Source organism: Kitasatospora sp. NPDC004669 (genome assembly GCF_040609455.1).
GTDB lineage: Bacteria > Actinomycetota > Actinomycetes > Streptomycetales > Streptomycetaceae > Kitasatospora.
In genome coordinates this window covers 1-57,671 of sequence record NZ_JBEXKB010000030.1, presented here as the reverse complement: position 1 = coordinate 57,671, position 57,671 = coordinate 1, and the positions used below count along the sequence as shown (strand labels likewise).

Here is a 57,671-nt window from a genome sequence, read left to right as displayed (position 1 = left end):
GAACAGGTTCTCGCCGCAGATCCGCCAGCCGTCCGGGATCCTGGCGCCGATCCGGCCCTGCAGGCCCTTGACCCAGGCCCGGGAGGGGTGGTGGGCGGAGTCCAGCGAGCGGGCGTGCAGGCCGTCGGGATAGAGGGTGGTGTTCTCGCCGTCGAGCTTCTCGGTGACGACGACCTCCGCCCCGGCCAGGCCGGAGAGCTCCCCGGTCCGTACGTCGTCCGCCGCCACCCCTGGTGACCAGGGGAGATGCGGCGTCCGGGGGTAGTGCACTCGCATTTCGGGCTCCCTGAACGTCCTTGATCCGGCGGACACTGTAGGAGCGCGTGGGAGGGTCGGGCCACCGATTATCGGCGCCGGCGCAGACCCGGGGCCCGCCGCTCGGGTCCGTGCCGGGCCCGCGACGATGCGCGGGAGGCAGGCTCTAGTCGATGCGGTGCTCGCGCCAGAAGGGGCCCAGGTCGACGCGGGTGGCGGCCTGGGCGGCGTCCTTGAACTCGGCGGTGGTGGAGACGCCGTTCCAGTGCGCGTGGGCGTAGTCGCGCAGTAGGGCGGACATGGTGTCCGGGCCGATCAGGCGGCGCAGTTCGTGCAGGGCGCAGGAGCCGTGGTCGTAGATGACGGCCTCGTAGCGGTCGGGGTGGGTGTCCCAGTAGCTCATCGGGTTGGTGAGGTGTTCGGCTGCGGCCTTCCAGGGCGTGGCGGCGGTGCAGCCCTCGCCGGTGTCGTTGAGGGCGAGGTCCATGGCGTACTCGGCGAAGGACTCGTCCAGCCAGGGCGCGTGGTACTGGTCGTCGCCGACGATGCCGTACCACCACTGGTGCGCCAACTCGTGGATCACGGCGGAGGGTCTGATCCGGGCGAGGACGAAGGCCGGGTACTCCATGCCGCCGAACGGGAAGGCGTTGTCGAGCACCACGGCCAGGTCGCCGTACGGGTAGGTGCCGTAGTTCGCGGAGTGCGCGTCGATGGTCCGCAGCGACAGGTCGAGCATCTTGCGGGCGTCCTCGGCGTTGACGGCGGCGACTGAGTAGACGGCGATCCGGACCCCGTTGCCGGACTGGCCCGCGATCCGGCTGAACGGCCCGGCCGCCCAGGCGAATTCGCGTACGCGCTTGGCGGTCGCCCGGGTGACCGTACGGCCCGGCTCGCCGGGGGTGTCGACGGCGGTGCCGGTAGCGGGGACCGACAGGTCGGCGGGGTGGTCGAGGGTGACGGCGAAGTCGGAGGTGAGAGCGTAGAAGGACTCCCCGAGCTCGGAGTACGGGTCGAGGTGCCAGCCCGCCCCGTCGCGGACGGCGAGGACCGGCAGGGCGTTGCCGACGAAGCTGAAGGCGCCGTCGCGGCCGAAGCGGTCGATGCCGTCCGGGACGTCGATGGCGAGGTCGAACTCGACGGTGCCGGAGGCGCCTTGGGCCAGCGGGCGGGGCAGCGGGACGCGCAGTGCGGTGCAGGCGACCTCGAAGGTGCCGTCCAGGCCGCTCATCCGGACGGACGGGGAGGCGCAGCCGCCGCGGAAGTTGTCCCAGAGCCGCAGGTACACCTCGCGCAGCGGTTCGGGCGAGGCATTGGCGAAGGTGATCCGCTCGTGGCCGTGCCAGTGCGCGCCGGTGGCGTCGCTGCGCAGCTCCACGGTGTAGGCGGGCGTGCCGGGGGTGCGCGTCTGGTCGGCGGGGGTGCGGCCGGTCGGGGCGGCGGCCACCGACAGGAGCACGGCGAGGACGGCGAACAGGGTGAGGGGGCGTCGCACGCCGTGAACTCCTGTCGTTGGTGTGGGAATCAGGTGAGGTGTCGGGCCAGAACCCGCTGGACCGCGCGGTCGACGGCGGGCAGTGCGGTGGCGAGGTCGGTGTAGACCACGCCCTCGACGGTCGCGACCGTGTGCAGGCCCTGGACCAGGAAGGTGTACTCCCGGCCGCGTTCCAGCAGCAGCACGATCGGCTTGCCGAAGGCACTGGCCCAGCCGATCTCGATGTGGGTGCCGGGTGAGGCCGGCGAGCCGGGCAGGGCGACGAACAGCTCGGCCTTGCGGATCTCGTCCTGGTCGAGCTTGGTGCACTGCTCGGGCCGCATCAGTTCGGCGCCCCAGGCTTCCCGGCGGTGGGCGTTGTGTACGGCGGTGCCCTGGGCCTCGAAGTGTTTGATCAGCAGGTCGAAGGGCGCCCGGGCGCCGGCCGGCATCTCGCCGGTCGCCGGGTCGATCAGTTGGATGAACGGGCCTGCCAGGAACAGGGATCGGGGCGGGGCGTGGGTGTGCTCGGTCATGGCGGTCAGTCCTTCAGGAAGCACTGGATGTAGGCGTCGCCGCTGGTGCCGTAGGTGTACTCGGTGGTGTCGTAGGCCGTGTACGGGTGGCGCTCGACCCGGATGCGGCGGAAGTGCGGGGTGTACTGCCAGCGCAGCTCGGGCTTGGTGCTGAAGAAGGGGATGAACACGCCGCCCGGGCGCAGAACCCGGACCACCTCGGGCATGGTCCGGGCCCAGAGCTCGGTGTCGGTCCACACCTCCATGTCCAGGGCCGGGTCGAAGAACATGCCGTCGATGCTCTCCGAGGGCAGCTCGAAGATCCGCTGGAAGAAGTCGCCGCGCTCGACGGCGAGGTTGGCGGGCAGCCGTGGGTGCTGGTCCCGGAACAACTCCTCGACCTCCTCGAAGAGTTCGAGCACGGTGTGGCTGCGGGTGGCCGGGTTCCCGGCGATCCGCAGGGCGGACAGGCCGAGGCCCAGGCCCACCTCGTAGAAGTCGTGGCCGTACTCGCACAGGAGGTCGGCGCTGGCCCACATCAGGTCCCGCTCCCAGGCCTGCATGGCCTGCTCGCCGCCGATGCTGAGGGTCACCTCACCGTCCTGCTCGATGAGTTGGATCTCGGGCTTGGTGCTGGGTGTGGTGGTCACGGGGGTGTCCTCCGGTCGGGGGTGCGGGGGCGCTGGGGTTCAGCCGGGCAGGACGCCGAAGTGGCGCCGGGCCGTGGAGACGGCGAGGTCCTGGACGGCGAAGACGGTGAAGTAGTACGCCTGCGGGGCGGTGGCCGGGGCGAAGTGGACCCGGAAGTGCACGTCCTGCGGCTGCCCGGCGACGGCGCGGACCTTCGCCCACTCCGGCTCTACGGTGGTGTCCTCGCGCAGGTAGCCGGGCACGAACAGGCCGAGCCGCACCGGACCGCTGCGGGCGGGCGAGAGCGAGGCGCGCACCTCCAGGACACCGCCCTGGCGGACCTCGTCGGCGCTGTACGCCAGCAGGGCGGGCGCCTCCGGTAGCCGGAAGGTGACGTCCCCGCAGCGCATGCAGACCGCGCAGACGGTATCGAGCACGTTGGGCAGCAGGCCGCGCCGGGTGAACTCCTGGGCGGGTCGCCCGCAGTGGCAGGTCACCTCGCGGACCTCGGGGTCGAGCGAGCTGCGGTCGCCGAAGTGCGCCGGGTAGTTCATCAGCTCGTCCTCGGGGTTCGCCGTGACCTGCCCGGCGATCACGTGGTCGAGTGACTGGAGGTCGGCGGTGAGCGAGGCGCGGACCTCGTCGGCGGACTGGTCGGCCAGATGGGTGGGGCGGGCCACCCAGAGGTCGACCTTGCGGGCCAGCTTGGTCAGCCGGGGCCGCAAGGCGTGGTTGTGCGGCAGGAGTTCGGAGCCGAGCAGGGCGGTCAGCCGGCGGCCGACGGTGAGCAGCAGGGGGTCCGGCCGGTGGTCGGCGAACACGGGCTGCGCGGTCGGCGTCGAGTCCGGCAGGCCGAAGCGCAGGAAGGCCGGGTACGGGTGGGAGCCGGCCAGGCTGGCGTTCAGGGTGTCCACGGTGTCCCCGCCGGCCAGCGCGGAGCGCATCCAGGCGACGTTCTCCGGCCGGTCCGAGTCGTGCACCGAGACGGCCGCGACGACCGTACGGGCGGGCCCGTCCAGGGCGTTCAGCAGCAGCTGGTACTTGGGGTCGTACAGCGCGAGGTCGGCCAGCGGCCCGCTGTTGCAGGCGCTGAGGACCACCTCGACGGCGGGCACCCGGTGCAGCGGGACGAGCTTGTCCTCGGGCTTGTAGCAGGGCAGCCCGTAGGCGCAGCGCGGGCCGAGCAGTCCGGGGCGCGCGGGGGCGGCCGGGTTGAGGCCGCAGATGGTGAATTCGCCCAGATTGACGCTGTCGTCCTTGCCGTGGCCCTGGAAGGCGACCTTGCGCCAGCGGCCGGCGAGGATCGCGGACTGGATGTCGACCCGCTCGAAGTCCCGGTCGTCGAAGACCTGGATGCCGGGCAGGTGCGGCGGTCGGTCGGTGTCGGTGAACAGGCCGACGCCGTCCACCCCGGCGTCCGGGCGGACGTACTGCTTGGCGATGCTCCAGGCGAGCGAGGCGGCGTCGCGCCCGCTGAGCAGGGTGAGGGCGTGGGTGCGGCTGCGGTAGGTGGCGAGCAGCAGCGAGCGCACCGGGTCGAGGGTGAGCCGGTCGTAGCAGCCGACCAGCAGCAGGGCGCCGTGGTGGTCGCGCAGGAAGGCCGGGGCGTCGGCGAGTTGCTCCTCGGTCAGCCACTCGCGGGCCAGGGGGCGGGACAAGTCGGCGACACCGTCGGGGAGTTGTTCCGCGCCGAGGAGGACACCGTGGTCCAGCGGGCGCGGCCGGTCGAGCGCGGTGTACAGCCGGGCGGCGAGCTCGACGCTCTGCGCCAGGTCGTCCCGGCCCTCGACCGGGACGGGCACCGCCACCGGCCCGGGAGCCCCGTCGGCCTCCGCTGACTCCAGGAACTCCTTCACAGCTGACGGGAGTTGGGTGAAATTGACCGGCCGGAAGAGCTGGTCTGCGGACTTCATCGTCGGTGACCTCGGGGTCGGGAGGGATCTCGCGGGCAGGCAGGGCAGGAAAGGCAGGTAGGACAGGAAGGAGGTGGTGTCATGCGGCGCACTCCGGCTCGGTGGCGGCGGTCGAGTCGGTCGAGTCGGTCGAGGCGGTGGCGGCCTTGGCGGCAGTAGTGGCGCGGGAGAGCAGCGGGCGGCAGGCGAAGGCCAGGGCGGCCGCGGCCAGTGCGGCGCCGAAGGCGACCGCGAAGACCCCGCGCGGCCCGAGCGGCTCCACCAGCAGCCCGCCGGCCTGCTGGCCCGCCGCGTCGCCGAGCACGGTGGCCAGCGAGGCCCAGGTGAAGGCCTCCGCCAGTGAGCGTCCGTCCGCCACCGCGCCGACCAGGGTCATCTCCACCGCCGACACCAGGGCGATCGGCGCGCCGCCCACCGCGAGAGCAGCCGCCAGCAGCGGCTGGGAGGTGGCGGCCAGGGTCAGGCCCGTGCCCAGCGCGTACGCCAGGACCAGGCGCGGCAAGCGCACCGGAGCGGGGACGTCGGACTGCGAGCGGCCGAGCCAGACGGCGCCCAGCGCGCTGCCCACGCCCCAGCAGGCGTAGACCGCGCCGGTGCCGCCGGGGGAGCCGTGCGCGGCGACGAACGCCGGGATGGCCAGGGTGAGCAGCCCGATCGGCACCGCGCAGGCGGCCATCACCGCGGTCAGCACCAGCATGGCGGGGCTGCGCAGCGGACCGATCGGGTCGCGCCGCTCGGTGGACGGCTCGGGGTCCGTCCCGGCGGGCAGCCGGACCAGGGCGAGTCCGAGCGCGCCCAGGCCGCCGAGCGCCGCCACGGCGGTGAGGGCCAGGGCGGCGGAACCTGCCAGCATCAGCCCGGCCAGCATCAGCGGCGCGCCGATCACCAGCACCTCGGCGAGGATCGCCTCCCAGAGGTAGGCGGTGTCCCGCTCGGTTTCCGCGAGCGGCAGTCGGGCCCAGAGCGAGCGCATGCAGGCGTTGGCGGGCGGCAGGGCGATACCGGCCAGGGCGGCGACGGACGGCTGGGCCCAGCCGCCCGGTCGGGTGCCCCAGGCGAGCCCGGCCAGCGCCGCCGGGTAGAGCAGGCCGGTGACGATCAGGACGGGCCGGCGCCCGGCGCGGTCCAGCCGCCGGGCGACCAATGGGCCGCCGGCCGCCATCCCGGCGGTGTAGAGCGCGCTGGTCAGCCCGGCCTGGGCGAAGCTGCCGTCCTGCTCGCGCACGACCAGGACGGTGGCCAGCGACATCAGGTAGACCGGCAGCCGGGACACCACGCTCCACCCGGCGACGGCCGGCACGTGCGGGCGGCGCAGCAGGGCGCCGAGGCGGCGGGCCAGGGTGTCCCTGGGCGGCGGGGTGGTCTCGCGGGGCAGGGTTTCGCTCACCGGGTGCCTTCCAGGGCCGGGCTGTCCGTCGGCGTGGAGCCCCCGATGGGTACGGACGTGAGCTCGATGGTGAACTTGCCGAGCACCTCGCGCATCCTCCGCTCCACCTCCTCGATCGAGGCACCCACCACATGGACGTACCCCGAGGCGTTGTGCGAGGCCCGTCGGGCGGACACCGTGTCGCCGACACCGACCTTGAGAACGGCCTGGACCACTCCGGGGACACGCAGCAGTTCCTCCGTCGGGGTGATCCGGTGGACCGTCCCGGAGCCCGGCAGCGGCAGCAGGAGGTCGCCCGCGCAGCGCCGTTGCCGGTAGCGCAGGTCGGGACGGGTGCCCCGGTAGACGTCGAGGGTGGCGCCGAAGACATCGAAGCCGTACGCGTGTCCGTGGTTGGCCGGGATCTCGCAGCCGGCCAGCCGCAGCCCGATCTCCCCGGCGTACAGCCGGCCGTCGGTCAGGAAGAACTCCATGTGCGCGTAGCCGTGGTCGATGCCCATGCCCGTGACGATCCGCTGCAGCAGGGCACGCAGGTCGACCGGCGGGGCCTCGTCGGTGCCGACGCTGATGTTGGCGTTCATCGCGCCGTCCACGATGTCCAGCGGACGGCAGGGCATCGCGCTCGGCCAGGCGTCCAGCACGTCGCCCCGGTGGATGACCGCGCAGACCTCCCACTCGGTGCCGCCCAGGAACTGTTCGACCATCCAGTCCCGGGCGGTGAGGTCGATGCCGTCGAGGGACTGCGGGCCGTCGAGGCGGTGGGTGTCCACGCAGGCGAAGGAGTCCACCGGTTTGAGCACCAGCGGCCAGCCGTGCGTGGCGGCGAACCACTCGATCTCGGCGGCCGTCCGGACGCGCGTGAACTCGGCGGTGCGCAGACCGAGTTCACGGAAGCGCCGTTTCATCTCGGCCTTGTCGCGCACCCAGGCGACCTGCTGCCCGCTCAGGTGCGGCAGTCCGGCCAGTGCCGCGAAGCGGTGGGCCGGGGCCTGGCGCGGCTCGGAGGGGTTGCAGAACCTGGTGGGCGCGACGGGGAGCTGCCCCGCCACCCAGTCGCGGTAGCGCGCCGCCTCCTGCTCCAGCGGGACCCCGGCGCGCACCCAGAAAGCGGGCAGGTGGGCGGTGCGGCGCAGGTGGTCCTCGGAGAGGTCGTCGCGCAGCTCCTCGAAGCGCAGCAGCACCAGGTGCTCGGGGAGCGTAGCGGCGGCGTGGCGGGTGAAGGAGGACGGCCGGTCGTCCACCAGCAGCAGTACCGGGTCGGGCGTGCTCACACCGCCTCCAGCGCGCGCCGGATCGCCTTGACCGCCACGGCCTGCTGCTCCTGCGGCAGTTCGGGCGAGAGCGGCACGCACAGGGTGCGGTCCAGCAGGTCGCGGGTGCGGGCGAAGCCGTCCCGGCTGAGCGCGAGCGGACGGCCCTCGGGGGCGAGGTTCCAGGGGAAGCCGTCGGCGTACAGCGAGCGGCGGCCGGTCAGCACCGGGTGCTCGGGCAGCAGGTACTTGCCGAGCGTCCAGTTGGCGATGCCCTCGGCGGTGAGGGCGGCCACGGCGGCGTCGCGCAGCTCGCGGGACTCGCAGCGGAACCGCAGGCTCACCTTGACGTCGCCCCTGGTGCGCGGGAGCACGTGGAGGTCGGTGCGGTCGGGCAGGGCCTCCATCGCCAGGCCGTACATCCGCTCCAGCCCGGCGAGTACGTCGTCCAGGTGCCGGAACTGCTGGCACTGGATCGCCGCGACCTCCTCGCTGGTGACGAAGTTCTCGCCGTAGTAGGCGTCCTGGTTCCAGGTCGGGTAGTGGCCGGGGACGCGCGCGGACCCGTGGTCGTGGTAACAGCGCATCGCCGCCCAGGCCTGCTCGTCGTCGGTCACCACCAGCCCGCCCTCGCCGGAGGTGAGCACCTTGTTGTGGTGGAAGCTGAACACGCCCGCGTAGCCGGCCGTGCCGACCTCCCGGCCGTCGGGGAACCGCCCGCCGAGGGTCTGCGCGCAGTCCTCGATGACGTACGGCACGCCCTGCGGCAAGGTGGCGACCGAGCCCTCCATGTGGGCGACGATCACCCGTTGGGCGTCCGGCGGGAGCAGCGACGCGTCCAGGGCGAGCGACTCGTCGGCGTCCACCAGGACCGGGATCAGCCCGCTGGAGAGCACCGCACCGGCCACCGCGACGAAGGTGACCGCCGGGATGTACACCGTGTCGCCGACCGAGGGGCGGGTGGAGACCAGGGCCAGCCGCAGTGCCTCCGTGCAGTTGTGCACGGCCAGGGTCCGTGCGGCGCCCAGGCGTTCGCTCACCAGGCGCTCCAGCCGGGAGGCCGCGCTCTCGTGTTCGGTCTGGTAGCGGAACAGCACCTTGTGGTCGATCACCTCCCGCAGCTCCGTCATGTCCTGCCAGTCGAGGTAGTTGGCGCCGTACGGGAGGAAGCGCTGGCCTTGCCGGTGGTGGAGGGTCATCGGGCGTCGGCCTCCGTGATCGGGTGCGTGGAGCCGTCGACGCGCAGCTGCTGGCCGCGGAAGTTGTGCAGCAGCAGGCCGCCGTCGGGCGTCTCGGTGAAGGAGGGGCGGGAGACCGGGATCTTGCCGATCTTCGTGGTCAGGACGTACTGCGGCACGGCGAAACCGGTGATGTGGCCCTGGAGGCCGTCCATGATCTCCCAGCCCTTCTCGACGGAGGTCATGAAGTGCGCGACGCCGGTCACGTTGTCGCAGTGGTACAGGTAGTAGGGGCGCACCCGGATCCGCAGCAGCTCGGTCATCAGACGGCGCATGGTGGGCACGTCGTCGTTGACGCCGCGCAGCAGCACGGTCTGGTTGCCGACCGGGATGCCGTGCCGCAGCAGGCGGTCGACTGCGGCGGCGGACTCGGGGGTGATCTCCTTGGGGTGGTTGAAGTGGGTGTTCAACCACACCGGGTGGTAGCGGGAGAGCATCGTGCACAGCTCGTCGGTGATCCGCTGGGGGAGGAGCACGGGGAAGCGCGAGCCGATCCGGATGATCTCGACGCTGGGGATCCCCCGCAGACCGGCGACGATCTCCTCCAGTCGGCCGTCCTGGTAGCTGAGCGGGTCGCCGCCGGTCAGCAGCACGTCGCGGATCTCGGGGTGGTCGGCGATGTAGCGGAGGTCCTCGTCGTAGGAGCCGCCCTCGTCGTCGCGGAAGTAGCTGCCCTGGAGGTCGGTGGTGTGGAACTTGCGGGTGCAGTGCCGGCAGTAGACCGGGCAGGTCTCGGTGACCAGCAGGATCACCCGGTCCGGGTACTTGTGGACCACCCGGTTGGTCCGCCGGTAGAGGGTGTCGCCGACCGGGTCCACCTCGGCGCCCGGGAAGTCCAGCAGTTCCTCCGCGGCCGGGACGGCCTGCTGCCGGACGGGGCAGCTCGGGTCGTCCGGGTCCATCAGGGAGGCGTAGTACGGGGTGACGCTCCAGCGGTAGCGCCCGGCCACCCCGGCGATGGCGCGCTCCTCGTCGGCGGTGAGGTTGATCCACTGCCGGGCCTTCTCGGCGGTGTTGATGCGCTTGCGCATGTGCCAGCGCCAGTCGTCCCACTCGGCGGGGGTGGGCTCGGCGGCGGGGCGGTCTCGTTCGGTGTGGTCTCGTTCGGTTCGGGCGGAGTGGGACACGGTGGCTCCGTACGGGGCGGCGGGTGTCGGGCGCGGTCGGTGGGGCGGTCGTCGGGCGACTACGGCGGCGCGAGCAGCAGTTGGCGGACGGTACGGGCGAGGGCCTGGGCGCCGCGCAGATCGTCCAGATCCGGGCCGAGACCGGCCCACTGGACCTCGGCCGGCGGCGGCTCCCAGCGGGTCGGGTCGGCGGGGTCGGCGGTGGGGACCGGGACGAGGTGGGCGACCCGTTCGGCCAGGGCGCGTTGCGCGGGGCCGAGCGGGGGCAGGAAGGCGAGCGGGGCGCGGCGGGCGCGGGCCAGCGCGAGGGCGGCCATGGTGGGGGAGGCGAGCAGGAGTTCGGCCTCGGCGTGCCGGGCGTCGACGTCGGTGTCGGCGGCGCGGACGGTGGTGGTGTCGGGCAGGTGAGCTGTGGCTGCGCGGACCTGGTCGAGGGAGGTGTCGCAGATGACGGTGCAGGAGCCGGTGCGGCGGACGGCTTCCCCGACCAGGGCGGGGAGCCTGCGGTCGGTGAAGGCCTCGGCCTCCGCCGTGGGGAGACCCCAGAGGGAGATCAGTAGCAGGGTGCCCCGGCGGTCGCGGTTGCGGGTCAGCCGGGCGGGGGCGAGCAGGCCGGTGGGGCGGATGCCGGGCGGGCGGTCCAGCCAGCCGGGCCAGTGGGCGCGGGTGAGCAGGCCTTCGGCTGAACCGGTGGCCGGGCCGGTCGCCGGGGCCTCGGGCAGGGCCGAGGACAGGTGCAGCACCGGAACACCGAGGCGGGTGAGCCGCGCGGTGACCGCCTCGTCGTCGCAGACCAGGGCAGCCGCCGGCTGCTCGGCGTCGGCGGTGCCGAGCCCGGATGGGTCGTCGAGGTGGGGCAGGTCGTCGAGCCCGGGTGGGTCGTCGAACCGGGGCAGGTCGCGGAGGTGGGCGGCGATCCGGCGCAGGGCGAGCAGGGAGTCCAACTGCTCCTCGCGGCAGGCGAGCAGGACGGACGCCCGGTTGGTCAGTACTGCCACGGCGTCACCGTCCCGAGCCGGGCGACGTCGTCGCTGTACCCTGCCGCCGTGGTCGAGCAGCCACTGCACACCTGCGGGCCGCGCTCCCGGAAGTAGTCGACGTGCGCCCGGAACGCGGGGGTGTCCAGCAGGATGACCCCGCCCTCACGGATCGGCGCGCCGCCCGGCCCGTCGGCGTCGTCCCGGTGCGGGATGCAGCTGCAGGCGTGCATCCGGCCGCGCTTGCCGTCGATGTAGATCACGTCGTCGGTGACGCGGCAGAGCGGCAGCGAGGCCCGGGGCGGGGTCGAATCCTCGAAGTACTGCCACTGCTCCTCGGGCGTGTCCCCGTAGAAGCGCTTGCCCATCGGGACCAGGACGCTTGCCGGGTCGGCCTCGTACAGCGGGTCGCAGACGGCGCGTACGTGCTCCGGGTCGGGGTAGCGGATGGTGCGGTCCAGCTTGAGCGCCGACAGCTCCCACTGGCGCACCCCGGCCTCGGTCAACACCCGCTGGAGTCCGGGCATCTCGGTGTAGTTGTGCGGCCCGACCACGGTGTTGACCCGCGGCAGCACGCCGAGTTCGGCGGCGAGCCGCAGCCCGCGCAGACCGGCCTCGAACATGCCGGGGGAGCGGCGGTAGGTGTCGTGGGTCCCGGCCGAGGCGCCGTCCAGGCTGACGATCACCTGGGCCAGCCCGGCCGCCGCCAGGTCCTTGGCGTGCTTGGGCAGGAGGGAGCCGTTGGTGATGATCGACATCTTCATGCCGGCCTCGGTGCCGGCCCTGACCAGCTCCACGACCTCCGGGTGCATCAGCGGCTCGCCGCCGGTGAAGCGGACGTACGCCACCCCGACGGCGCGGGCCTTCGGCAGCAACTCGGCGAAGTCGGCGGGGGAGAAGCGGAAGGTGTCGCGCGACAGTGCGAACTCGCACATGAAGCAGTCGGCGTTGCAGGCTTCGAGGATGCGGATGAACAGGTAGCGGGGGCGCGGGTGCGTGGTGGAGGACACGAGGACACCTGGGACCGTTTCGTCTGGGACCGGTTCGTCGGTCGCACTGTTGCTCGCTCGGTTGCGCGGCACAGCGCGGCGGGTACATCAGCGGGCATTCGTCAGCGGGCGGGGGCGGTGGCCCCCAGGAGTTCGACCAGGGCGTCGGCGACCTGCGCCGCGCCGTCGGTGCCGACCTCCGTGGTCAGCGCCGTCCAGTCGACGCCCGGCCCGGCGGCCAGGTGTCTGAGCTTCTCGACGAGGCCTGCCCGTACGGCCGTTGCCGTCCGCTGCCGGTCCAGGTCGGCGGCCCGGGTGATCCCGCCGTAGATCAGGTCGAGGGCCTTCCCCTCGCCGTGGGCGCGTAGCGCGAGGGCCTCGTCCTCGGCGAACACCCCCGTGGGCCAGGGGACGCGGACCTCGACACCGAGCGCCCGGCTGTGGGAGCGGCCGTTGAAGATCTGGCTCAGGTTCTGCGGCGGCAGACAGAGCGTCGGGGTCCCGAGTCGCCCCGCCTCCAGCAGGGTGGTCAGCCCGGGGGAGGTGAGCAGCACATCGCACTCGGCGAGGCGGCGCAGGAAGTCCTCGTGCGGGAGTGCGCCCACGGTGGTGACGGCCGGGTGCAGGCAGGAGTCCACCAACTGCGCGGCCAGCCAGGCGGGTAGGTTCCCCGCGATGTGCACCGCGGTGACCCCGCTCGCGGTCAGGGCCTCCAGCGCTGCCGGCAGCACGATGCGCGGATAGCTGGCCCAGTCGGCGAGTTGGGGCGCGCGCAGCCCGCCGAGACTGATCAGGGCGCTGCGGTGGCGCTGCGTCGGCGCGGCACGGCGGGTGACTCCGCCGTCGGCGACCACCGCGTCCACCCAGCGCAGGCGGGGTGCGTCCGCCAAGACCCCGGCGCCTTCCGGTGGCAGCTCCACGCAGCGCTGGGCGCAGTACACGTCGGCGTCCAGCGGGAGGTCGGGCCGGTCGCCGTCCGTCCAGAGGAACGGCAGGCTGTCCACGAACACCACCGGCACCCCGCACGCGCGCAGCGCCTTCGCCAGCCGCCCGTCCAGCACCACCAGCGCCGCCTGCACACGCTGCGCCCGGACGATCCGCCCGAGTTCCTCGCCCGACTCACCCTCCGGCAGGTCGAACCAGCGTTCCACCGGTTGCCCGGCCAGCACCGGCCGCCCCAGCCCCGAGGCCAGCCCGACGAATCTGAGCTTCCCTCCGCCGCGGTCACGCAGGGCGGAGAGCACCGCGCTCAACTTCCCCGAACTGCCCCACCCGAACTCCACCCCGGCCACGGCCACGGTCCGGACTCCCGCACGTGCCTTCATCCGTTCCGCCTCCCTCCCACGCCACTGCGGTGGGGCCGCCGCAACTGCGCCCCCACGTACCGGATTTCCTTCGCTCCGTATTCGTACCAGGCCGATCGGACAGGGCGGTTCGACTACCTACGGAACAGTGGAGGCTAACCACCCCGCCAGGTGAAGTTGCCGCTCAGGGAGTTGACGAAGTGCGGTCGGACCGCGCGGCGCGACACGCGGGCAGGAACGTGCCTGCACCTCGCCGGGGCCTCGACCCGGTGCAATGAAGCCCGCCGCCGAGTCCGCACACCGCATGGAGACCGATGAATCCCTGGGCCACCGACACCGTTCCGGTCCGAGTGCTCGACGTCTCGGGCACCGACTACCGCAGGGCCTTCGAACTCTTCCTCGCCGGTACCGACGAGAAGCCCCGTACCCACGCCCGGCTGAGCGAGATCGTGGCCGCCCTCCCGCACCGCCGCGTCCTGCTCGACATGGGCGCCGGCGACGGCCGCACCACCGCCCACCTGGCCCGGCACTTCGACCGGGTGATCGCCATCGAGCCCAGCGCCGCCATGCGCGAGAAGCTCCGCACCACCTGCCCCGAGGCCCTCGTCCTCCCGGAGCCGATCGACCGGGCCCAGCCGCCCGAGCCGGCCGACCTGGTCCACTTCTCCCACGTGCTCTACTACGTCCCGGAACCCGACTGGCTCCCCACCGTCACCCGGGCCCTCGACTGGACGGCCCCCGGCGGCACCCTCCTGATCGTCCTGCAGAACCCCGACAGCCCCTGCATGCGGATGGCCGCCCACTTCACCGGCGTCCGCTACGACCTGCGCCCCCTCCAGGACCTCCTCCGCGCCCAACAGCCCTCGCACGGCTACGCCCTGGAAACCCTCGCTCTGCACTACCGCACGCCCCACCTCGGCGAGGCCGTCGACGTGGCCGAGTTCATGGTCAACGTCGCCGACCTCGCCACCCTCGACCCCCGCCCCACCCGCGCCGCCCTCACCGCCTACGTCCGCGAGCACTTCACCCAGCCCGACGGTGGCTACGCGATCGGTCACACCCAGGACATGCTCACCATCCGCCGCGCCGCGGCCTGACCCGTCGGGGCTTCACCCACCGCTCGAACCGGGCACGTAGTGCGCGAGGTGGGCAAGCAGCTCCGGATCGACTCCTCGATCCACGACTTCCGGTGATCGTCGCCGGCCACCGCCGGGTCGACCGCTCGCGCACTGCGTGCCCTCCCATCGCCGGCCGGCAGGAGATCGTCACCGTTCAGGCCGACGCCGACTGCAAGCACCGGGCCAACCCGATCGGCCGACGGCAACGGCGCCCGGTGGTGGGCGAAGCCAGGATGCCGGCCGTGACGCCGACCGTGACGCCGGTCGTGGCGACGGACAGCGCGATCTCGTCGCGCACGGCGGACATGGTGGTGCCTCCTGAGGAATGCGGTGCGGGGGAAGTCCTGGAGGAAGCGAGGTGGCGACGCGTCCGCTACCGGGATGTCACGGGCGGACGCGTCGACCTCGAAGCGCTGCGAGGGTCCCTCGACAGCGTCGGCACCAGGCCGAGAGCGCGCGGCCCCTGGGACGCGCACCGCACCGAACCCGAGCGATCGGTTTCCGGCACTCCCCCGATGGCCTCGGCCTGCTGCACTCCGCCAACTCTGGATTCGATCACCGGGAAGCACAAGTGAATGTCTGTGGACCGCATCTCGTAGCATCACTGAGATGTTGAACCTCGAACGCCTGCGCGTGCTGCACGCGGTGGCGACGACCGGGTCCGTCGTGGGTGCCGCACGGCTCCTGCACGTCACCACCTCGGCGGTCTCTCAGCAGATGGCACGCCTTGAGCAGGAGACCGGTGCGCACCTGGTGGAACGTCAGGGCCGGGGCATCCGCCTGACCGAGGCCGGCACCTTGCTCGCCGATCAGGCCGCAGAGCTGCTCGCGCAGGTCGAGCGCGTGATGGCGACGATGGCGCAGCACCACGGAGAGGTGACCGGCGACCTCACGCTCGCGGCCTTCCCCACCGCCGCCCGCGGACTGCTTCCGCCGGCGCTGCGGGCCCTGCGGTCGCGTTACCCGGACCTGACGGTGTCGATGCGGGAACAAGAGCCGTCCGAAGCCATCCCGGCGGTGCGGCGCGGGCTGCTGGACCTGGCAGTCGTCGAGGACTGGATCGACGATCCGCTCGCCCTCCCGCAGGGGCTGGAGCACCGCACTCTCCTCGACGACACCTACGACATCGCCCTGCCCCAGGACCATCGGCTCGCCGGCCGTTCGACGCTGAGCCTGGCCGACCTGGGTGATGAGGACTGGATCACCTCCAGCAACGGGCAGCTGTGCCACGAATGGCTGGTGCGCAGCCTCAAGCAGGCCCGTATCACCCACACCGCCGCGGAACACCCGACCCAGATCGCACTGGTCGCGGCAGGACTGGGCATCGCCATCATCCCGCATCTGGGACGTGAGCCGACCGCCGCTCCGGTGCGGTTCGTGCCCCTGGCGGACGCCCCGCGGCGCCGGGTCTTCGCCATCTGGCGATCCACCTCGGCCGCGCGCCCCTCGGTCGGTGTCGTGATCGATGCCCTGATCGAGGCCTGTCCGGCGTGAGCGGGTCGTGGTGTCCGCCGTCCGCTTCACCGGGGCCCGGGTGTTCGGGAGGAAGCCCGAACGCCCGGCGGTGTCCTACTCGCGGAGGCCCGAGGCCTCGACAGCCCGTGAGCGGGTCGCCCGTCCGGCGGCCCCCGACGCGGTGACCACGGTGACGACGGCGCAGAGTGCGACGGTCCCCAGGAGCGGCGCCCAGGGGATCACCGTCGGAGCCCCGGCCGCGAGCCTGCTCAGCGAGACGTGCTGGGTCACCGCGGCGAGGCCGGTCGCCACCGCGGCGAGCACGGTGCCGACGACCACCGCCACGGCGGACTCGGCGGCGGCCACCTTCACGATCTGGCCGCGCACCGCGCCGGCCAGTCCGAGCAGGGCGAACTCCCGTCGCCGTCCGGCCATCGCCATGACCAGGGTGTTGGCGACCGCGATCAGCGCATAGGCCAGCGCGACCCCCAGGAGGACCACCGCGGCGTTGTCCGTCTGCTCCGCGGCGTGCGCGCGCTGGGCCGACAGGTAGGCGTCGTAGGTCGTGACGTGCGCGCCGGAGCCGGCCAGCGCCCGGTTCACCGCGGCCGTCTGCTGTGCGTCGAGCGGCAGGCCCGGGCCCGTCGAGGAGTCGAGGTAGACCAGGCTCGGCATCACCGCGCCGGTCAGCGCGGCGGACAGGTAGGCGTCGTCGCCGTGCAGGCCGCGGGCGACGATCGCCGCGATGACGGTCCGGACCTGGGCGCCGGTCGGCAGCAGCGTGACCACCTCGTCCCCGGCCGACAGGCCGTCGGACCGGGCCGCGTGGTCGTCGATGACCAGGAAGTCCTCGGGCGGCGAGGCGAGCGAGCCGGAGAGCACCGGCGGCGTGACGGTCGTGCCGAGTGCCGCCGCGGGCACCGCGTTCGTGCTCAGCGAGTCGATCTGGTCTCCCTTCGCGGTCCCGATCCGGATGTTCATCGAGGTGACCGGGGTGACCCGGACCCCGGGTACGGCCGCCAGCCGCTCCAGCGTCCGGGCGTCGATGCCGGAGGTCCCGGAGGTCCCGGAGCTGCCGGGTACCACCACGTCCGCCGCGTGGAACTCCTGCTTCTGCCGGGCGAGCACCGCCGCGTCACCGGACTTCTGCACCGTCAGCAGGGTGCCGACCAGCCCGACGGCCACCACGAGCGGCGCCACCGTGGCGGCCGTACGCCGCCGGGCGGTGAGGATGTTCTCGCGCACCAGCAGCGGCCCGGCCTTGGCCGAGCGGCACAGCGGGCCGATGAGCAGCCGGGTGACCGGCCGCAGCAGGATCGGTGCCAGCAGGGCGACGGCGCCGACGTAGAGGACCGGGACTACCTGGTACTTACGGGCGTTGGCCGCGAGGTACGGCTCGGTCCGGGCGATGGCGGTCCCCGCCGCGACCGCGCCGATCAGCATCCCGGCCCCCAGCAGCCAGCGGACCGGCGTCATCCCCCGGCGCTCCACCGCGCTCTCGCGCAGGACTTCGATCGGCCGGATCAGCGAGACCCGGACCAGGGTGGCGGCCGAGCCGGCCAGCGCCGCGGCCACACCGATGACGAAGGAGACCAGCAGCGGCAGGAGGTCGAAGGGGATGGTGAACCAGGCCGGGGCCACGTGGTGGTCCAGCATCCAGGAGCGCAGCGGCGCGGTGCCCAGCGGGGCGAGGAGGCAGCCGACGACCGCCGCCGCCAGGCCGACCAGCAGCGCCTCGCCGAGCACCATGCGCCGCACCTGCCGGGGCGCGGCACCCACCAGCCGCAGCAGCGCCAGTTCGCGGCGGCGCTGTTCGGTGGCGAAGGCGAAGGTCGCGATGACGACGAACACCGCGACGCAGACCGCGAGTCCGGTGGTACTGCCCGCCATCGCCTGGGCGTTGGCCAGTGCCTGGGCGCCGCCGGTGGAGTCGGGGTCGATCCGGGTCAGCTCGCCGCCGCCGAGGACCACGGCCCGGCCGTCCACGAGCGCGGACAGCTGCTTCGCGTTCCGGTCGGTGACCAGGGCGTTGACGCCGGGTGACAGGTGCTGCGCCTCGGCGTCGCTGAAGAAGACCGCGTCCTCGAACCAGCGGGCGTCGGTGACCCCCACCACCCGGTAGCGGCCGGTGCCGGCGGCGGTGACGGCCTCGGCCTGACGCCCGATCAGCGACTCGGCGCCGCCGCCGACCGCGATCTCGTCCGGGGCCTGCGGCGCGCGCCCGGCCGTCAGCCGGTAGCCCGCGAAGGCGGCGGAGGACCAGGGGTGCCCGGTCGTCCCCGCAGTGCCGGGGTCCAGCCGCACCGGGAAGCTGCGGTCGGGGGTGGCCGTCCCGGCCGCGGTCACCTTCGTCACGACCTCGTCCGGCAGCACCGCCGGGGCCTTCATCGGGTGCCCCTCGAAGCCCTGCGGCGCGACCACGACCCGGGCTTCCCCGAACCGCTGCGGCCCCGGGTGCGGTGTGCCGAAGGTGGCCGCCAGGGTCAGCGTCATCATGCCGATCACGGTGGTGCCGAGCGCGAGCGCGAGGAAGGCGCCCAGGAAGCCGGTCAGCCGGTGGCGCAGGGTGGCTGCGGCGATCCTCAGCACGGGTTCGGCCCACTGCCGCCGGGCTGGGATCCGGGCTCCAGCGCGGCCATCCGCAGGGCCACGCCCTCGGCCGTCGGCTCGACCAGTTCGCCGGTCACCCTGCCGTCGGCGAGGAAGAGCACCCGCTGCGAGTACGAAGCGGCCACCGGGTCGTGGGTGACCATGACCACCGTCTGCCGGTGCTGCTCGACGACGCCGCGCAGCAGCGCCAGGACCTCGCGCGCGGTACGCGAGTCCAGCGCGCCGGTCGGCTCGTCCGCGAAGACCACCTTGGGCCTGGTCACCAGCGCCCGCGCGATGGCGACCCGTTGCTGCTGCCCGCCGGAGAGCTCGGCGGGCCGGTGCCCGCCGCGCTCGGCGAGGCCGACCCCGGACAGCCCCCGGTCGATCGCCGCCGGGTCGATCGCGCGCCCGGCCAACCGCAGCGGCAGCTCGATGTTCTGCCGGGCGGTCAGCGCCGGGATCAGATTGAAGGACTGGAAGATGAAGCCCATGTGCTCGCGGCGCAGCTCGGTCAGGGCGCGTTCGGGGAGCTCGTGCAGCGGCGCGCCGTCCAGCAGGACGGTGCCCGCGTCGACCCGGTCGAGGCCCGCCGCGCACTGCAACAGCGTCGACTTGCCCGAGCCCGAGGGGCCCATGATGGCGGTGAACGTGCCCGTCGCGAAGTCGGCGTCCACCCCGTCGAGCGCCCGCACCCGGTCGTTGCCGCGGCGGTACGTCCGGTGTACGTCGGTCAGGCGCACGATGGCGCCCGAGTCCGTCGCACCGACGGAGGCCGGACTCGACGCCCGTGCCGCTGTTGCCCTGTTCCGGAACACTCGCCCGCCTTCTCCCTGGGGGTCGGTCGGGGACATGGGTCACCCGCCGCGCCGACGCTAGGGCCGGACACGGCGTCCACACCTCCGGACAGCCCCTGATCTTGACCCTGAGGAACCCCTGATCCGGGCGAGGGGTCCGGGCACGGGCTCTTGATCGTCCAGCAGGCCGCCACCCGCTGGGGCGCCCTGCTCCTGGAGGATGGCAAGACGGTCTGGGCCAGCAATCGACACGCGGCCCCACGACCCCGGCAGCTGACCGGGCGTCCCGCGCACCGTCGCGGCGTCCGTGCACCTGGCGCGTGGTCGCCCGGCGGGGTGAGGCGTAGCGTCGACAGTGGTCGCGGGCGGGTCACCTCCCTTGTCCTGGAGTGCCGACATCCAGGTACCGCGACACCGCCGACCGCCCCCCGCCCGGGCCGCCCCCGGGCCCACCGCCCTGCGCCGTTTCGGCGAGGGCCTGTTCGCGGTCACCGCCGTCGGGTTCGCCGTCCGGGGCGGCCTCGCCGTCGCCACCACCATGGACAACCTGCTGCACGTGTGGGATCCGGCCACGGGCGCCGACCCGGGCGGCCTCGCGCGGCGGCAGCGGCCCATCGGAGGCGATCACCTCGGCGAGGGTCCGCCCATCGACCGTCGCTGCGCTCCAACCGTGCCTCGACCCCTGCGGCCAGTCTCCCGCCGAACACCACCGCGGGCCATCCGGTGCAGCCCGGGCCGTGTGGGACGTCGAACGCGGCTTCGCAGCCGAACTGACCTGGCCCGCCTTGGCGGCGGCGCTTGTGGCAGCGCTTTCCCCGACGGCCACGCTGCCGTGCGTCGGCGCGTCGAAAGCCGTTCACAGCCCATGTCGAAAATGTTGAGGATGCGACGTTTCACTGAATGGGAAAACAGTGTTCTGACCGCTATTCAGTGAATGGCTACACGCGTCAACTTCACTGCCCATCAGGGACTTCACCTGCCCTGACATCCATTCTTAATGATTCCTTACCCGTCGCCGTTGACCCGCGTTCATCAGCTCTGCTTTCCTTCATGCCCAGCAGGCGGCTCGAAGTCGACGGGCAGTCAATTCCGGTGTCGGAACATAGGACCGGATTTGGCGTTCGGCGGAATTCGCCGTCTGCTCCTTCCCCACAAAGGGATCGTTCGCGGCCCCCAGCCGTACGGGCGATCGGTACGAGAGAGGCACCCTCACCCCATGGGTCACTCCCGCAGAACGCGGCGCGCCAAGTACGCGGCGCTCACCGGAATAGCGTCGCTCGCGCTCGCCGCCGCCGGCCTGGCAGGTGCGGCCGGTCCGGCCGCCGCGCAGGACATCTCCGGCTCCCAGGGCAGCACGGCCAACGAGTTCAACCCCTGGAGCCCGCAGAACGGGCACCAGTACCGCCACGGCGCGGTGCCGGGCAAGCAGCAGCACGAGAACTACAAGCAGTGGCTCGCCGCCCACAACCAGGCCGCGGCCACCGGCCAGCAGACGCTGTCCTACGGCGGCGGCGTCGACGGCATCGGCGTGCAGAGCGGCCACTCCAAGGTCTACCTGGTCTTCTACGGCAACCAGTGGGGCACCCAGACCACCGACGCCAACGGGAACGCGAAGTTCTCGGGCGACTCGGCGGGCGCCGCCGGTGCCACCCAGCAGATGTTCAAGGGCATCGGCACCAACGGCGAGACCTGGTCGGCCGACCTGACCCAGTGGTGTGACGGCCCGAACGTCGCCAGTGGCGCCGTCAGCTGCCCGTCGAACGCCAACTTCATCCCGTACCAGAGCGGTGGCGTGCTGTCCGGCGTCTGGTACGACAACGCGGCCGCCTCGCCCGCCCAGGCCACCGGCAACCAGCTGGCCCAGGAGGCTGTCACGGCCGCCGGTCACTTCGGCAACACCACGGCCGCCTCCAACCGCGACGCGTACTACATCATCCTGTCGCCGCACGGTACCAACCCGGACGACTACAAGAACCCCACCACCGGGTACTGCGCCTGGCACGACTGGAACGGTGACACCACCCTCACCGGCGGTGCGGCGTCCTCGCCCTACGGCGACATCGCCTTCTCGAACCAGCCGTACAACATCGACCAGGGCGCCAACTGCGGTGTCGGTTTCGTCAACTCGCCCGGCACCCTGGACGGTTGGACGATGACCCTCGGCCACGAGTGGCACGAGATGATGTCCGACCAGAACCCGGCCGGCGGCTGGACCAACCACGTGACCGGCAGCTCGTACAACGGCCAGGAGAACTCCGACGAGTGCGCCTGGATCAAGCCCGGCAGCACCGGCGGCGCCGCGAACGTCTCGTTCGGCTCCTACGGCTCCTTCGCCGAGCAGGCCAGCTGGTCCAACGACACCAACTCCTGCGCGATCTCGCACACCATCCTGACCCACGGCAACACGGTCACCGTCACCAACCCGGGCAACCAGACCGGCACGGTCGGCACCGCGGCCAGCCTGCAGGTCAGCGCGAGCGACTCGGCCTCCGGTCAGACCCTGACCTACTCGGCCACCGGCCTGCCCGCCGGCCTGTCGATCAACTCCTCGACCGGCCTGATCTCCGGCACGCCGACCGCCGCCGGCACCTCCAGCGTGACGGTCACCGCGACCGACACCACCGGCGCCGCCGGCAACACCACCTTCACCTGGACCGAGTCCTCCACCTCGGGCGGCGGCAGCGCCGTCACCAACGGTGACTTCGAGACCGGCAACCTGACCGGCTGGACCGCCGCCGGCTCCACCTCCGCCACCACCGCCGCCGCCCACAGCGGCAGCTACGGCGCCATGGTCGGCTCCACCAACCCGACCGGCGACTCCTCGATCGCCCAGACCTTCACCGCGCCGACCGGCTCCAGCAAGGTGTCCTTCTGGTACAGCAACACCTGCCCGGACACCGTGACGTACGACTGGGCCACCGCGACGCTGAAGGACAACACCACCGGCACGACCACCACGGTCCTCGCCAAGACCTGCGCCGCCACCGCGACCTGGACCAACCAGACCGCGGCCGTCACCCCGGGTCACTCGTACACGCTCACCCTGAGCAACCACGACGACAACTACCCGGGTGACCCGACCTACACCTACTACGACGACGTGACCGTCTCCTGACGATCGACGCGCCGAACGCGCCGGGGTGGGCCTTGGGCCCGCCCCGGTGCGGTTTTTTGGTTTTCAAGGGATCCGATCCGGCCTCCGACGCGTCGAATCGACACCCCTCGAACATCGGCACAAGGGAACCACTGTGAACCTGAGAAGACCGACCGCCCTCGCCCTGACCTGCGTCGCCGCCCTGCTGGCCCTGGCCGGCTGCGGTTCGACCGGCACCACGACGGCCTCCTCCGCCCCGGCCTCCACCGCCTTGGTGCCCACGACCACGCCGGCCGCGGTCACCGCGGACGAACAGGCCAACCACACCACCCTGAAGGTCGCCGTCGGCGCGACCGTCTCCGTGGACCTGCACAGCACCTACTGGTCCGCCGCCACCAGCTCCGCCCCCGACATCGTCGCCCCGGCCGGTTCCCCCGCCACCTCCCCGTCCCCCTCCTGCCGCCCGGGCGGGGGCTGCGGCACCGTCACCACCGCCTTCGCTGCCCGCAAGCCCGGCACCGCCCACCTCACCGCCTCCCGCACCAGCTGCGGCGAGGCCCTCAACTGCGGGCCCGAGCAGCGCACGTACGACGTCACGGTGGAGGTCACCGGCTGAGCTCAGCGCCCGCCACGGGGCACGTCGCAGCCGGTGCGGTCCGGACGGCCGACGAAGGCGTCCGCCTCGGTGGCGGCCTGGTGCATCGTGCCCTCCGGGTACAGCCGGGCGGCGGTGGCGTCGATGAGGAAGTCGATGCCGCTGCCGTCCTGGTCCACCGTCACCTTCCCTGCCCCGTACCCGAGGCCGGTGACGGCTGACCGGTCGTCGGCGTGGGGGTCCGCGCTCGGATCCTCACCCGCCCGGCCCGGAGCGTCGGCGCCCTTCTTGATGGGGTCCTGACACGAGATCAGGTTACCTTAGGGTAATTTAACAGTGTCATCCGAGTGAATATCACTGGCCTCTCATGAAGGACTTGTACGTGCTCGATCACCAGCCCCGCCGTTCCGGCCGCCGTCTCGCCGGTTCCGCGCTGGCCCTCGCCGCCGCCGTCTGCGTGCTGCCCGTCGCCCCGGCGTTCGCCGATCCGGCTCCCGCCCCGGCCCCGGCCGCCGCCGGGCAAACCGATGCCACCCCGCACCTGGACGCGGTGGAGCAGACGCTGCGTCAGGTGTCGCCCGGCCTGGAGGGGACGGTGTGGCAGCGTACGGCGGGCAACCGGCTCGACGCGCCGGCCGACGATCCGGGAGGCTGGTTGCTGCAGACCCCCGGCTGCTGGGGCGACCCCTCCTGCACCGAGCGCACCGGCACCCGCCGGCTGCTCGACAAGATGCGCGAGAACATCTCGCACGCCACCCGCACCGTCGACATCTCGACCCTCGCGCCGTTCCCGGACGGCGCGTTCCAGAACGCCATCGTGGACGGCCTCAAGGCGTCGGTGGCCGCCGGGAACAAGCCGCACGTGCGGATCCTCGCCGGGGCCGCGCCGCTGTACAACATCACCGCGCTGCCGTCCAAGTACCGGGACGAGCTGGTGGCGAAGCTCGGTCGCGCCGCCGGCAGCGTGACCCTCGAGGTCGCCTCGATGACCACCGCCAAGACCGCGTTCTCCTGGAACCACTCCAAGCTGCTGGTCGTCGACGGGCAGAGCGTCATCGCCGGTGGGATCAACAACTGGAAGAACGACTACCTCGACACCACCCACCCGGTCACCGACGTCGACCTCGCGCTGACCGGTCCGGCCGCCGGCTCCGCCGGTTCCTACCTGGACACCCTGTGGGACTGGACCTGCCGCAACACCGGGACGTTCTCGGCAGCATGGTTCGCCGCCTCCAACGGCGCGGCCTGCACCCCCGACCTGGAGCGGCGTCTCAACCCGTCGGTCGACCGGGTGCCCGCCACCGGCGGCCAGTCGGTGATAGCCGTCGGGGGTCTGGGCGTCGGGATCCGCGACAACGACCCCGCCTCCGACTACCACCCGGGCCCGGCGCCCGTCGCCGACGACGTCAAGTGCGGCCCGATCGGCCTGCACGACAACACCAACGGCGACCGCGACTACGAGACCGTCAACCCGGAGGAGAACGCCCTGCGCGCGCTGATCGCGAGCGCGGACAGTCGCATCGACATCTCCCAGCAGGACGTCACCGGCACCTGCCCGCCGATGCCCCGCTACGACGTACGGCTCTTCGACCTGCTCGCGGGCAAGCTCGCCGACGGCGTGAAGGTCCGCATCGTGGTCAGCGACCCCGGCAACCGGGGCGCGGTCGGCAGCGGCGGCTACTCGCAGATCAAGTCCCTGAACGAGATCAGCGACACCCTCGCCGCCCGCCTCACCGCCCGCCTCGGCGACCCGGCCCAGGCGAAGACGGCGATGTGCCAGAACCTCCAGCTCGCCCCGTTCCGCGCCGCCCCCACCTCCACCTGGGCCGACGGCCACCCCTACGCGCTGCACCACAAGCTGGTCTCGGTCGACGGATCCGCCTTCTTCATCGGCTCCAAGAACCTCTACCCGGCCTGGCTGCAGGACTTCGGCTACCTCGTCGAGAACCGCACCGCCGCGACGCAGCTCAACGACCAACTGCTCGCTCCGCAGTGGCAGTACTCCCAGGCCGCCGCGACGTACGACTACACCCGCGGCCTCTGCCAGGGCTGACGCCGCACCACCCTTGCCGGTGCCGCCGGACGGAACCAGTCCGGCGGCACCGGTCCGCTCGACGGGACGGCCCTGCCGCCCGGGGCCGTCACCGGCCGCGGCACTACCGGCTCACCCGGGAGCCGCCCGTCTGAGACCTGCGGGCGCCGGTCGGCCGCCGGGCCCGCCCACCGCCTGAGCCGGTCTTCGGATGATCCCATCAACGCCCAGCGCCCAATGCCCAGCGCCCAATGCCCAGCGCCCAATGCCCAGCGCCCAGCCCCCGGCGTCCGGTGCCCGGCCGTACCCGGACGCCGGGCGCGAACGGTCCGCCGCACTCCGGGCGCGACGTTCACGAATCGATGGCTCCGGGTAGTCAAATGGGCGCGAAGAGTAGCGGTGTGGGGGTGGTGCGGGGAGCGATGATGCCGGAACACGAGCGGTTCGGTGTGTGGGCCGAGGCGGAGGCTTCGGCCGGCCGGCGCGTGCCGCCGCAGGGACAGCCCGATGAGGCCCAGGAGGCCGACCCTGCCCCTGGGCGGTCGCCCGGAAGGCCGACGGCGCCCCGGCAGGACACCGGCGTATCCGGGGCGCCGAGTGAGAGCGCCTACATGGACGCGGCAGCCCACTGGCCCGACCTGATGCTGCCGTTGCTGCGCACCCCGACCACCGCCCGTCCGCTGGTCGGTGACCGCGCGGTGACCGGCGCGGACGAGCCGGGGCCCGCCGAGGTGGCCGCCGTCCTGGACCTGGTACTGCTGGTGGGTGAGCTGATGCTGGCCTGCGGCGAGGCCGCGGAGGACGTCGAGGCGGCCATGCTCGCCGTCGCGCGGACCTACCGGGCCCGGCCCTGCGATCCCCAGGTCACCTTCACCCGGGTGGCGATCTCCTACCAGCACGGCCCCGGCGGGCCGCCGGTGACGGCCGAGAGGTCCGTGCACCACCCCGCCGGGGACTATGCGCGGCTGGCGGCGCTCTTCCGACTGGTCACCGAGATCACCGTCGGCGGACTCCGCGTGAACGACGCCCACCACAGGCTGAGGGCGGTTCGCCGACACTGCCGCCGCTACCCCGGCTGGGCGCTGGTCCTCTCCTGCGGCCTGCTGGCCGGCGCAGCGGCGATGCTGGTCGGCGGCCGGGCCGACGCCCGAGCCTGGCTGGTGTTCGTCAGTGCCGTCGTCACGGCCATGGCGGGCGACCGGCTGTCGGAGCTGGTCGGTCGCCATGACCTGCCGAATTTCTACCGGATCGCGACGGCCGCGACCCCGGCCGCGGTGGTCGGCATCCTGATGTCCTTCAACCAGCTGCACCTGCGCGGGTCGGTGGTGATCATCGGGGGGCTGTACGCGCTGCTGCCCGGATGGCCCATGGTGGCGGCGGTGCAGGACGGCCTCGCGGGCTTCTACCTCACCGCCGCCGCGCGGCTGCTGGAAGTGCTGTACCTGATGGCGGGCGTGGTCGTCGGGGTGATGACCGTGCTCTACGTCGGCGTCAACAACGGCGCCGACCTGGCGGCCCAGGGCGTTCCGGCGTCGTCGTCGAACCCGCCGCTCCAGCTCGCGGCGGCGATCCTGCTCACCCTGACCTTCGCGGTGCTGCTCAACACCGAGCCGGGCACGCTGCCGGGAGTCCTGGTCAACAGCGGGGCGGGCTGGACGACCTACGCCGTGCTGGTCGACGCCGGTGGGGAGCCCATCATGGCCACCGGCCTCGCCGCGGTGCTGGTGGGCCTGTCCGGCCAGCTCATGGCCCGGTACCGGGGAAGCTCCGCACTGCCGTTCGTCACCGCCGCGCTGGGGCCGCTGCTGCCCGGGTCACTGCTGTACTTCGGGCTGGTCGCCTTCGTCCGGGGCGAACCCGAGACGGGGCTCAGCGGCCTCGGGCGCGCCACGGCCACGGCGATGGCCCTCGCCATCGGCGTGAACCTCGGCCGCGAGGTGGCCCGGCTGTTCCTCCCGGCGCCGGGCGTGGCTCCGGCCGCCCGTCGGCGCAGGGGCCGCCACCGTCGCTGAGGAGCGGTCGACAGGCATGAACACGTGAGAGGACCGCCGCACCCTGTTCACCGGCGATCCCGTCCCCTCGGCCGGATGACATTGGGGGCCGGTCAGGGGTTTACCGGGCCCGTGGGGCGGTAGACGCGGCTCATGGGACGGGCCGGAGAAGTGACGGCTCCGCCGTCCAGGGGCGGCTCCGGCGCCGAGCGCGCCGCAGCCGGTCCCTCCCGTCAACCGTCACCGTCACCCCCAGGGAGGACATCGTGATCGCGCTCGGCGTCATCCTGCTCATCGTGGGCTTCATCATCGGGATTCCGATCCTGTGGACCATCGGCGTCATCCTGCTCCTCATCGGCCTCGTCCTCTGGTTCGCCGGAGCCGTCGGGCACGCCGTCGGTGGACGTCGCCACTACTACTGACCCGACATCCGGTCCATTCACCGCGGACCCCTGAGCCGGCGCCGTCGCGCTCTGCGTCCGGCCGGTCGTCGGGCCCGGGCCTGCCGTCGGGGAGGAGGCCGTCTGCTGTTTCATCGGCGTTCAACCGCGCGCTCCTGACTGCGCTTCGTCAACGCCCTACGTTCCCTGAGGGACTGTGAGATGGGGCTATGGACGATACGCAACCTGCCGTACGGGCACGTGGATTGACCAAATACTTCGGTGACGTCGTGGCGCTCGACTGGGTCGGGCTGGACCTGGCGCCCGGGCGGATCCACGGGCTGGCCGGGCCGAACGGTGCCGGGAAGACGACCCTGCTCGGGCTGCTGCTCGGGCTGGCCGTCGCCGACGGCGGCGAGTTGGAGGTGCTGGGCAGACCGGTCGGGAGGGCCCTGGCGGCACCGCACGGGGTGGCCGGATTCGTGGACGGGCCCGGGCTGTACCCCTCGCTGACCGCCCGCAGGAACCTGGCCGCGCTGGCCGCGCTGAGCGGGCCCGACCCGCGGCCGGGGCGGATCGACGAGGTACTGGCCGAGGTCGGGCTGACCGAGGTCGCCGACGACCGGGTGCGGGGGTTCTCGCTGGGCATGCGGCAGCGGCTCGGGCTGGCCGCGGCGCTGCTCACGAACCCCCGGCTGCTGGTGCTCGACGAGCCTTCCAACGGTCTGGACCCAGCCGGCAAGCAGCATGTGCACCGGGCGTTGCGACGGCTCGCGGACGGCGGGGTGACCGTCGTGCTGTCGAGCCACCGCATGGACGACCTCCAGGCGCTGTGCGACGAGGTCACGATCCTCGCGACCGGGCGGGTCCGCTTCTCCGGCCCGCTGGAGAAGTTGGCGGCCGAGACCCGCGAGCTCGACCACCGGCTGCTCACCTCCGATCCGGCGGCCGCCCGGCGGGTGGCCGCCGAGGCCGCGGGGGTGCGGGTCGTTGACGAAGCCAGGGCTCGGGGTGAGGCGCTGGTCGTGCGCGCCTCGGCGCCGGCCGTCGAGGACCTGGTGGCCGCGCTGGTGCACGCGGGCGTGCGGGTGCGCGAAGTCGTCCCCGTGGTACCGCCGTTGGAGGCCGCGTTCCTCGCTCTGACCGATCAGCGGCAGGAGGGGCGGCCATGAGCAGGGCCATGGCCGAGGACACGACGGTCGGTACCGACGCCGCACCCGGGGCGCGCCCGGTACCGGTGAGCCGGGTCTACCGCTTCGAGGTGGTCAAGCTCGTCTCCCAGTGGCGGATCCGGCTGCTGATGCTGGCCTGCTGGACCCTGCCGGGGCTCTTCACGGCGGCGGTGGCCCAGCAGGGGACCCTGCCGTCCGACACCCTGTTCGGCCGCTGGATGCACGCCACCGGCTGGGCAGGCCCGCTGGTGGTGCTGGGCTTCTCCGGCTCGTGGGCGCTGCCACTGCTGACCTCCGTGGTCGCGGGTGACGTGTTCGCCGCCGAGGACCGGCTCGGAACCTGGCGGCACCTGCTGGTGGCGGTCCGCTCGCCGCGGCGGATCTTCGCGGCGAAGGCACTGGCGAGCGCCACCGTGATCGTGCTGATGGTGGCCGGGTTGGTGGCCGCGAGCACGGTGGGCGGGCTGGCGGGGGTCGGGAACCAGCCGCTGGTCGGCGTCGACGGACACCAGCTGTCCCCGTCGTACGCGGCCGGGAGCGTGCTGCTGGCCTGGGTGTGCGCGCTGGCGCCGACCCTGGCGCTGGCGGCGATCGGCCTGCTCGGCTCCGTCATCCTGGGGCGCTCGCCGATCGGGCTGCTGGTGCCCGCGTTGGCGGCGGTCGCGATGCAGCTCGCGCAGACGCTGTCGCTGCCGGTGGCGCTGCGCCTCGCGCTGCCCGGCTACGCCTTCGTCTCCTGGAACGGGCTCTTTGCCGACCCCGCGCAGCTCGACGAGCTGCTGATCGCCGTCGCGGTGAGCCTGGTGTGGGCCGTGGTGGCGACCGCGGCGGCCTACCGGCTCTTCGTACGGCGGGACTTCACCAACGGCAGCGAGGACGGCACGGGTCGCCGCGCGCTCGCCTTCGGGGTGCTGCCGCTGGCCGGGCTGCTCGCGCTGACCGTCGGGGCGGTCGCGGTGGCCGCGCCCTCGACGGGCTCGGGGATCTCGCAGGGGAAGGTGCAGCAGTCCGTCGCGACCGTGTTCGCGCACCTGTACCGGCTGCAGACCGACCAGCTGCACCGCCCCGCCGTCACGGAGGCGCAGCTGCGGGTCACGGCGGCGTGCGAGCGGGGTGACGGCCAGGTCGACCCGGAGGGGCCGGGCAACGACTGGCGCTGCGTCGTCACCTGGCACCTGCCCGGTACGGCCGCGCCGGGGACGGCGGTCTACCAACTCGACGTGGCCCCGGACGGTCGGCTGACGGCGGACGGTGACGGGCCCAAGGAAGTGAACGGCTACTTCCTGGTGCACACCCCGACCGGGGACGCGCCGAACCCGCTGTGGCAGTTCGACGGTCAGGTCGAGCTGCTCTCCTCCGCAACGGACTCAACGGCCGCGACGGCCGAACTGAACCCAACGAACCCAACGAGCTCAACGACCTCAACGAAGGGCTGACGCCATGCAGGTAACGCGTCGTCGACGCGTCCAGAAGGACCACTTCGTCCTTCCCGGGCGGCGTGCCGGCCGCCGTGCCACCCTCGCCACGGCGTGCATCACGGCGGTGGCCGTGGCCACGGGCACGGCTTTCGCGACCACCCACCAGTTCGGCACGGACCGGGTCGGCGAGGTCACCGCCGACGGCCAGGTCATCTCCAGCGACCAGTACATCGCCCCGTACGGCGACCGGCTCGTCATCGACAACGGCAAGATCATGGCGTCCCGGGTCAGCCCGGACGGCGGTCACCTGGCCGCGTCGATCGCCGACGGCGACGCCTCGCTGGTCGTGGTGGACCTGAAGACCGGCCGGGTGCAGCAGCGCGTCGGCAAGGCCAAGACGGACGACCTGCACCTGACCGACGGCACGGTCGGCCAGGAGGCCCCGGTGTACTCGCCGGACGGCTCGCAGCTGTGGCTGGGCCAGCTGGACGGCTACACCAGGTTCACCGTGAACGCCGACGGCTCCCTGGCCAACCCGGTGAAGGTGGCGATTGCGGCCGACGGTGCCAAGCACGCGCTGGCGTCGGGTGCCGTGTTCTCCGCCGACGGCTCGACGGTGTACGCGGCGCTCAACGGGCAGAACCGGGTGGTCGCGATCAACGCGGCGACCGGTGCGGTCGAGCACGGCTGGACGGTGGGCAACGCACCGCGCGGCATCGCGCAGGTCGGCCGGAAACTGTACGTCGGCAACGAGGGCGGGCGCCCGGCCGGCTCCGACGACGACACGATCAACTCCTACGGCACGCAGGTGGTGGCCGACCCGGACACCGGTGCCACGACCACGGGCACCGTCAGCGTGATCGACCTCGGGGACCCGGCCGCCGCCGTCGGCTCCATCGACGTCGGCCTGCACCCGACGACGCTGTACGCCAAGAACGGCGCGCTGTTCGTCACCGACACCGGGAGCGACGAGGTGTCGGTCATCGACACCGCGCAGGACAAGGTCGTGCAGAGCATCTCCACCAAGCCGTGGCCGGAGGCCTCGGTGGGCTACGAGCCCGACGCGGTGACGGTCACCGACGACGGGCGCCTGCTGGTCACCCTCGGCCGCGCCAACGCGGTGGCCGTGTACCGCTACAGCGGTGCGCAGGAGCCGGTCGGCTACGTCGGCCTGCTGCCCACGGACTACTTCCCGACGGAGATCACCACCGTCGGCTCGACGGTGGTCGTCTCCAACACCCGTGGCATCGACGCGCGGCGGCCCAACAGCACCGGCGCGCACAACACCCACGACACCACCTCCAGCCTGACCCGGTTCACGCTGCCCGGCGACCGGGAGATCCGCTCCCAGACCGCCAAGGTCTTCCGGCAGAACGGCTGGACCAACGGCGCGGTGCAGACCGCCGGCCGGCACAAGGCGAAGCCGGTGCCGGTGCCGGCACGGATCGGCGACCCCTCGACGATCAAGCACGTCTTCCTGATCGTCAAGGAGAACCGGACCTACGACCAGCTCTTCGGCGACCTCGCGAAGGGCAACGGCGACCCGAAGCTGGCCCAGTTCGGCGTGAACGTGACGCCGAACCAACACGCGCTGGCCGAGCAGTTCGGGCTCTACGACAACACCTACGACATCGGCACCAACTCCGCCGAGGGCCACAACTGGCTGATGCAGGCCGACAACCCGGAGTACACGGAGTCCTCGGCTGGCGAGTACGAGCGAAGCTACGACACCGAGGACGACGGCCTGGGCCACCAGCGGTCGGGTTTCCTGTGGACGGGCGCGCAGGCGGCCGGCCAGGACGTGCGGGACTTCGGTGAGTTCCACCAGTTCCTGACCAAGCCCGACGGCGCGAACTGGCAGAACCTGTACTGCGACGCGAAGACCATGGACGCGACCGGGCAGGACACCGCCTACCCCCTCAACTCCTCCTCGCCGATCCCCTCGCTCAACAGCGTGTCGGTGCCCGGTTTCCCGAAGTTCGACCTGGACGTGCCGGACCAGTACCGGTACCAGATCTGGAAGCAGGACTTCGAGCAGAACGGCCCGGCGAACCTCAACATGCTGTGGCTGTCCAGCGACCACACCGGCGGTCCGGCCGGCCCGGCCGCGCAGGTCGCCGACAACGACCTGGCGGTCGGCAGGATCGTGGACGAGATCTCGCACAGCGAGTACTGGAAGGACTCGGCGATCTTCGTCGTCGAGGACGACTCCCAGGCCGGTCTCGACCACGTGGACGGCCACCGCGCCCCGATCCAGATCATCAGCCCCTGGGCGCAGCACGGGGCCGTCGACAGCCGCTACTACTCGCAGATCACGATGATCCGCACCATCGAGCAGATCCTCGGGGTCCACCCGATGAACCAGAAGGACAGCGCGGCCACCCCGATGGCCACGGCCTTCACCGACAAGCCGGACTTCGCGCCGTTCACCGCGGTGCCCAACCGGACCCCGCTGACCGACGGTCTGAAGACGCCGCCCTCGTGCGGCCTCGACGTGCCCGGGCAGCAGGACCGCCGCGCGGAGGCCGTCCCGGTGACCACCGCGCCGCCGGCCGCGGAGCGCGCCGTCGCGGACCAGTGGGACGCCTGGAAGTCCAAGCAACACCTGACCGGCCCGAACGCCGCGCCGGACCGTGCGAACCCGGCGCAGATGAACCACCTGACCTGGTACCAGACGCACAACTGGACCACCCCGTACCCGGGTGAGAGCGGGATCCTCGCGCCGAACGACGTGCCCGGCGCGTATCTGCCGTCCGCGGAGAACGACGGCTGATCCGGCTCTGATCGCGCCGGGGAACCCTGATCGGGCCCTGGGCCGGCACCACCGCCGGCCCGGGGCCCGTTCGTTTCGCATCGCGTTCGCCCTCCTCGCGCTGGGCCCGACGCCGGCCGTCAGCACCCGACGGGCCCTGACGGCCACGCCCTCGACCGTCGCCGACCGGGGAGTCGGCAACCCGGTCCCGCCCGGCCGGCAGCCGGAGCGCTCTGCCCTCCGGGCGGGTCAGCAGGCGGTTCCCGTCGGCACCGGCGTGAGGTCGACGAGGTAGCCGTCCACGGCGTCGGTGACGCAGGCGTTGCTGCGTCCGTAGGCGGTGTGGCCGAGCCCCCGGTAGGTGAGCAGCATGCCTCCGGGTAGCTGGGCGGCGAGGCTGCGGGCGTCCTGGTACGGGGTCGCGGCGTCGCCGGTGGTGCCCACGACCAGGACGGGGGGCAGGCCGTCGGCCTTCACCCGGTGCGGCTGGGCCGGACCGGCGGGCCAGGTGCGGCAGGCGAGGTCGGCGAGCACGCCGGAGCTGCCGAAGACGCCTGATTCCCGGTGGGCGCGGTCGAGCACCGGCCAGTAGGCCTCGGGGTCCTTGGGGTGCGGTACGTCGAGGCAGTTGACGGCGGTCAGGATGTCGGTGCCGTTGTCGCGGGGTGTGTCACTGCGACCGGCTTCGGAGCCAGGGGCGTCGCCCTCGGTGCCGGTCGAGCCGGGGCCCTCGTCCTGGGGTGACGGCTTCTCCTTCGCGATCGCGGCCAGCTTGCCGCCGTCGCCCTTGCGGGCGGCCGTCAACCCGTCGGAGAGGTCCTGCCACTGGGTTTCCGGTGCGTACATCGACATCATGACGGCGGTGTGCAGGGTCGTCTCGTCGAGGCGCTCGGGGCTGCCCTTGATCGGCAGGGGGCGCTTGGCCGCCTTCGCGTACAGGTCGGCGACGAGTTTGCGGATGCCGTCCGGGGTGGCTGCGGGGCAGCCCTGCTTGACGACCTGCGCGCAGGAGTCGGCGTAGTCCTCGACGGCCTTGCGGAAGGCCCGGCCCGACTGCAGCGTCCGTTGGGACCAGTCGAGGGAGGGGTCGACGGCGCCGTCGAGCACGAGTGCCCGGACGCGCTGCGGGAACTGCTCGGCGTACTCGGTGCCCAGCGAGGTGCCGTAGGACCAGCCGAGGTACGTGAGCCGGTCGTCGCCGAGTGCGGCCCGCAGCACGTCCAGGTCGCGGGCGACGTCCACCGTGCCGATGTGCGGGAGGAGTTCGCCGCTGCGGGTGATGCAGGCGGCCGCCGTCCGGTCGGCCTCCGCGACGGCGGCCCGGCGCTCGGCCTCCGTGCGCGGGTTGAGCGGGGAGGGTGTGTCGTCGCCGGTAGGGGCTTGGTCGGTGGTGTCGTCCGGGGGAGCACAGTCGAGGGCGGGCTTGCTGCCGGCGACCCCGCGGGGGTCGAAGCCGACGAGGTCGAAGTGCGCCCTGGTCTCCTTGCCGAAGGAGTCGGCGCCGCCGGACCGCAGCGTCTCGACCCCGGACCCCCCGGGGCCACCGGGGTTGAGGACCAGGGACCCGATCCGCTTGCCCGGGTCGGTCGCGTGGGTCCGGATCAGCGGCAGCGTGAAGGTCTTGCCGTTGTTCGGCCGGGCGTAGTCCATCGGTACGGTCAGGGTGGCGCACTGGAAGTCGCCGCAGGCCGTCCAGACGGGCTGCTGCCGGTAGTACGGCCGTAGCTCGGGCTGGTCGGCCTGCTCGGGCGGCGGAGGCTGGGCGCCCGGGGCGGTCGCGCTCCGGTCGGGGTGCTGGTCGCAGCCTGCGGCGGCGGCCACGGTCGCCGCCGCCACGGCCAGGACGGCGAGCTGCCGGAGGGTGGGGCGTCGGCCCGAACGGGCGTGGGGGATACGGGTGTTGTCGGTGTTGCGGATGAATCGGCGCATGGCCTCGGTGTCGTTTCGGATCGGTTGGTCGGTACGGGCCGACCGTGGCGGGGCGGTTCTGAGGTTGTGATGAGGGCGGTCTGCCCGGAGCGCGGCTCAGATCCTCCGGTCGGCTTCGGCCGCGATCACGTCGTGCAGCAGCCGGGCGAGCCGGGTCTCGTTGAGTCGCTGCGCCGGGTCGCGGGCGAGCAGGGCGTCGATGACCGGGGCGAGGCGGTCGGCCCGGGGCGGTGGGGTGCGCCGCTCCGGATGGTGGCCCCGCACGCAGACCCGGAGCAGCAGGCCCAGCGACCACAGGTCGGAGGCGGGCCCGGCCGCGCCGCCGTCCAGTTCTTCCGGCGCCACGTGCCCAGGGGCGCGGCCGGGTTCGGTCGGGCCGGCGAGGGCGGCGAGGGCGGCGATGCGGAAGCCGGTGAGCACGGCCGAACCGTCCGGGCGGATCAGGACGTTGCCCGGTTCGACGTCCCGGTGCAGGACGCCGGCCGCGTGCGAGGACCGCAGGGCCGCGAGCACGTCCAGGCCGACATGGGCGGCTGCCGCGGGGGAGAGCGGGCAGTGGTCGACGACGTCCCGGAGGGACTGCCCGGCGACCAGTTCCATCACCAGCCAGGGATGCGGCCGGTGGTTGAGGACATCGTGGACGGTGGCGAGGTTGGCATGCCCGATCCGGGCCAGGGCCCGGGCCTCGCGGAGCACCCGCTGCCGGGCCAGGTCGGTCGGGCCCGGGCCCGCCGGGGCGGAGGGGCGCAGCTCCTTGAGGGCGATGTCGCGCTCCGCGGCCAGGTCGCGGGCCTTCCACACCGTTCTCGTCCCGCTGCCGCCGAGCCGCGCCAGGAGCGCGAACCGCCCCGCCACGAGATCCCCGACGGCGTGTCCGTTGTGCTCGATCATCAACCTGTCCTCGCCGTGCCCTCCCCTTCCCGCCCGTGGACGGGGAGAGGGGGACACCCCACGTGCCGACTTCCCGGGAAGCGTGCCCGAGGCATCCTGAGGATTCGATGAGGGACGGCGGCGCCGGACGGCTCAGGGTCGCCGGGGCTCGGGGTCGCCGGGGCTCAGGGTTGCTTCTGTGCCGGGACGCGCAGGACGAAGCGGGCACCGCCGCGGGTGCTGGTGGTGACGGTGAGCGAGCCGCCGTGGGCACGGGCGACCCAGGCGGCGATGGACAGGCCGAGGCCGGTCGAGCCGGCGCCGCTGTGGAAGCGCTCGAACAGCGAGCGTGCCTGTTCGGGCGGGACGGCGGTGATGGACAGCTGGTCCGCGCCGCCGGTCAGCAGGGTCACCGGCGGGCAGTCGTACGCCCCCTCCTTGGGGTCGGGGTACTGGAGCGCGCCCTGGTCGTCGTTGCCGAGCCCGAGGAGCGCCTCGTTGCCCATCAGGGCCAGTTCGGCGTCGGCTCGTGACCGCCAGGACTCGTCGTCCGCCTGGACGGCGAGCACCGTCATCCCGACCAGGCCGACTGCGCTGACCAGGGCGAACAGGACCGCGATCCGGCGTCGCAGCCTGCCGATCCGGCCCGCTGGGGTCGGCGGTCTCACCGTTGCGTCTCCGGCTCCTGGGCCTCCAGCCGGTAGCCGACGCCGCGCACGGTGTGGATCAGCGGTGGGTCGCCGAGCTTGCGCCGCAGCTGGGAGACCAGGACCTCGACCACGTTCGAGTTGGGCTCGGTCAGCTCGTCCCAACAGCTCTCGATCAGGTCGGTGCGGCGCACCGCCTGCCCGGGCCGGGCGGCGAGCGTCTCCAGGACGGCGAACTCCTTGACGGTCAGGGAGAGCAGGACGCCGTCGCGGTGCACCGTCCTGCGGGCCGTGTCGATCTCCAGGTCCGCGCAGCGGACCACCGGCGGCCGGGGTACCGCGGACCGTCGGCCCAGACTGCGGACCCGGGCCACCAGCTCCGGCACCGCGAAGGGTTTGACCAGGTAGTCGTCACCGCCGGTGTCGAAGCCCTCGACCCGGTCGGCGACGCTGTCGCGGGCGGTGAGGTAGAGCACCGGAACGCTCACGCCGTCGTGCCGCATCCGCCGTACGTACTCCGCGGAGTCGCCGGAGGGGAGCATCCGGTCGAACACGACGCAGTCGTAGTCGGTGACGAACAGCGCCTCGTCGGCCGCCGGGAGGTCCGCGGCGACGTCGACGGCCAGCCCGGCTCCGCGCAGGGCGGCGGCGACGGCGAACCGCAGGTCGTCATCGTCCTCGACCAGGAGTATTCGCATGCCGGGCAGCACAGCCGCGACCTGCGGCGAAGCAGCCCGCCACCGCGAGCGGGCCGACCCCGCCCGGGGCAGGTCCTCGCCCTCGGCGTCACCCGTGGGGATGAAACGGACGGCCGTTCGGGGGCGTTGGCCTGGCCGTGGGGGCCCCGCCCGCCGGGATCCTCGACTACGTGCCCGGGTCAGTGCCCCCTTCCCGAACGGAGCCCCCACGTGACCAGCCCCCGGCCCCACCCGTACATCCGCACCATCCACCCGTTCATGCACGGCACCCTCACGGTCGGCTGACCCGCCGTGGCCATCCCGGAACCCGCCGGCCGACGCGGCCGAAGGCTCACCCACCTCGTCCTGCGCCTGCTGGCCGCCGCCGGACTCGCCGTGGACGCGCTCGTCCACGTCCGGATCGCCGACCAGTACGACGCCGTCGGCGACTCCATCACCCAGGGCACCCTGTTCCGCGCCGAGGCCGCCGTCGCGAGCCTCGCGGTGGTCCTCGTGCTCCTCTGGCGGCACCGGTCCGGCGACGTCTTCGCCTGGGCGGTCGCCGCCTCGGGGCTCGGCGCGCTGCTGCTCTACCGCTACGTGGACGTCGGCGCCCTCGGGCCGCTGCCGAACATGCACGAGCCGGTCTGGTTCGGCGACAAGACGTTCGCCGCCTGGGCCGAGGGGGTCGCCACGGCGGCCCTCACCGTGCTGCTGCTCGACAGCCTTCGGCGCCGGATCTGATCCGCCCCGCCGCCCCGCCTCCCGGGTGAACGGGCGGCGCGGCGGGCCGGACGGGCCAGGGGCCGGGTGGGTCCGGGGTCATGATCGCCGGGTTCCCGGAGGCCCACACCGTCGGAGGCGGACATGCGGATCCTGCTCCTCGCCAGCGCGTTCAACAGCCTCAGCCAGCGGCTGTACGCCGAACTGCGCGACCGGCGGCACACCGTGGACATCCGACTGGCCGGTGATGACGACGAGTTGAGGACGTCGGTGAGCCGCCTGCGGCCGGACCTGGTGCTCGCCCCGATGCTCCGCACGGCGATCCCGCGGGACGTCTGGTCGGAGCTCACCTGCCTGATCGTCCATCCCGGCCCGCCGGGCGACCGCGGCCCGTCCTCCCTCGACCGGGCGATCCAGGACGGCCTCGCCGAGTGGGGCGTCACGGTGCTCCAGGCCGAGGCGGAGATGGACGCGGGGCCGATCTGGGCCTGGGCGCCCTGCCGGCTGCCCGAGCGCGGCAAGAGCGACCTGTACCGCAACGAGGTCGCCGACGCGGCCGTGGCGGCCGCGCTGCTCGCCGTGGAGCGGGTCACCTCGGGCAGTTACGCGCCGCAGCCGCAGCACGGCCCCGGCTGGCGGGAGACGGTGCGCACCCGGCCCTTCCTGCGGCAGGAGGAGCGTCGGATCGACTGGGCGGGCGACTCCACCGAGGCGGTCCTGCGCAGGCTCCGCGCGGCGGACTCCCAGCCCGGGGTGCTCGGCGCGCTGTGCGGCGACGAGTGGTACCTGCACGGCGGGTACCGCGAACCGGTGCTGCGCGGCCGGCCGGGCGAGCTGCTGGCCACCCGTGCCGGCGCCGTGTGCCGGGCCACCTCGGACGGAGCGGTGTGGATCCCCGAACTCCGCCGCCGCCGCGCACCCGGCGGGCCCGCGACCTTCAAGCTCCCGGCGGTGACGGCGCTCGGCGCCCTGCTGCCGCCGGTCCCGGAGGTGGCGGCGCCGCTGATGCCGGGCGGGCAGGCCGGCCCCGCGTGGTCGGACATCCGCTACCGCGAGGACGGCCCGGTGGGCTTCCTGCGCTTCTCGTTCCCGGGCGGGGCGATGTCCACCGACCACTGCCGGCGGCTGCGGGAGGCGTACCGCTGCGCCCTCGCCCGCCCGACCTCGGTGCTGGTGCTCGGCGGCGGCCGGGACTTCTTCTCCAACGGCATCCACCTCAACGTCATCGAGGCCGCGCCGGACCGGGCCGCCGAGTCCTGGGCCAACATCACCGCGATGGACGACCTGGTCGCCGAGGTGCTCACCACCACCGACCGGCTGGTGGTCGCCGCCGTCGCGGGGAACGCGGCGGCCGGCGGGGTGATGCTGGCCCTGGCCGCGGACGAGGTGTGGTGCCGCGGCGGCTCCGTCCTCAACCCGCACTACCGGCTGATGGGGCTGTACGGCTCGGAGTACTGGACGTACACCCTCCCGCGCCGGGTGGGTGCGGCGGAGGCCGAACGGCTGACCCGTCAGGCGCTGCCGGTGTCCGCGGCGGCCGCCGAGCGGATCGGCCTGGTCGACCGGGTGCTCGACTGCGGGCCGCAGGAGTTCGGGCCGAGCGCGGCCCGCCTGGCCGGGCTGCTCGCCGCCTCGCCCGCCGCGCAGCGCCGGATCGCGGCGAAGAAGGCCGCCCGCGAGGCCGACGAGCGGGCCAAGCCGCTGGCGGAGTACCGGGAGGAGGAGCTCGCAGTGATGCACCGGCAGTTCTTCACCCCCGAATCGCCGTACCACGCGCTGCGGTCCGCGTTCGTGCGCAAGCGCCCAGCGCCCGCAGGGTCCGTCGCGCGGATGTGACCCGAACGGCCGCGCCCGCTCGCGTCCTGCGGGCGACCCCTTCGGCTTTCCGGACCGGCGTGCGATCCGAACCGTTGCTATGACTTGTCTTTGAGCCATTTCGTCCGGCTCCCATCCCCGAGGAGGCATCCTCATGGGTGCTGCAACAACCGACACCGACGTGGTGCACGTTCTCTGGATCAACGCCGGCCTCAGCTGCGACGGCGACTCCGTCTCGCTGACCGCCGCGATGCAGCCGAGCATCGAGGAGATCGTCACCGGCGCGCTGCCCGGCCTGCCGAAGGTCGCGGTGCACTGGCCGCTGATCGACTTCGAGTGCGGCCCGGCCCAGGGCGCGGACAACTTCGTCGAGTGGTTCTTCAAGGCCGACCGCGGCGAGATCGAACCGTTCGTCCTGGTCGTCGAGGGGTCCATCCCCAACGAGAAGATCAAGAAGGAGGGCTACTGGTGCGGCTTCGGCGACGACCCCGTCACCGGCCAGCCCGTCACCACCAGTGAGTGGCTGGACCGGCTCGCCCCCAAGGCGACCGCGGTGGTGGCGATCGGCACCTGCGCCACGTACGGCGGCATCCACGCGATGGCCGGCAACCCGACCGGCGCGATGGGCGTGCCGGACTACCTCGGCTGGGACTGGAAGTCCAAGGCCGGGCTGCCGATCGTCTGCGTGCCGGGCTGCCCGATCCAGCCCGACAACTTCGCCGAGACGCTCACCTACCTGCTGTACCAGTTGGCCGGCTCCGCGCCGATGATCCCGCTCGACGACAAGCTGCGGCCCGCCTGGCTGTTCGGTGCCACCGTGCACGAGGGCTGCAACCGTGGCGGCTACTACGAGCAGGGCCAGTTCGCCACCGACTACGGCACGCCCGAGTGCCTGGTGCGGCTCGGCTGCTGGGGCCCGGTCGTCAAGTGCAACGTCGCCAAGCGCGGCTGGATCAACGGCGTCGGCGGCTGCCCGAACGTGGGCGGCATCTGCATCGCCTGCACCATGCCGGGCTTCCCGGACAAGTTCATGCCCTTCATGGACCCGCCACCCGGCTCGCGGGTCTCCAGCGGCGCCAGTACCGCGTACGGATCGCTGATCCGGCGGCTGCGCGCGATCACCCAGAAGACCGTCGACAAGGAACCGAAGTGGCGCCGTACCGGTCGCCACCTGACCACGGGTTACCGCCCGCCCTGGTGACAGGGGAGGGCCGCACGCCGACCGGTGTGCGGCCCCGTCGACCTCCGCCCCGCTCGTAGACCCCGTAGACAAGGACACGCAGACACGATGGCAACACCGACGACCAGGGCGGCCGGCGACGGCAGCGGCCTGACGGAGATGTCCTGGGACCCGATCACCCGGATCGTGGGCAGCCTGGGCATCCACACGAAGATCGACTTCAAGCAGAAGAGGGTCGCGGAGTGCTACAGCACCTCGTCCGTCTTCCGCGGCTACAGCGTCTTCATGCGTGGCAAGGACCCGCGCGACGCGCACTTCATCACCAGTCGGATCTGCGGGATCTGCGGCGACAACCACGCCACCTGTTCGGTCTACACCCAGAACATGGCGTACGGCGTGAAGCCCCCGCACCTGGGCGAGTGGATCATCAACCTCGGCGAGGCCGCCGAGTACATGTTCGACCACAACATCTTCCAGGAGAACCTGGTCGGGGTCGACTACTGCGAGAAGATGGTCCGCGAGACCAACCCGGGCGTCCTGGAACTGGCCGAGCGCACCGAGGCCCCGCACGCCGGCGACCACGGCTACAAGACGATCGCCGACATCATGCGCTCGCTCAACCCGATCGAGGGCGAGTTCTACCGCGAGGCGCTCCAGGTCAGCCGCTACACCCGGGAGATGTTCTGCCTGATGGAGGGCCGCCACGTGCACCCCTCCACGCTCTACCCGGGCGGCGTCGGCACGGTCGCGACGGTGCAGCTGTTCACCGACTACCTGACCCGGCTGATGCGCTACGTCGAGTTCATGAAGAAGGTCGTGCCGCTGCACGACGACCTCTTCGACTTCTTCTACCAGGCCCTGCCCGGCTACGAGGAGGTCGGCCGGCGGAGGGTCCTGCTCGGCTGCTGGGGCAGCCTCAACGACCCGGACCACTGCGACTTCACGTACCGCAACATGACGGACTGGGGCCGCAGGATGTTCGTCACCCCCGGTGTCATCGTCGACGGCAAGCTCGTCACCAACGACCTGACGCAGATCAACCTCGGCATCCGGATCCTGCTCGGCAGCTCCTACTACGAGGACTGGCAGGGCAAGGAGCTCTTCGTCACCCACGACCCGCTGGGCAACCCGGTCGACCCCCGACACCCGTGGAACCAGCACACCATCCCGCAGCCGCAGAAGCGCAACTTCGACGACAAGTACAGCTGGGTGATGTCCCCTCGCTGGTTCGACGGCAAGGACCACCTCGCCCTCGACACCGGCGGCGGCCCGATCGCGCGGCTGTGGTCCACCGCCCTGTCCGGGCTGGTCGACATCGGCTACGTCAAGGCCACCGGCCACAGCGTCCAGATCAACCTGCCCCGCTCGATGACCAAGCCCGAGGTCACCTTCGAGTGGAAGATCCCGCAGTGGAGCAACGCCATCGAGCGCAACCGGGCCCGCACCTACTTCCAGGCCTACGCGGCCGCCGCCGCCCTGCACTTCGCCGAGAAGGCGCTCGACGAGGTCCGTGCCGGGCGCAGCCAGACCTGGGAGCGCTTCGAGGTGCCGGACGAGTCGATCGGCTGCGGCTTCACCGAGGCCGTGCGCGGCGTGCTCTCACACCACATGGTGATCCGCGACGGCAAGATCGCCAACTACCACCCGTACCCGCCCACCCCGTGGAACGCCAGCGTCCGCGACAGCTACGGCACGCCCGGCCCGTACGAGGACGCGGTGCAGAACACGCCGATCTTCGAGGAGAACTCCCCGGAGAACTTCAAGGGCATCGACATCATGCGCGCGGTGCGCAGCTTCGACCCCTGCCTGCCCTGCGGCGTGCACATGTACGTCGGCGGGCGCACCCTGCAGACCATGCACGTGCCCACCGGCCTGAGCGGGCTCACCGCATGACGGCCGAACAGACCGGGCTGCGGATCCAGGAGGCCCTGGACGCCCTGGCCGGCAGCGGCGCCGAGCGGGCGGGCGAGCAACTCGTCCGCGACCTCATGGAGTTCTACGGTGAGGGCCTGGCCAGGATCGTCCCGGCCGTGCCCCCGCCCGCCCTGGAGCGGATGCTCGACGACCCCGCGGTGGCCGGGCTGCTACTCCTGCACGACCTGCACCCCGAGGACGTGACCGCCCGGATCGACCGGGCGCTCGCCAACCTGCCCGAGCGGATCGAGGTGCTCGGCTTCGAACCGGGCACCGGCATCCTGCGGCTGCGCCGGACCGCCTCCGGCTGCGGCTGTGGGGAGCAGGACGTCGAGGCGGCACTCGCCTGCCACGCGCCCGAGGTGACGGCCCTGGAGCTGGAACGCGCCCCGCAGCTGCTCCAGATCGGCACCCGCCCGCCCCAGCCCGCGGAGGCCCGGTGAACACCCGCGGGGTCTCCCGCGACGGGATCGTCCTGCTGCGCCGGCTGCGCGAGCCGGCGCCGCCGCGGCCCGAGCAGTGCGGGTTCTGCGGCCGGGACCTGCCCGTCGGCCACCGCCACCTGGTGGACGTCGAGGAACGCGCCCTGGCCTGCACCTGCACCGCCTGCGGCCTGCTCTTCCAGCAGCCGGGCGCGGCCGGCGGCCGCTTCCGCACCGTGCCGGACCGCTATCTCCTCGACCCGGACGGCGAGTTGGATGAACGGGCCTGGTCGGTGCTCGGGATCCCGGTCGGCACGGCGTTCCTGTTCCGCAACGCCGTCCTGGACCGGCTGCTCGCCTTCTACCCCGGGCCGGCCGGCGCCACCGAGAGCGAGGTGGACGAGCAGGACTGGGAACGCGCCCTCGGCGCCAGCCGGCTGGCCGCCGCCCTGGAACCGGACGTGGAGGCGCTGCTGCTGCGCCGCACCGACCGGAACGTCGCGTGCTTCCTGGTGCCGATCGACGTCTGCTACGAGCTGGTCGGCCGGCTGCGGCGGTGCTGGCACGGCTTCGACGGCGGGGCCGAGGCGCGGGCCGAACTCGACGCCTTCTTCGAGCGGTTGGCCGCTCGGGCCCGCCCGCTGCGCGCGGAGGCGACGGCATGAGTGAACGGAGTGAGCGAGCCATGGAAAGGTGCGCGCTCGGCTTCACCTGCACCGGCGTGCGGTCCGCCCCGTACGCGGCCGCGCCGACCCTGGTGTTCCGGCTGCGGGTCACGGCGCCGGCCGACACCCGGGTGCACGCCCTCGCCCTCCAGTGCCAGCTGCGGATCGAACCGGGCCGCCGGTCGTACGCCGCCGCCGAGGGCGAGCGGCTGACCGACCTGTTCGGCGAACGGGAGCGCTGGGCGTCCACGCTCAACCCGATCCAGCTCGCCACCGTGCCGCTGCTGGTGCCCGGCTTCACCGGGGAGACCGAGGCCGACCTGGCGGTGCCGTGCAGCTACGACCTGGAAGTGGCCTCCGCCCGCTACTTCCGGGCGCTGGACGGCGGCGAGGTACCGCTGCTGCTGCTCTTCTCCGGCACCGCCTTCGCCGGCCCCGGCGGCTTCCAGGTCACCCCCGTGCCCTGGGACAAGGAGGCCCGGGTGCGGATGCCGGTGCGGGTCTGGCGGGAGGCGATCGACCAGCACTTCCCCGGCTGTGGCTGGCTGCGCCTGCCGGACGACGTGATGGACGACCTGCTGACCTACCGCTCCCGGCGGGCCCTGCCCTCCTGGGAGGCGACGCTGCGCGAACTGCTCGCGGCGGCGGCGATCGATGAGGGCGTCCGGTGAGCGGCCTGCCCGACGGGATCGAACGCGCCTTCGCGGCCGCCCGGCAGATCGCCGACGCGGTGCTGTTGGAGGGCTACGTGCTCTACCCGTACCGCGCGTCGGCGGCCAAGAACCGGCTGCGCTGGCAGTTCGGCGTCCTGGTGCCGCCCGAGTACACCGTGCAGGGCGGCGAGCACTCCCACCAGCGCACCGAGTGCGTGATGGAGGCGCGCCCGGGCGACCGGCTGGCGGTCGAGCTGCGCTTCCTACGCGTTCAACGGCGAACCGTCGAACGGGCCACCGCCACCGGCGGGTTCGAGCCCGTGGAACGGTTGGAGCTGGCCGAGCGGGTGCTCGTCGAATGGGACGAGGGCGTCGAGGAGCGGATCGAACTCCTCCTGCCGGTCGATGAGTTGAGCGGCGAAGGAGTGCAGCGGGGGTTCCGGCTGCCCGGCGTCGGCGGGACGGAGCTGCTGCACGAGCACGGCTCCGCCGTCGGACGGCTGGTGCGGCGGCGCGAACAGGTCGACGGCCTGGTGCGGTTGAGGGCCGAGGAACTGCCCGGCCCGTACCGGGCGCAGCGCCTGACGGCGGTGGTGGAGAACGCCTCCGCCTGGACGCCGCACCCGCAGGCCGGCCGCGAGGAGGCGCTGCCGCGCTCCCTGGTCTCCACCCACCTGCTGCTCGGTCTGGAGCACGGCGGCTTCCTGTCGGCCACCGATCCGCCCGAGTGGGCCCGGCCGGCCGTAGAGCGGTGCCGCAACGAGCGTACCTGGCCCGTTCTGGCCGGACCGGACGGCGAGCACCAGGTGATGCTGTCCTCGCCGATCATCCTGGAGGACCACCCGCGCGTCGCCCCGGAGAGCCTCGGCACCCTGTACGACGCCACCGAGATCGACGAGATCCTGGCGCTGCGGACGGCGGCCCTGACCGAGGACGAGAAGCGGGAGGCCCGCGGCACCGACGAACGGGCCGGGGCCGTGATCGACCTGGCCGAGTCCATGCCGCCCGAGGTGCTGGAGCGGCTGCACGGCGCCATCCGCGGGCTGCGCGAGGTCACCGGCGGTGCCGGCGACGCGGAGCAGCCCTGGTGGGACCCGGGCAGCGACCCGCAGGTCGACCCCGAGCGGGACCGGGTGCTGGTCGACGGCCACCCGGTCGGCGTCGGCAGCCGGGTGCTGCTGCGGCCCGGACGGCGGCGCACCGACGCCCAGGACCTCTTCCTGGACGGGCGGACCGGCGTCGTGGAGGCGGTGCTGCACGACGTCGACGGCTCGGTGCACCTGGCCGTCACCGTGGAGGACGACCCGGGCGCGGACCTGTGGCGGGCGCAGGGACGCTTCCGCTACTTCCAGCCCGACGAGGTCACCCTGCTGGAGGAGTCGTGAGCGAGCGGGCCATCGAGAGGTGCGAGGGCGCATGAGGAGTGGGAAGGTGCTGGTCGCCGGAGTGGGCAACGTCTTCCTCGGCGACGACGGGTTCGGGGTCGAGACCGTCCGACGGCTCTCCGCCCACCCCCTGCCGGACGGCGTCGAGACGGTCGACGTCGGCGTGCGCGGCGTCGACCTGGCGTACCGGCTGCTCGACGGCTACCCGACCGCCGTCCTGGTGGACGCCACCTGCCGCGGCGGGGCGCCCGGCACGGTCTACCTCATCGAGGCGGCCGCCGGGCCGCTGGAGGCGCCGGTGCTGGACGGCCACCGGATGGGGCCGGACGCCGTCCTCGCGCTGCTCGCCACGCTCGCCGCCGGGACCGGCGGCGAGCCGCCCGGGCGGGTGCTGGTGGTCGGCTGCGAGCCGGCGTCGCTGGAGGAGGGCATCGGGCTGAGCGAGACCGTCGCCGCCGCCGTCGAGGAGGCGGTCCAAGTGGTCCTGCGGGTCGTGACCGAGGCCACGCAACCGGAGAGGGAGACAACACCATGCTGAGGAAGCTGTTCTGCGCGGCCCTGCTGGCGGGGATCGGCGCGCTGGTCTGGCAGAGCCTGCCGGACCTCAAGCGGTACCTGAAGATCTCGCGGATGTGAGGCCCGGATTGCTGCGAACGGTGCAGCCCCGGGCGCGGTGGCGGCGCGGCTTCGAGCCGTGGCCGCCACCGCGCCCTGTAATGGGGCCCGTTGCCGCCCGCCGTGGGAAGGGACCGATGCACGAGATGTCGATTGCCGCCGCCGTCGTCGAGCAGGTGGACGAGGCCGCGCGTCAGCACGGGGCCCCCGGGGTGACGCGGGTGCGGCTGCAGGTGGGGGAGTTGGCCGGGGTCGTCCCCGAGGCGCTCGACTTCTGCTTCGAACTGGCCTGTGCCGGAACGCTGGTGGAGGGTGCGGTGCTGGACACCGAGCCCGTCGCGGCGCGGGCCTGGTGCGCGCCCTGCGACGCCGAGTGGGCCGTCGGCATGCCGCCGGACCTCGGCTGCCCGAACTGCTCCGGAGGCGGCGGCGTCGAGCTGCTGTCCGGGCGCGAGCTCCAGATCCTGGACGTCGAGTGGTCCTAGAGGGCGTGTCCGCAGGACACGCCCCAGCGCCCCGACGTCCGGTCCGAACAGAAAGGCTGACGCGATGTGCCAGACGGTCGACCTCCGCCGGGCGGTCCTCGCCCGCAACGACGACGCCGCCCGCGAACTGCGGGCGGCGCTGACCGCCCGGGGGACGGTGGCGGTGAACCTGCTGTCCAGTCCCGGCAGCGGCAAAACCGCCCTGCTGGAGGCCGAGTTGGGGCTGGCCCGGCGACGAGGGGTGCCGGTCGCCGCGCTGACCGCCGACCTGGCCACCGAGAACGACGCGCTGCGGCTGGCCCGTTCCGGCGCGCCGGTGAAGCAGGTGCTCACCGACGGGCTCTGCCACCTGGAGGCGCGGATGCTCGCCGGGCACCTGGACGGCTGGCTGCCGCAGGACTGCCGGCTGCTGTTCGTGGAGAACGTCGGCAATCTGGTCTGCCCGGCCTCCTACGACCTCGGCGAATCGCTGCGGGTGGTGCTGGCCTCGGTGACCGAGGGCGAGGACAAGCCGCTCAAGTACCCGACCGCGTTCGGGCTGGCCAACCTGGTGCTGGTGACCAAGGCGGACCTCGCCGCGGCGGCCGAGTTCGACCGGGCGGCGTTCCTGGCGAACGTCCAGCGGGTCAACCCCGGGGTGGAGGTGGTGCACACCTCGGCCCGCACCGGCGACGGCGTCGGGGCGCTGCTGGAGCGGGCCCTGTCCGTGCTGGACGGCGCCGGTGTGCACCGGCCGGTGATGGCGGCCCACCCCCACGGGGGGCACCACCACACGGAACAGGCGCCCAGGTGACGGACGGTCACCCGGAACTCGACCGCGAACGGCGGCGGGTCGCCGTCCGCGGACTCGTCCAGGGGGTCGGCTTCCGGCCGTTCGTGTTCACCCTGGCCGGCGAACTCGGGCTGGCCGGCAGCGTCACCAACACCGGCGAGGGCGTCCTGGCCGAGGTCGAAGGCAGCCGGGACGCCCTCGACGCCTTCTGCCGACGGGTGGCCGGCGACGCGCCGCCGCTCGCCCAGGTCGCCTCGGTGGAGCACGCGCCGCTCGCCGCCACCGGCGCCACCGGCTTCACCATCGCCCCGTCCTGCGCCGACGGCCCCCGCGCCACCCTGATCCCGCCGGACGTCGCCGTGTGCGCCGACTGCCTGGCCGAACTCGCCGACCCCACCGACCGGCGCCACCGGCACCCCTTCATCAGCTGCACCAACTGCGGCCCCCGGTACACCATCGTGACCGGCCTGCCGTACGACCGCGCCAACACCACCATGGCCGGCTTCCCGATGTGCGCGGACTGCGCCAGGGAGTACGCCGACCCCGCCGACCGCCGCTTCCACGCCCAACCCGTCGCCTGCCACGCCTGCGGGCCGCGTCTCGCGCTGACCGTCCCCGGGACCGCTGGGCGGGCGGGGGAGGAGGCGCTGACGGCGGCCCGCCGACTGCTGGCCGACGGGGCGGTCCTCGCCGTCAAGGGCCTCGGCGGCTACCACCTCGCCTGCGACGCGCGCGACGCCGGAGCCGTCGCCCTGCTGCGCCGGCGCAAGCGGCGTGGCGACAAACCGTTCGCCCTGATGGCGCGGGACCTCGCCACCGTCGAGGGCCTGCTGCCGGTCGGCCCGGCCGAGCGGGAACTGCTCACCGGACCGGCACGGCCGATCGTCCTGCTGCGGCGCCCTGGTGGGTTCGCCGCGGAACTCCCCGTGGTCGCCCCCGGCAGCCCCGACCTCGGCGTGATGCTCCCGTACACACCGCTGCACCACCTGCTGCTCGCCGCCCCCGGGCCGGACCTCCTGGTGATGACCAGCGCCAACCTCTCCGGCGAGCCGATCGTCACGGACGACCGGGAGGCGCTGAGCAGGCTCGCCCCGCTCGTCGACGGCTGGCTCGGCCACGACCGGCCGATCCACGTGCCCTGCGAGGACTCCGTGGTGCGGGTGGTCGACGGCGAGCAGCTGCCGCTGCGCCGCTCGCGCGGATACGCCCCGCTGCCGCTCCCGCTGCCGGTGCCCGTCCGGCCCGTGCTGGCGGTCGGCGGCGACCTGAAGAACACTTTCGCGCTGGCCCGCGACGGCTACGCCTGGCTGTCCGGGCACATCGGCGACATGGACGACCTGGCCACGCTGCGCGCCTTCGACCACGCGGTCGAGCAGCTCGGCATGGTCAGCGGGGTGCGGCCCAGCCTGCTCGTCGCCGACCGGCACCCCGGCTACCGCTCGGTCCGGCACGCCGAGCGGACCGCCGCCGGCCGGCCGGTGCGCCGGGTGCAGCACCACCACGCCCACATCGCCGCGGTGATGGCCGAACACGGCCTGGACGGCGGTCGGGCGGTGCTCGGGGTGGCCTTCGACGGCACCGGCTACGGCGAGGACGGCGCGATCTGGGGCGGCGAGGTGCTGCTGGCCGACTACGACGGGTTCCGCCGCCTCGCCCACCTCGGGTACATGCCGCTGCCGGGCGGGGACGCGGCCGTCGAGCGCCCGTACCGGACGGCGCTCTCGCACCTGCGGACGGCCGGGCTGCCCTGGGCACCCGGGCTGCCGCCGGTTCAAGCCTGCCCGGACGAGGAACTCCGCTTGCTGGAGCGGCAGTTGGCGCGCGGGCTGAATTGCGTGCCGACCTCCAGCATGGGCCGGCTGTTCGACGCGGTGTCCTCGCTCGCCGGGGTCTGCCACCGGGCCGGCTACGAGGCCCAGGCGGCGATCGAACTGGAGGCGGCGGCCGCTGAGTTCGGCCCGGCGGCGGGCTACGGGTTCGGACTGCTGCCCCGGGAGGACGGCTGGATCGCCGACCCCGGGCCGGTGCTGGCCGGAGTGGTGGCGGACGTGATCGCGGGTGCTTCCGCGGGGCTGGTCGCAGCGCGCTTCCACAGCGCGGTGGCCGACCTGGTCCGGCGGATCTGCGCGGCCGCCCGGGACCGCTACGGCACCACCACGGTGGCGCTCGGCGGTGGCGTCTTCGCCAACGCGCTGCTCTCCTCGGCCTGCGCGCGCGGCCTCGGGGAGGACGGCTTCACCGTACTGCGGCACCGCCGGGTGCCGCCCAACGACGGAGGGCTGGCGCTCGGCCAGCTGATGGTGGCCGCCCGGTCGTCGGCCACCCGGGAGGAGTGAGAGCGGATGTGCCTGGCGGTGCCCGGCAGGGTGACGGAGATCGGGGAGCGTGACGGGACCCGGATGGCGGTCATGGACTTCGGCGGGGTGGTCAAGGACGTGTGCCTGGAGTACCTGCCCGACCTTCAGGTGGGGGACTACGCGATCGTCCACGTGGGCTTCGCGCTCCAGCGCCTGGACGAGGAGTCGGCCCGGCGGACCCTGGAGCTGTTCGAGGAACTCGGGCTGCTGCAGGAGGAGTTCGGTGACCCGTGGGAGGCGGCGCGGGCGGCCGGTGCGGCCGGTGCGGCCGGTGCGGAGCGAGGGGCTGAGGAGGTCGGACGGTGAAGTACCTGGAGGAGTTCCGCAACCCCGAGCTGGCCGAGGGGCTGCTCGCCGACATCAGGGCGACGGTCACCCGGCCGTGGGCGCTGATGGAGGTGTGCGGCGGCCAGACGCACAGCATCATCCGGCACGCCATCGACCAACTCCTGCCGGAGGAGGTTGAGTTGATCCACGGGCCGGGTTGCCCGGTGTGCGTCACCCCGCTGGAGGTGATCGACCGCGCGCTGGCGATCGCCGCCCGGCCGGAGGTGATCTTCTGCTCCTTCGGGGACATGCTGCGGGTGCCCGGCACCGACCGGGACCTGTTCCGTGTCCGCGGTGAGGGCGGCGACGTCCGGGTGGTGTACTCGCCGCTCGACGCCCTGCGGATCGCCCGGGAGAACCCGGACCGGGAGGTCGTCTTCTTCGGCATCGGCTTCGAGACCACCGCCCCGCCGAACGCCATGGCCGTCCACCTGGCCGGCAAGCAGGGCCTGCGCAACTTCAGCATGCTGGTCTCGCACGTGCGGGTGCCACCCGCCATCGACGCGATCATGGACTCGCCGGACTGCCGGGTCCAGGGCTTCCTCGCCGCCGGGCACGTGTGCAGCGTGATGGGCACCGCCGAGTACCCGGCGCTCGCGGAGCGCCACCGGGTGCCGATCGTCGTCACCGGCTTCGAGCCGCTGGACATCCTGGAGGGCATCCGACGGACCGTACGGCAACTGGAACGCGGCGAGCACACCGTCGACAACGCCTACCCGCGCGCCGTCCGGCCCGAGGGCAACCCGGCGGCCCGCGCCATGCTGGCGGACGTCTTCGAGGTGGCCGACCGCCCCTGGCGCGGCATCGGTGTCATCCCGCGGAGCGGCTGGCGGCTCTCGCCCCGCTACCGGGACCACGACGCCGAGCACCGCTTCGACGTCGCGGGCATCGCCACCAGGGAACCGGCCGAGTGCCGCGCCGGCGAGGTGCTGCAGGGGCTGCTGAAACCCCACCAGTGCGAGGCCTTCGGCACCGTCTGCACCCCGCGCACCCCGCTCGGCGCCACCATGGTCTCCAGCGAGGGGGCCTGCGCCGCGTACTACCTCTACCGGCGGCTGAGCACGCCGATCACGCCTCAGGAGGCGAGTCCCGTTGGCTGACACCGAGATGCTGGCGCAACCGTCGGCCGCGCCCGACTTCTCCGGCTGGAGCTGCCCGCTGCCGCTGCGCGACCACCCCCGGGTGGTGATGGGGCACGGCGGCGGCGGGGCGATGTCCGCCGAGTTGGTGCAGAACCTCTTCGCGCCCGCGTTCGGCGGCCGGGCGCTGGCGGGGCTCGGCGACTCCGCCGTCCTGGAACTGGGCGGCGCCCGGCTCGCCTTCTCCACCGACTCCTACGTGGTGCGGCCGCTGTTCTTCCCCGGCGGCTGCATCGGCGACCTCGCCGTCAACGGCACGGTCAACGACCTCGCCATGAGCGGGGCCCGGGCGGCCTACCTGTCCTGCGGCTTCATTCTGGAGGAGGGGGTGGAGATGGCCGTGGTGGACCGGGTCGCCCGGGCGCTCGGCACCGCCGCCCGCACCGCCGGGGTCGAGGTGGCCACCGGGGACACCAAGGTGGTGGAGGCCGGGCACGGGGACGGCGTCTACCTGAACACCGCCGGCATCGGGCTCGTTCCGGCCGGGGTCGACATCCGGCCGCAGCGGGCCGTCCCCGGCGACGTGGTGATCGTCAGCGGGCCGATCGGGCTGCACGGGGTGGCGATCATGAGCGTACGGGAGGGCCTGGAGTTCGGGGTCGAGGTACGCAGCGACAGCGCGGCGCTCGGCGGCCTGGTCGAGGCGATGCTCGCCGCCACCCCCGACCTGCACGTGCTGCGCGACCCCACCCGGGGCGGCCTGGCGGCGGCGCTCAACGAGATCGCGGCGGCGGCCGGGGTGGGTGTGGGCTTAAGCGAACGCGCCGTGCCCGTCCCGGATCCGGTGGCCAACGCCTGCGCCGTACTGGGCCTGGACCCGATGTACATCGCCAACGAGGGCAAGCTCGTCGCCTTCGTCCCGCCCGGCGAGGCGGACGCCGTCCTCGCCGCCATGCGCGCCCACCCGCTCGGCACGGAGGCGGTGGTGATCGGCGAGTGCGTCGCCGACCACCCCGGGATGGTCGTCGCCCGCACCGGCTTCGGCGGCACCCGGGTGGTCGACCTGCCGATGGGCGAGCAGTTGCCGCGGATCTGCTGATGTTGTTTCGGGCGGGGTCGGCCCCGCCCGGTCACACTGGCCGGGGGGTGGGCGCATGAGTGAGCGGAGCGAGCTCATCGTCGAAAGGTGCGCGTTTCGCGAAGCGACCGCCGAGCGTGGCGGGGTGGGCGCATGAGTGAGCGGAGCGAGCTCATCGTCGAAAGGTGCGCGTTTCGCGAAGCGACCGCCGAGCGTAGCGAGGTGGGCGCATGAGCGAGGCCGTCGTCGTCGGCTCCGGGCCCAACGGGCTGGCCGCGGCGGTCACGCTCGCCGGGCACGGCCTCGCCGTCACGGTGCTGGAGGCTGCCGAGGAGATCGGCGGCGGCGCCCGCAGCGGCGAGGCCACCCTGCCGGGCCTGCTGCACGACCACTGCTCGGCGGTGCACCCCTTCGGCGTGGCCGCCGCCCTGCTGCGCTCTCCCGACCTCGCCCGGCACGGACTGGAGTGGGTCTGGCCGGAGGTGGACCTGGCGCACCCGCTGGACGGCGGGGACGCGGCCGTGGCGGTGCGCTCGGTGCGGGAGAGCGCCCGCGCGCTGGGGCCCGACGCGGCCACCTGGGAGCGGGTGTTCGGCGGGCTGAGCGCGGACTTCGACGCCCTCGCCGAGGACGCCCTGCGCCCGCTCCTGCGGCTGCCCCGGCACCCGGTGACCCTCGCGGGCTTCGGCCTGAAGGCCTTTCAGCCGGCCACCCTGCTCGCCCGCAGCTGGCGCACCGACCGGGCCCGGGCCCTGTTCGCCGGCGCGGCCGCGCACGCCTTCCAGCCGCTGGAGCGGCCGCTGACCTCGGCCGTCGGCCTGATGCTGCTCGCCGCGGCGCACCACCGCGGCTGGCCGGTCGCCCGGGGCGGTTCCGGCCGGATCAGCGGCGCCCTGGCGGCTCGGCTGGTCGAACTCGGCGGACGCATCGAGACCGGGCGGCCGGTGCGCTCGCTGGCCGAGCTGCGGCCGTGCCCGATCGTCCTGCTGGACCTCGCGCCCGGCGCGGCGGCGGACCTCTGCGGCGGCGAACTGCCCGCGCGGGTGCGCCGCGCGTACCGCCGTTGGCGGCACGGTCCGGCGGCGTTCCGGACGGACTTCGCCGTCCAGGACGGTGTCCCGTGGCGCCACGAGGGCTGCCGCCGGGCCGGCACCGTCCACGTCGGCGGCACCCTGGAGGAGATCGCCCACGCCGAACGCGAGACGGCCCTCGGGCGCATGCCCGCGCGGCCCTTCACGCTGGTGGCGCAGCAGTACCTCGCCGATCCCGGCCGCTCGCGCGGTGACGTGCACCCGGTGTACGCCTACGCCCACGTGCCGCACGGCTACGAGGGGGACGCCACGGAGGCGATCCTCGCCCAGATCGAGCGGTTCGCGCCCGGCTTCCGCGACCGGGTGCTCGCCACGGCCGTCACGTCGACGGGCCGGCTGGCGCGCGAGAACGCCAACTACGTCGGCGGGGACATCTCCACGGGTGCCAACACCGCGCTGCAGACCCTGCTGCGCCCGCGCGCCGCGCTCGACCCGTACGCCACCGGCATCCCCGGCGTCTACCTCTGCTCCGCGGCCACCCCGCCCGGGGCAGGCGTGCACGGGCTGTGCGGGGTCGGGGCCGCGCGTTCCGCGCTCCGGCACGTGGGCGTCGCGACGCTTTGAGCGCGGCTCAGGAGCCGCGCGGGTTGGTGCGCTTGGTGGTGCCCTTCGGGTCCGTCTCCAGGTAGCCGGTGCCGTAGTCGTCGGCGAGGTAGACCTTGATGGTGGGGGTGCCGTCGAACATGTCGGAATTGATGAGCAGGTAGCGCGTGGTCGGCTGGGGGACGTTCAGGGTGGCCTGGGCGCGCTGGAGCAGGCCGGGTATGACGTCCCAGCTGTACTGCTGCAGGTCGACGGGCTTCTCGTCGCCGATCAGCTCCCCGCCCGGCTCACGGGTGATCTTGCCGTCGCGGATCGTGATCCGGTCGTAGAGGTTGGGGCCGGCCGAGGTGGGGACCTCGGCGATGGCGTACTCCGGGTAGACGGTCAGCTCGAAGACCTTGTGGTCGGACAGGTAGGGCTGCAGGGCCGTGACGGTGCGGCGCACGCCGTCCGGGTTCAGCAGGTCCGCGTCGGCGGACGAGGTCGCCGACGGCGGTACGGCGGCGGCCGAGCCGGGCACGGCGGCCGGCGAGGCGGCGGAGGACGGTGCGGTCGTGGGCGGCGGGTCGTCGGACACGGTGCTCGTGGCACCGGTCGTGGCGGTCGGGGCCTTGGCCGCGCCGGCATCCGCGTCGGCGCCGGACCGGTTCAGGTAGAGCGCTCCGGCGCCGGCGAGCACCACGGCGCCGGCCGCTACCGCGGCGACCGTGACGCGGCCCCGGCGGGACGTCGACGCGGCAGGAGAGGCGCCCGTCGTCGGGGGTGCCGGGAAGCCGGTGGGTATGCGGTCGTGCGGAACCGGCCGGGCCGGGTGGGCAGTCGGCGCGGCCGGCGCGAGCGGGAAGGTCTCGGGCTCGTACTCGGCCTGCTCCAGCGCCCGGTCGAGCTGCTCGGCGTCGGGGCGCAGCGCCGGGTCCTTGCCGAGCAGGGCGACCAGCAGCGGCCCGAGCCGCCCGGCCCGGCTCGGCGGCGGCAGCGGCTCGTCGAGGACGGCGGCGAGGGTGGCCAGGGTGGTCGCCCGGCGCAACGGGTGGTGGCCCTCGACGGCGACGTAGAGCAGCATGCCGAGCGACCACAGGTCGGAGGAGGGATTGCCCTCCTGACCGCGGATCCGTTCCGGTGCGATGTACTCGGGCGAGCCTATCAGCGCGCCGGTCGCGGTCAGGGCGGTGGCGTCCTGGACGGCCGCGATGCCGAAGTCCGCGAGCACCGGGGTGCCGTCGGGGCGCAGCAGGACGTTGCCGGGCTTGACGTCCCGGTGCTGGATGCCGACGGCGTGGGCGGCGCGCAGCGCGGACAGCACGCCGCGCCCGATCCGGGCGGTCTCCGCCACGCCGAGCGGGCCGTCGGCCAGCCGGTCGGCGAGGCTGCCGCCGCTGACCAGCTCCATCACCAGCCAGGGGTGGGGGTGGTCCGGGCTGTCGACGATGTGGTGGATGACCACGACGTTGGGGTGCTGGATCCGGGCGAGCGCCCGGGCCTCGCGCAGCACCCGCTCGCGCAGCTCCCGTACCCCTTCCGGGTCGGCCGCGGCCATCGCCGGGTCCGCCGGGCGGACCTCCTTGAGCACCACTTCGCGGTGCAGTGCGTTGTCCCGGGCCCGCCAGACCAGGCCCATGCCGCCGCCACCGAGCTGCTGAAGCAGTTCGAAGCGCCCGTCGACGAGGCGTCGCTCCGCCCCAGCTGTGTTCATGGCGGTCATCGTAGGAGATCCCGGGGACAGTTCCGGACCCGAGAGGGCTCCACCGAAACGGGCCCCCGGCCGGTCGTACACCGGCCGATCCGCTCCCGGCGCACCCGTCGGTTCACTCCGGCGCGCGGTCCTGTTCACTCTCGGCGTGCGGGCCTGTTCACTCCCGGCCCTCGCGGACGGCGGAGGCGGCCCAGGCGACGCCGATCACGAAGGCCAGCGCCAGCAGGACCACGCCGATCACGACGGCGGTCCAGCCCCCGCTGGTGAGGCTGTCCACCTGCTCCTGGTAGGTGGAGTCGTGGGGCTCGGGCATGCCCTCGCCGTAGGCGTGGGCGGCGCGGGGGTGGCAGACGTCCCCGGGCGACATGGGCCGGCCGTAGCAGGTCGGCACCGCGGTGTGCAGCTTGTGGACGCCGATCAGGACCAGGCCGGCGCCCGCGGCGAAGAGTACGAGCAGGATCAGCACCTCCACGGCCCCCCGGTTCCGCTGTCCCGCACGGCCTCGGGGCCGACGGGCGTACGCACGCTCCGACGAGCGACCCGCCTCGGACGGTTCCGCTGTCTTGTTCAGGCCCCTGCTTGCTGACAGGGCCTCGGCCGGGGCGCCAGCATGGGGAGCATGCCCGAGACGCCGAGGATTTTCCGTAGGATCGCCGATGACCACGTCGCGCAGCTCGCGGTGCTCGATCCGCCGACATCGACCAGACTCGGCCTGCACCCCGAGGACGACCGGCAGCCGGATCTGTCGCCGGAAGGCTTCGAGGCGCTCGCCGAGCTGGCCCGCAAGACCCTGGTCGCGGTCGACGCCGCCGAGCGGAGCACCGGGATCCCCGAGGACGCCGCGGAACGGGACTGCGCCCGGCTGCTGCGGGAGCGGCTGACCGCGGAGCTCGCCGTGCACGAGGCCGGGGACCGGTTCCGTCAGCTGCGCACCGTCAACTCGCCGCTGAACCAGGTGCGGGGCGTCTTCATCATGATGCCCACCGACACGGAGGAGAACTGGGCGGCCGTCGCCGGGCGGCTGCGCAACGTGCCCGGCGCGCTGGACGGCTACCGGGCGACCTTGGCCGAGGGCGTCCGCCGCGGGCTGCTGTGCGCGCCCAGGCAGGCCCGGGCGGTCATCGCCCAGCTCGACGCCTGGACCGGCCGGAACGGCGGCGCGAGCTGGTTCACCGGCTTCACGGCGGCCGGTCCCGCCCGGCTGCGGCCCGAGCTGGACACCGCCGCCGAGCGCGCGACCGCCGCGGTGGCGGCCTTCCGGGACTGGCTGTGCGACAGCTATCTGCCCGCCGCCGACGGCACCCCGGACGCCGTCGGCCGTGAGCGCTACCTGCGTTCCGCCCGCTGGGCCAACGGCGCCGACATCGATCCGGCCGAGGCGTACGCCTGGGCCTGGGAGGAGTTCCACCGGACGGTCGACGAGATGGCGGCCGAGGCCGACCGCGTCCTCCCCGGTGCCGGGGCCCGGGCCACCATGGACCACCTCAACACCGACGGCCACGCGATCGAGGGCGAGGAGAACATCCGGGCCTGGCTCCAGCAGGTCATGGACGAGGCGATCGACGCCCTGGACGGCAGCCACTTCGACATCGCCGGCCCGCTGCGCCGGGTGGAGACCAGGATCGCGCCGCCGGGAAGCTCGGGCGCGCCCTACTACAACGGTCCCAGCCTCGACTTCAGCCGTCCCGGCCGCACCTACCTGCCGACCCTGGGCCGACGCTCCTTCCCGACCTGGCAGCTCGTCAGCACCTGGTACCACGAGGGCGTCCCCGGCCACCATCTGCAGACGGCCCGGTGGACTGCCTCCGCCGACCGGCTGAGCGACTACCAGATCACCCTCGGCGCGGTCAGTGCGAACAAGGAGGGCTGGGCCCTGTACGCCGAGCGCCTCATGGACGAGCTGGGCTTCCTGGCCGATCCCGCCCGGCGCCTGGGGTACCTGGACAAGCAGATGCTCCGGATCATCCGGGTGATCGTCGACATCGGCATGCACCTGGAACTGGCCATCCCCGCCGACTCGGGCTTCTGCCCCGGCGAACGCTGGACCCCGGCCCTCGCCACCCAGTTCATGGCCGCCTACCACGGCAGCGACATTCCGCGCCGCAGCAGCGAGATCGACCGCTACCTCGGCTGGCCGGGGCAGGCCATCGGCTACAAGCTGGGCGAGCGGGTCTGGTTGGAGGGGCGCGAGGCGGCCCGGCGCCGATAACACGTGCCGATCGAGCTGGAACACAGCGGGCACCTGTACGTAGCCACCAAGCTCGCCGCCGAGATGCTGGTGCACAGCTACCGCGAGCTGTAC

General features: G+C 73.2%; 49 protein-coding genes (1 of these 49 running past the window's edge). 28 read left to right on the top strand and 21 right to left on the bottom strand.

Annotated features, from left to right (window positions below):
- The 12 genes from ABZW30_RS24240 to ABZW30_RS24185 form a co-directional block, all read right to left on the bottom strand.
- Positions 1 to 276: the start of an RNA ligase family protein gene (locus tag ABZW30_RS24240; protein WP_355673272.1), read on the bottom strand. The gene continues 1,476 nt to the left of window position 1, outside the view; 276 of the gene's 1,752 nt are visible here — the first part of the coding sequence; it begins with the start codon at positions 274 to 276; its stop codon lies beyond the left edge, outside the window.
- A gap of 145 nt (positions 277 to 421) precedes the next feature.
- Positions 422 to 1,747 carry a M1 family metallopeptidase gene (locus ABZW30_RS24235; RefSeq protein ID WP_355673271.1) on the bottom strand — a complete coding sequence of 442 codons (1,326 nt, stop codon included), beginning with the start codon at positions 1,745 to 1,747 and terminating at the stop codon, positions 422 to 424.
- Positions 1,748 to 1,776: 29 nt separating this feature from the next.
- Positions 1,777 to 2,262, bottom strand: coding sequence for a nucleoside 2-deoxyribosyltransferase (locus ABZW30_RS24230; RefSeq protein ID WP_355673270.1), 486 nt, complete (start codon positions 2,260 to 2,262; stop codon positions 1,777 to 1,779).
- A 5-nt stretch (positions 2,263 to 2,267) separates the two neighbouring features.
- A complete protein-coding gene (locus ABZW30_RS24225; protein WP_355673269.1) occupies positions 2,268 to 2,891 on the bottom strand; it encodes a class I SAM-dependent methyltransferase in 624 nt (207 codons plus the stop codon).
- Positions 2,892 to 2,930: 39 nt separating this feature from the next.
- Complete coding sequence (locus ABZW30_RS24220) at positions 2,931 to 4,784, bottom strand: hypothetical protein (RefSeq protein ID WP_355673268.1); 1,854 nt, start codon at positions 4,782 to 4,784, stop codon at positions 2,931 to 2,933.
- Between the two features lie 79 nt (positions 4,785 to 4,863).
- Positions 4,864 to 6,171, bottom strand: coding sequence for an MFS transporter (locus ABZW30_RS24215; RefSeq protein ID WP_355673267.1), 1,308 nt, complete (start codon positions 6,169 to 6,171; stop codon positions 4,864 to 4,866).
- Positions 6,168 to 7,442, bottom strand: a complete 1,275-nt coding sequence (locus ABZW30_RS24210) for an ATP-dependent carboxylate-amine ligase (protein ID WP_355673266.1) — start codon at positions 7,440 to 7,442, stop codon at positions 6,168 to 6,170. Before ABZW30_RS24210 ends, ABZW30_RS24215 begins: the two co-directional genes overlap by 4 nt.
- The gene (locus tag ABZW30_RS24205; RefSeq protein ID WP_355673265.1) at positions 7,439 to 8,620 is read right to left on the bottom strand and encodes a DegT/DnrJ/EryC1/StrS family aminotransferase; all 1,182 of its coding nucleotides are present in this window, start codon (positions 8,618 to 8,620) and stop codon (positions 7,439 to 7,441) included. The genes ABZW30_RS24210 and ABZW30_RS24205 overlap by 4 nt, the downstream gene beginning before the upstream one ends.
- On the bottom strand, positions 8,617 to 9,786 hold the full coding sequence (blsG, locus tag ABZW30_RS24200) for an arginine 2,3-aminomutase (RefSeq protein ID WP_355673264.1): 1,170 nt from the start codon (positions 9,784 to 9,786) through the stop codon (positions 8,617 to 8,619). The genes ABZW30_RS24205 and blsG overlap by 4 nt, the downstream gene beginning before the upstream one ends.
- A gap of 59 nt (positions 9,787 to 9,845) precedes the next feature.
- Positions 9,846 to 10,784 carry a CGA synthase-related protein gene (gene blsF, locus ABZW30_RS24195; protein ID WP_355673263.1) on the bottom strand — a complete coding sequence of 313 codons (939 nt, stop codon included), beginning with the start codon at positions 10,782 to 10,784 and terminating at the stop codon, positions 9,846 to 9,848.
- A complete protein-coding gene (gene blsE, locus ABZW30_RS24190; RefSeq protein WP_355673262.1) occupies positions 10,772 to 11,773 on the bottom strand; it encodes a cytosylglucuronate decarboxylase in 1,002 nt (333 codons plus the stop codon). Before blsE ends, blsF begins: the two co-directional genes overlap by 13 nt.
- Before the next feature lie 101 nt (positions 11,774 to 11,874).
- Entirely contained in the window at positions 11,875 to 13,077 is a 1,203-nt protein-coding gene (locus ABZW30_RS24185) for a hydroxymethylcytosylglucuronate/cytosylglucuronate synthase (protein WP_355673261.1), read from the bottom strand.
- 293 nt (positions 13,078 to 13,370) lie between these two features.
- Between ABZW30_RS24185 and ABZW30_RS24180 the strand changes: the two genes are divergently transcribed.
- From ABZW30_RS24180 to ABZW30_RS24170, 3 genes are all read left to right on the top strand, one after another.
- The gene (locus ABZW30_RS24180; RefSeq protein ID WP_355673260.1) at positions 13,371 to 14,153 is read left to right on the top strand and encodes a class I SAM-dependent methyltransferase; all 783 of its coding nucleotides are present in this window, start codon (positions 13,371 to 13,373) and stop codon (positions 14,151 to 14,153) included.
- A gap of 92 nt (positions 14,154 to 14,245) precedes the next feature.
- Positions 14,246 to 14,749, top strand: a complete 504-nt coding sequence (locus ABZW30_RS24175) for a hypothetical protein (RefSeq protein WP_355673259.1) — start codon at positions 14,246 to 14,248, stop codon at positions 14,747 to 14,749.
- A gap of 34 nt (positions 14,750 to 14,783) precedes the next feature.
- Positions 14,784 to 15,668 carry a LysR family transcriptional regulator gene (locus tag ABZW30_RS24170; RefSeq protein ID WP_355673258.1) on the top strand — a complete coding sequence of 295 codons (885 nt, stop codon included), beginning with the start codon at positions 14,784 to 14,786 and terminating at the stop codon, positions 15,666 to 15,668.
- Positions 15,669 to 15,743: 75 nt separating this feature from the next.
- Here ABZW30_RS24170 and ABZW30_RS24165 read toward each other — a convergent pair whose 3' ends face one another.
- The gene (locus ABZW30_RS24165) at positions 15,744 to 18,218 is read right to left on the bottom strand and encodes an ABC transporter permease (RefSeq protein ID WP_355673257.1); all 2,475 of its coding nucleotides are present in this window, start codon (positions 18,216 to 18,218) and stop codon (positions 15,744 to 15,746) included.
- Complete coding sequence (locus tag ABZW30_RS24160; protein ID WP_355673256.1) at positions 18,212 to 18,961, bottom strand: ABC transporter ATP-binding protein; 750 nt, start codon at positions 18,959 to 18,961, stop codon at positions 18,212 to 18,214. The genes ABZW30_RS24165 and ABZW30_RS24160 overlap by 7 nt, the downstream gene beginning before the upstream one ends.
- Positions 18,962 to 20,231: 1,270 nt before the next feature.
- Between ABZW30_RS24160 and ABZW30_RS24155 the strand changes: the two genes are divergently transcribed.
- On the top strand, positions 20,232 to 22,130 hold the full coding sequence (locus tag ABZW30_RS24155) for a putative Ig domain-containing protein (RefSeq protein ID WP_355673255.1): 1,899 nt from the start codon (positions 20,232 to 20,234) through the stop codon (positions 22,128 to 22,130).
- A gap of 133 nt (positions 22,131 to 22,263) precedes the next feature.
- Entirely contained in the window at positions 22,264 to 22,725 is a 462-nt protein-coding gene (locus tag ABZW30_RS24150; protein ID WP_355673254.1) for a hypothetical protein, read from the top strand.
- 2 nt (positions 22,726 to 22,727) lie between these two features.
- Here ABZW30_RS24150 and ABZW30_RS24145 read toward each other — a convergent pair whose 3' ends face one another.
- Positions 22,728 to 22,889, bottom strand: a complete 162-nt coding sequence (locus ABZW30_RS24145; protein WP_355673253.1) for a hypothetical protein — start codon at positions 22,887 to 22,889, stop codon at positions 22,728 to 22,730.
- Between the two features lie 197 nt (positions 22,890 to 23,086).
- Here ABZW30_RS24145 and ABZW30_RS24140 point away from each other — a divergent pair, with 197 nt between their 5' ends.
- The 6 genes from ABZW30_RS24140 to ABZW30_RS24115 all read left to right on the top strand — a co-directional run bounded on the left by ABZW30_RS24140 (position 23,087) and on the right by ABZW30_RS24115 (position 32,470).
- The gene (locus ABZW30_RS24140) at positions 23,087 to 24,757 is read left to right on the top strand and encodes a phospholipase (protein ID WP_355673252.1); all 1,671 of its coding nucleotides are present in this window, start codon (positions 23,087 to 23,089) and stop codon (positions 24,755 to 24,757) included.
- Positions 24,758 to 25,347: 590 nt separating this feature from the next.
- Positions 25,348 to 26,748, top strand: a complete 1,401-nt coding sequence (locus tag ABZW30_RS24135; RefSeq protein ID WP_355673251.1) for a threonine/serine exporter family protein — start codon at positions 25,348 to 25,350, stop codon at positions 26,746 to 26,748.
- Positions 26,749 to 26,993: 245 nt separating this feature from the next.
- Entirely contained in the window at positions 26,994 to 27,149 is a 156-nt protein-coding gene (locus ABZW30_RS24130; RefSeq protein ID WP_355673250.1) for a DUF6131 family protein, read from the top strand.
- Positions 27,150 to 27,337: 188 nt separating this feature from the next.
- Positions 27,338 to 28,279: an ABC transporter ATP-binding protein gene (locus ABZW30_RS24125; RefSeq protein WP_355673249.1), complete on the top strand. Its 942-nt coding sequence runs from the start codon at positions 27,338 to 27,340 to the stop codon at positions 28,277 to 28,279.
- Complete coding sequence (locus ABZW30_RS24120; protein WP_355673248.1) at positions 28,276 to 29,715, top strand: ABC transporter permease; 1,440 nt, start codon at positions 28,276 to 28,278, stop codon at positions 29,713 to 29,715. The genes ABZW30_RS24125 and ABZW30_RS24120 overlap by 4 nt, the downstream gene beginning before the upstream one ends.
- Before the next feature lie 4 nt (positions 29,716 to 29,719).
- Positions 29,720 to 32,470: a bifunctional YncE family protein/alkaline phosphatase family protein gene (locus ABZW30_RS24115; RefSeq protein WP_355673247.1), complete on the top strand. Its 2,751-nt coding sequence runs from the start codon at positions 29,720 to 29,722 to the stop codon at positions 32,468 to 32,470.
- 228 nt (positions 32,471 to 32,698) lie between these two features.
- Here ABZW30_RS24115 and ABZW30_RS24110 read toward each other — a convergent pair whose 3' ends face one another.
- The 4 genes from ABZW30_RS24110 to ABZW30_RS24095 all read right to left on the bottom strand — a co-directional run bounded on the left by ABZW30_RS24110 (position 32,699) and on the right by ABZW30_RS24095 (position 36,593).
- The gene (locus ABZW30_RS24110; RefSeq protein ID WP_355673246.1) at positions 32,699 to 34,378 is read right to left on the bottom strand and encodes an alpha/beta hydrolase; all 1,680 of its coding nucleotides are present in this window, start codon (positions 34,376 to 34,378) and stop codon (positions 32,699 to 32,701) included.
- Positions 34,379 to 34,474: 96 nt separating this feature from the next.
- Positions 34,475 to 35,269 (bottom strand): serine/threonine-protein kinase, encoded by a 795-nt coding sequence (locus ABZW30_RS24105; RefSeq protein WP_355673245.1) that lies wholly within the window; start codon positions 35,267 to 35,269, stop codon positions 34,475 to 34,477.
- Between the two features lie 164 nt (positions 35,270 to 35,433).
- Positions 35,434 to 35,916 carry an ATP-binding protein gene (locus tag ABZW30_RS24100; protein ID WP_355673244.1) on the bottom strand — a complete coding sequence of 161 codons (483 nt, stop codon included), beginning with the start codon at positions 35,914 to 35,916 and terminating at the stop codon, positions 35,434 to 35,436.
- On the bottom strand, positions 35,913 to 36,593 hold the full coding sequence (locus ABZW30_RS24095; RefSeq protein WP_355673243.1) for a response regulator transcription factor: 681 nt from the start codon (positions 36,591 to 36,593) through the stop codon (positions 35,913 to 35,915). The genes ABZW30_RS24100 and ABZW30_RS24095 overlap by 4 nt, the downstream gene beginning before the upstream one ends.
- 291 nt (positions 36,594 to 36,884) lie before the next feature.
- On the opposite strand from ABZW30_RS24095, the gene ABZW30_RS24090 reads away from it, so the two are divergent.
- The 16 genes from ABZW30_RS24090 to ABZW30_RS24015 all read left to right on the top strand — a co-directional run bounded on the left by ABZW30_RS24090 (position 36,885) and on the right by ABZW30_RS24015 (position 53,697).
- Positions 36,885 to 37,316 (top strand): hypothetical protein, encoded by a 432-nt coding sequence (locus ABZW30_RS24090; RefSeq protein ID WP_355673242.1) that lies wholly within the window; start codon positions 36,885 to 36,887, stop codon positions 37,314 to 37,316.
- A gap of 123 nt (positions 37,317 to 37,439) precedes the next feature.
- Positions 37,440 to 39,131: an enoyl-CoA hydratase-related protein gene (locus ABZW30_RS24085; protein WP_355673241.1), complete on the top strand. Its 1,692-nt coding sequence runs from the start codon at positions 37,440 to 37,442 to the stop codon at positions 39,129 to 39,131.
- Positions 39,132 to 39,264: 133 nt separating this feature from the next.
- The gene (locus ABZW30_RS24080; RefSeq protein ID WP_355673240.1) at positions 39,265 to 40,311 is read left to right on the top strand and encodes a hydrogenase expression protein HypE; all 1,047 of its coding nucleotides are present in this window, start codon (positions 39,265 to 39,267) and stop codon (positions 40,309 to 40,311) included.
- An 87-nt stretch (positions 40,312 to 40,398) separates the two neighbouring features.
- Positions 40,399 to 42,183 carry a nickel-dependent hydrogenase large subunit gene (locus ABZW30_RS24075; protein WP_355673239.1) on the top strand — a complete coding sequence of 595 codons (1,785 nt, stop codon included), beginning with the start codon at positions 40,399 to 40,401 and terminating at the stop codon, positions 42,181 to 42,183.
- Positions 42,180 to 42,647, top strand: coding sequence for a thioredoxin (locus ABZW30_RS24070; protein ID WP_355673238.1), 468 nt, complete (start codon positions 42,180 to 42,182; stop codon positions 42,645 to 42,647). The genes ABZW30_RS24075 and ABZW30_RS24070 overlap by 4 nt, the downstream gene beginning before the upstream one ends.
- Positions 42,644 to 43,291, top strand: coding sequence for a DUF5947 family protein (locus ABZW30_RS24065; RefSeq protein WP_355673237.1), 648 nt, complete (start codon positions 42,644 to 42,646; stop codon positions 43,289 to 43,291). The genes ABZW30_RS24070 and ABZW30_RS24065 overlap by 4 nt, the downstream gene beginning before the upstream one ends.
- Positions 43,288 to 43,962 (top strand): DUF6084 family protein, encoded by a 675-nt coding sequence (locus ABZW30_RS24060; protein ID WP_355673236.1) that lies wholly within the window; start codon positions 43,288 to 43,290, stop codon positions 43,960 to 43,962. The genes ABZW30_RS24065 and ABZW30_RS24060 overlap by 4 nt, the downstream gene beginning before the upstream one ends.
- Entirely contained in the window at positions 43,959 to 45,329 is a 1,371-nt protein-coding gene (locus ABZW30_RS24055) for a hypothetical protein (RefSeq protein ID WP_355673235.1), read from the top strand. The genes ABZW30_RS24060 and ABZW30_RS24055 overlap by 4 nt, the downstream gene beginning before the upstream one ends.
- A 31-nt stretch (positions 45,330 to 45,360) precedes the next feature.
- Positions 45,361 to 45,867 carry a hydrogenase maturation protease gene (locus ABZW30_RS24050; RefSeq protein WP_355673234.1) on the top strand — a complete coding sequence of 169 codons (507 nt, stop codon included), beginning with the start codon at positions 45,361 to 45,363 and terminating at the stop codon, positions 45,865 to 45,867.
- A 214-nt stretch (positions 45,868 to 46,081) separates the two neighbouring features.
- A complete protein-coding gene (gene hypA / locus ABZW30_RS24045) occupies positions 46,082 to 46,429 on the top strand; it encodes a hydrogenase maturation nickel metallochaperone HypA (RefSeq protein WP_355673233.1) in 348 nt (115 codons plus the stop codon).
- Between the two features lie 64 nt (positions 46,430 to 46,493).
- Complete coding sequence (gene hypB, locus ABZW30_RS24040) at positions 46,494 to 47,222, top strand: hydrogenase nickel incorporation protein HypB (protein ID WP_355673232.1); 729 nt, start codon at positions 46,494 to 46,496, stop codon at positions 47,220 to 47,222.
- Entirely contained in the window at positions 47,219 to 49,537 is a 2,319-nt protein-coding gene (gene hypF / locus ABZW30_RS24035) for a carbamoyltransferase HypF (RefSeq protein ID WP_355673231.1), read from the top strand. The genes hypB and hypF overlap by 4 nt, the downstream gene beginning before the upstream one ends.
- 6 nt (positions 49,538 to 49,543) lie before the next feature.
- Positions 49,544 to 49,864 carry a HypC/HybG/HupF family hydrogenase formation chaperone gene (locus ABZW30_RS24030; RefSeq protein ID WP_355673230.1) on the top strand — a complete coding sequence of 107 codons (321 nt, stop codon included), beginning with the start codon at positions 49,544 to 49,546 and terminating at the stop codon, positions 49,862 to 49,864.
- The gene (gene hypD, locus ABZW30_RS24025) at positions 49,861 to 50,985 is read left to right on the top strand and encodes a hydrogenase formation protein HypD (RefSeq protein WP_355673229.1); all 1,125 of its coding nucleotides are present in this window, start codon (positions 49,861 to 49,863) and stop codon (positions 50,983 to 50,985) included. The genes ABZW30_RS24030 and hypD overlap by 4 nt, the downstream gene beginning before the upstream one ends.
- A complete protein-coding gene (gene hypE / locus ABZW30_RS24020; protein WP_355673228.1) occupies positions 50,978 to 52,063 on the top strand; it encodes a hydrogenase expression/formation protein HypE in 1,086 nt (361 codons plus the stop codon). Before hypD ends, hypE begins: the two co-directional genes overlap by 8 nt.
- 209 nt (positions 52,064 to 52,272) lie before the next feature.
- Entirely contained in the window at positions 52,273 to 53,697 is a 1,425-nt protein-coding gene (locus ABZW30_RS24015; RefSeq protein WP_355673227.1) for an NAD(P)/FAD-dependent oxidoreductase, read from the top strand.
- A gap of 7 nt (positions 53,698 to 53,704) precedes the next feature.
- Here ABZW30_RS24015 and ABZW30_RS24010 read toward each other — a convergent pair whose 3' ends face one another.
- A complete protein-coding gene (locus ABZW30_RS24010; protein ID WP_355673226.1) occupies positions 53,705 to 55,369 on the bottom strand; it encodes a serine/threonine-protein kinase in 1,665 nt (554 codons plus the stop codon).
- Between the two features lie 157 nt (positions 55,370 to 55,526).
- A complete protein-coding gene (locus tag ABZW30_RS24005; RefSeq protein ID WP_355673225.1) occupies positions 55,527 to 55,841 on the bottom strand; it encodes a hypothetical protein in 315 nt (104 codons plus the stop codon).
- Positions 55,842 to 55,988: 147 nt separating this feature from the next.
- Between ABZW30_RS24005 and ABZW30_RS24000 the strand changes: the two genes are divergently transcribed.
- Positions 55,989 to 57,578 (top strand): DUF885 domain-containing protein, encoded by a 1,590-nt coding sequence (locus ABZW30_RS24000; protein ID WP_355673224.1) that lies wholly within the window; start codon positions 55,989 to 55,991, stop codon positions 57,576 to 57,578.
- The last annotated feature ends 93 nt before the right edge of the window (positions 57,579 to 57,671 follow it).

What these genes read in the sequence shown, in the direction of transcription:
- ABZW30_RS24230 (WP_355673270.1), bottom strand. Translation starts at nt 2,262, where the DNA reads ATGACCGAGCACACCCACGCCCCGCCCCGATCCCTGTTCCTGGCAGGC.
- ABZW30_RS24220 (WP_355673268.1), bottom strand. Translation starts at nt 4,784, where the DNA reads ATGAAGTCCGCAGACCAGCTCTTCCGGCCGGTCAATTTCACCCAACTC.
- ABZW30_RS24205 (WP_355673265.1), bottom strand. Translation starts at nt 8,620, where the DNA reads ATGACCCTCCACCACCGGCAAGGCCAGCGCTTCCTCCCGTACGGCGCC.
- ABZW30_RS24185 (WP_355673261.1), bottom strand. Translation starts at nt 13,077, where the DNA reads ATGAAGGCACGTGCGGGAGTCCGGACCGTGGCCGTGGCCGGGGTGGAG.
- ABZW30_RS24180 (WP_355673260.1), top strand. Translation starts at nt 13,371, where the DNA reads ATGAATCCCTGGGCCACCGACACCGTTCCGGTCCGAGTGCTCGACGTC.
- ABZW30_RS24170 (WP_355673258.1), top strand. Translation starts at nt 14,784, where the DNA reads ATGTTGAACCTCGAACGCCTGCGCGTGCTGCACGCGGTGGCGACGACC.
- ABZW30_RS24155 (WP_355673255.1), top strand. Translation starts at nt 20,232, where the DNA reads ATGGGTCACTCCCGCAGAACGCGGCGCGCCAAGTACGCGGCGCTCACC.
- ABZW30_RS24135 (WP_355673251.1), top strand. Translation starts at nt 25,348, where the DNA reads ATGGACGCGGCAGCCCACTGGCCCGACCTGATGCTGCCGTTGCTGCGC.
- ABZW30_RS24125 (WP_355673249.1), top strand. Translation starts at nt 27,338, where the DNA reads ATGGACGATACGCAACCTGCCGTACGGGCACGTGGATTGACCAAATAC.
- ABZW30_RS24120 (WP_355673248.1), top strand. Translation starts at nt 28,276, where the DNA reads ATGAGCAGGGCCATGGCCGAGGACACGACGGTCGGTACCGACGCCGCA.
- ABZW30_RS24115 (WP_355673247.1), top strand. Translation starts at nt 29,720, where the DNA reads ATGCAGGTAACGCGTCGTCGACGCGTCCAGAAGGACCACTTCGTCCTT.
- ABZW30_RS24110 (WP_355673246.1), bottom strand. Translation starts at nt 34,378, where the DNA reads ATGCGCCGATTCATCCGCAACACCGACAACACCCGTATCCCCCACGCC.
- ABZW30_RS24105 (WP_355673245.1), bottom strand. Translation starts at nt 35,269, where the DNA reads ATGATCGAGCACAACGGACACGCCGTCGGGGATCTCGTGGCGGGGCGG.
- ABZW30_RS24095 (WP_355673243.1), bottom strand. Translation starts at nt 36,593, where the DNA reads ATGCGAATACTCCTGGTCGAGGACGATGACGACCTGCGGTTCGCCGTC.
- ABZW30_RS24085 (WP_355673241.1), top strand. Translation starts at nt 37,440, where the DNA reads ATGCGGATCCTGCTCCTCGCCAGCGCGTTCAACAGCCTCAGCCAGCGG.
- ABZW30_RS24080 (WP_355673240.1), top strand. Translation starts at nt 39,265, where the DNA reads ATGGGTGCTGCAACAACCGACACCGACGTGGTGCACGTTCTCTGGATC.
- ABZW30_RS24075 (WP_355673239.1), top strand. Translation starts at nt 40,399, where the DNA reads ATGGCAACACCGACGACCAGGGCGGCCGGCGACGGCAGCGGCCTGACG.
- ABZW30_RS24070 (WP_355673238.1), top strand. Translation starts at nt 42,180, where the DNA reads ATGACGGCCGAACAGACCGGGCTGCGGATCCAGGAGGCCCTGGACGCC.
- ABZW30_RS24060 (WP_355673236.1), top strand. Translation starts at nt 43,288, where the DNA reads ATGAGTGAACGGAGTGAGCGAGCCATGGAAAGGTGCGCGCTCGGCTTC.
- ABZW30_RS24050 (WP_355673234.1), top strand. Translation starts at nt 45,361, where the DNA reads ATGAGGAGTGGGAAGGTGCTGGTCGCCGGAGTGGGCAACGTCTTCCTC.
- hypA (WP_355673233.1), top strand. Translation starts at nt 46,082, where the DNA reads ATGCACGAGATGTCGATTGCCGCCGCCGTCGTCGAGCAGGTGGACGAG.
- hypB (WP_355673232.1), top strand. Translation starts at nt 46,494, where the DNA reads ATGTGCCAGACGGTCGACCTCCGCCGGGCGGTCCTCGCCCGCAACGAC.
- ABZW30_RS24030 (WP_355673230.1), top strand. Translation starts at nt 49,544, where the DNA reads ATGTGCCTGGCGGTGCCCGGCAGGGTGACGGAGATCGGGGAGCGTGAC.
- ABZW30_RS24015 (WP_355673227.1), top strand. Translation starts at nt 52,273, where the DNA reads ATGAGCGAGGCCGTCGTCGTCGGCTCCGGGCCCAACGGGCTGGCCGCG.
- ABZW30_RS24010 (WP_355673226.1), bottom strand. Translation starts at nt 55,369, where the DNA reads ATGAACACAGCTGGGGCGGAGCGACGCCTCGTCGACGGGCGCTTCGAA.
- ABZW30_RS24000 (WP_355673224.1), top strand. Translation starts at nt 55,989, where the DNA reads ATGCCCGAGACGCCGAGGATTTTCCGTAGGATCGCCGATGACCACGTC.